The 57,671-nt window shown below is 70.1% G+C and carries 44 protein-coding genes and 1 tRNA gene (1 of these 45 only partly in view); 32 read left to right on the plus strand and 13 right to left on the minus strand.

What is annotated here, in order from left to right; all coding sequences use genetic code 11:
- Nucleotides 1-5: 5 nt before the first annotated feature.
- A complete protein-coding gene (locus tag ACH4KB_RS25835) occupies nucleotides 6-518 on the minus strand; it encodes a MarR family winged helix-turn-helix transcriptional regulator (RefSeq protein ID WP_398068274.1) in 513 nt (170 codons plus the stop codon).
- Between the two features lie 253 nt (nucleotides 519-771).
- Here ACH4KB_RS25835 and ACH4KB_RS25840 point away from each other — a divergent pair, with 253 nt between their 5' ends.
- Nucleotides 772-1,554, plus strand: coding sequence for a dioxygenase (locus ACH4KB_RS25840; RefSeq protein ID WP_398068275.1), 783 nt, complete (start codon nucleotides 772-774; stop codon nucleotides 1,552-1,554).
- Nucleotides 1,555-1,688: 134 nt separating this feature from the next.
- Here the strand turns inward: ACH4KB_RS25840 and ACH4KB_RS25845 are convergent, their stop codons facing one another.
- Nucleotides 1,689-2,819, minus strand: coding sequence for a questin oxidase family protein (locus ACH4KB_RS25845; RefSeq protein ID WP_398068276.1), 1,131 nt, complete (start codon nucleotides 2,817-2,819; stop codon nucleotides 1,689-1,691).
- 531 nt (nucleotides 2,820-3,350) lie between these two features.
- On the opposite strand from ACH4KB_RS25845, the gene ACH4KB_RS25850 reads away from it, so the two are divergent.
- Nucleotides 3,351-4,352 (plus strand): RNA polymerase sigma factor RpoD/SigA, encoded by a 1,002-nt coding sequence (locus ACH4KB_RS25850; protein WP_398068277.1) that lies wholly within the window; start codon nucleotides 3,351-3,353, stop codon nucleotides 4,350-4,352.
- Between the two features lie 130 nt (nucleotides 4,353-4,482).
- On the opposite strand, the gene ACH4KB_RS25855 is transcribed toward ACH4KB_RS25850, so the two are convergent.
- A complete protein-coding gene (locus tag ACH4KB_RS25855; protein WP_398068278.1) occupies nucleotides 4,483-5,553 on the minus strand; it encodes a helix-turn-helix transcriptional regulator in 1,071 nt (356 codons plus the stop codon).
- Nucleotides 5,554-5,614: 61 nt separating this feature from the next.
- Between ACH4KB_RS25855 and ACH4KB_RS25860 the strand changes: the two genes are divergently transcribed.
- Nucleotides 5,615-7,210, plus strand: a complete 1,596-nt coding sequence (locus ACH4KB_RS25860; protein WP_398068279.1) for an MFS transporter — start codon at nucleotides 5,615-5,617, stop codon at nucleotides 7,208-7,210.
- Between the two features lie 119 nt (nucleotides 7,211-7,329).
- Here ACH4KB_RS25860 and ACH4KB_RS25865 read toward each other — a convergent pair whose 3' ends face one another.
- The gene (locus tag ACH4KB_RS25865; protein WP_398068280.1) at nucleotides 7,330-8,085 is read right to left on the minus strand and encodes a DUF6227 family protein; all 756 of its coding nucleotides are present in this window, start codon (nucleotides 8,083-8,085) and stop codon (nucleotides 7,330-7,332) included.
- Nucleotides 8,086-8,484: 399 nt separating this feature from the next.
- Nucleotides 8,485-9,588, minus strand: a complete 1,104-nt coding sequence (locus tag ACH4KB_RS25870) for a P1 family peptidase (protein ID WP_398068355.1) — start codon at nucleotides 9,586-9,588, stop codon at nucleotides 8,485-8,487.
- Between the two features lie 206 nt (nucleotides 9,589-9,794).
- Here ACH4KB_RS25870 and ACH4KB_RS25875 point away from each other — a divergent pair, with 206 nt between their 5' ends.
- The 6 genes from ACH4KB_RS25875 (at nucleotide 9,795) to ACH4KB_RS25900 (ending at nucleotide 15,219) form a co-directional block, all read left to right on the plus strand.
- Nucleotides 9,795-10,904, plus strand: a complete 1,110-nt coding sequence (locus ACH4KB_RS25875) for an MFS transporter (RefSeq protein WP_398068281.1) — start codon at nucleotides 9,795-9,797, stop codon at nucleotides 10,902-10,904.
- A complete protein-coding gene (locus ACH4KB_RS25880; protein ID WP_398068282.1) occupies nucleotides 10,901-13,228 on the plus strand; it encodes a molybdopterin oxidoreductase family protein in 2,328 nt (775 codons plus the stop codon). Before ACH4KB_RS25875 ends, ACH4KB_RS25880 begins: the two co-directional genes overlap by 4 nt.
- Nucleotides 13,229-13,234: 6 nt before the next feature.
- Complete coding sequence (locus tag ACH4KB_RS25885; protein WP_007452552.1) at nucleotides 13,235-13,837, plus strand: 4Fe-4S dicluster domain-containing protein; 603 nt, start codon at nucleotides 13,235-13,237, stop codon at nucleotides 13,835-13,837.
- Complete coding sequence (locus ACH4KB_RS25890) at nucleotides 13,834-14,541, plus strand: ubiquinol-cytochrome c reductase iron-sulfur subunit (RefSeq protein WP_398068283.1); 708 nt, start codon at nucleotides 13,834-13,836, stop codon at nucleotides 14,539-14,541. The genes ACH4KB_RS25885 and ACH4KB_RS25890 overlap by 4 nt, the downstream gene beginning before the upstream one ends.
- Entirely contained in the window at nucleotides 14,538-14,933 is a 396-nt protein-coding gene (locus ACH4KB_RS25895) for a hypothetical protein (RefSeq protein WP_398068284.1), read from the plus strand. Before ACH4KB_RS25890 ends, ACH4KB_RS25895 begins: the two co-directional genes overlap by 4 nt.
- A 61-nt stretch (nucleotides 14,934-14,994) precedes the next feature.
- Nucleotides 14,995-15,219: a hypothetical protein gene (locus tag ACH4KB_RS25900; RefSeq protein ID WP_018961118.1), complete on the plus strand. Its 225-nt coding sequence runs from the start codon at nucleotides 14,995-14,997 to the stop codon at nucleotides 15,217-15,219.
- 16 nt (nucleotides 15,220-15,235) lie between these two features.
- On the opposite strand, the gene ACH4KB_RS25905 is transcribed toward ACH4KB_RS25900, so the two are convergent.
- The 6 genes from ACH4KB_RS25905 to ACH4KB_RS25930 form a co-directional block, all read right to left on the minus strand.
- Nucleotides 15,236-15,781: an MscL family protein gene (locus ACH4KB_RS25905; RefSeq protein WP_398068285.1), complete on the minus strand. Its 546-nt coding sequence runs from the start codon at nucleotides 15,779-15,781 to the stop codon at nucleotides 15,236-15,238.
- Nucleotides 15,782-15,894: 113 nt separating this feature from the next.
- Complete coding sequence (locus ACH4KB_RS25910; RefSeq protein ID WP_398068286.1) at nucleotides 15,895-16,482, minus strand: hypothetical protein; 588 nt, start codon at nucleotides 16,480-16,482, stop codon at nucleotides 15,895-15,897.
- Nucleotides 16,483-16,799: 317 nt separating this feature from the next.
- A complete protein-coding gene (locus ACH4KB_RS25915) occupies nucleotides 16,800-17,684 on the minus strand; it encodes an S-methyl-5'-thioadenosine phosphorylase (protein ID WP_398068287.1) in 885 nt (294 codons plus the stop codon).
- Nucleotides 17,685-17,786: 102 nt separating this feature from the next.
- Nucleotides 17,787-18,140 carry an FmdB family zinc ribbon protein gene (locus ACH4KB_RS25920; protein WP_398068288.1) on the minus strand — a complete coding sequence of 118 codons (354 nt, stop codon included), beginning with the start codon at nucleotides 18,138-18,140 and terminating at the stop codon, nucleotides 17,787-17,789.
- Between the two features lie 66 nt (nucleotides 18,141-18,206).
- Nucleotides 18,207-19,487: an MFS transporter gene (locus ACH4KB_RS25925; RefSeq protein WP_398068289.1), complete on the minus strand. Its 1,281-nt coding sequence runs from the start codon at nucleotides 19,485-19,487 to the stop codon at nucleotides 18,207-18,209.
- Nucleotides 19,488-19,846: 359 nt separating this feature from the next.
- Nucleotides 19,847-21,481: a potassium/proton antiporter gene (locus ACH4KB_RS25930; RefSeq protein ID WP_398068290.1), complete on the minus strand. Its 1,635-nt coding sequence runs from the start codon at nucleotides 21,479-21,481 to the stop codon at nucleotides 19,847-19,849.
- Nucleotides 21,482-21,758: 277 nt separating this feature from the next.
- On the opposite strand from ACH4KB_RS25930, the gene ACH4KB_RS25935 reads away from it, so the two are divergent.
- Nucleotides 21,759-24,503 (plus strand): penicillin acylase family protein, encoded by a 2,745-nt coding sequence (locus ACH4KB_RS25935; RefSeq protein WP_398068291.1) that lies wholly within the window; start codon nucleotides 21,759-21,761, stop codon nucleotides 24,501-24,503.
- 2 nt (nucleotides 24,504-24,505) lie between these two features.
- On the opposite strand, the gene ACH4KB_RS25940 is transcribed toward ACH4KB_RS25935, so the two are convergent.
- Nucleotides 24,506-25,117: a 5-formyltetrahydrofolate cyclo-ligase gene (locus ACH4KB_RS25940; RefSeq protein WP_398068292.1), complete on the minus strand. Its 612-nt coding sequence runs from the start codon at nucleotides 25,115-25,117 to the stop codon at nucleotides 24,506-24,508.
- A gap of 93 nt (nucleotides 25,118-25,210) precedes the next feature.
- Here ACH4KB_RS25940 and galU point away from each other — a divergent pair, with 93 nt between their 5' ends.
- The 16 genes from galU (at nucleotide 25,211) to pglX (ending at nucleotide 47,442) form a co-directional block, all read left to right on the plus strand.
- Nucleotides 25,211-26,113 (plus strand): UTP--glucose-1-phosphate uridylyltransferase GalU, encoded by a 903-nt coding sequence (gene galU / locus ACH4KB_RS25945; RefSeq protein ID WP_398068293.1) that lies wholly within the window; start codon nucleotides 25,211-25,213, stop codon nucleotides 26,111-26,113.
- 4 nt (nucleotides 26,114-26,117) lie between these two features.
- Entirely contained in the window at nucleotides 26,118-27,428 is a 1,311-nt protein-coding gene (gene glp / locus ACH4KB_RS25950) for a gephyrin-like molybdotransferase Glp (protein ID WP_398068294.1), read from the plus strand.
- 102 nt (nucleotides 27,429-27,530) lie between these two features.
- A complete protein-coding gene (moaC, locus tag ACH4KB_RS25955) occupies nucleotides 27,531-28,031 on the plus strand; it encodes a cyclic pyranopterin monophosphate synthase MoaC (RefSeq protein WP_361879765.1) in 501 nt (166 codons plus the stop codon).
- 227 nt (nucleotides 28,032-28,258) lie between these two features.
- A complete protein-coding gene (locus ACH4KB_RS25960; protein ID WP_306472950.1) occupies nucleotides 28,259-28,702 on the plus strand; it encodes a molybdenum cofactor biosynthesis protein B in 444 nt (147 codons plus the stop codon).
- Nucleotides 28,703-28,719: 17 nt separating this feature from the next.
- Complete coding sequence (locus ACH4KB_RS25965; protein WP_398068295.1) at nucleotides 28,720-29,343, plus strand: GNAT family N-acetyltransferase; 624 nt, start codon at nucleotides 28,720-28,722, stop codon at nucleotides 29,341-29,343.
- A 162-nt stretch (nucleotides 29,344-29,505) separates the two neighbouring features.
- Entirely contained in the window at nucleotides 29,506-30,690 is a 1,185-nt protein-coding gene (gene glpR, locus ACH4KB_RS25970; RefSeq protein WP_398068296.1) for a gephyrin-like molybdotransferase receptor GlpR, read from the plus strand.
- 98 nt (nucleotides 30,691-30,788) lie between these two features.
- Nucleotides 30,789-30,862: transfer RNA gene (locus ACH4KB_RS25975), tRNA-Ala, on the plus strand.
- Between the two features lie 382 nt (nucleotides 30,863-31,244).
- Nucleotides 31,245-35,663, plus strand: coding sequence for a BREX system serine/threonine kinase PglW (gene pglW, locus ACH4KB_RS25980; RefSeq protein WP_398068297.1), 4,419 nt, complete (start codon nucleotides 31,245-31,247; stop codon nucleotides 35,661-35,663).
- Between the two features lie 75 nt (nucleotides 35,664-35,738).
- The gene (locus ACH4KB_RS25985) at nucleotides 35,739-36,224 is read left to right on the plus strand and encodes a hypothetical protein (RefSeq protein WP_398068298.1); all 486 of its coding nucleotides are present in this window, start codon (nucleotides 35,739-35,741) and stop codon (nucleotides 36,222-36,224) included.
- 17 nt (nucleotides 36,225-36,241) lie between these two features.
- Nucleotides 36,242-37,600, plus strand: a complete 1,359-nt coding sequence (locus ACH4KB_RS25990; RefSeq protein WP_398068299.1) for a KGGVGR-motif variant AAA ATPase — start codon at nucleotides 36,242-36,244, stop codon at nucleotides 37,598-37,600.
- On the plus strand, nucleotides 37,600-39,072 hold the full coding sequence (locus ACH4KB_RS25995; RefSeq protein WP_398068300.1) for a hypothetical protein: 1,473 nt from the start codon (nucleotides 37,600-37,602) through the stop codon (nucleotides 39,070-39,072). Before ACH4KB_RS25990 ends, ACH4KB_RS25995 begins: the two co-directional genes overlap by 1 nt.
- Before the next feature lie 153 nt (nucleotides 39,073-39,225).
- Nucleotides 39,226-39,651 (plus strand): hypothetical protein, encoded by a 426-nt coding sequence (locus ACH4KB_RS26000; RefSeq protein WP_398068301.1) that lies wholly within the window; start codon nucleotides 39,226-39,228, stop codon nucleotides 39,649-39,651.
- Between the two features lie 68 nt (nucleotides 39,652-39,719).
- Nucleotides 39,720-41,888 carry a hypothetical protein gene (locus tag ACH4KB_RS26005; protein ID WP_398068302.1) on the plus strand — a complete coding sequence of 723 codons (2,169 nt, stop codon included), beginning with the start codon at nucleotides 39,720-39,722 and terminating at the stop codon, nucleotides 41,886-41,888.
- Nucleotides 41,889-41,908: 20 nt separating this feature from the next.
- Nucleotides 41,909-42,457, plus strand: a complete 549-nt coding sequence (locus tag ACH4KB_RS26010; protein ID WP_398068303.1) for a hypothetical protein — start codon at nucleotides 41,909-41,911, stop codon at nucleotides 42,455-42,457.
- A 625-nt stretch (nucleotides 42,458-43,082) separates the two neighbouring features.
- Nucleotides 43,083-43,388, plus strand: coding sequence for a hypothetical protein (locus ACH4KB_RS26015; protein WP_398068304.1), 306 nt, complete (start codon nucleotides 43,083-43,085; stop codon nucleotides 43,386-43,388).
- A 271-nt stretch (nucleotides 43,389-43,659) separates the two neighbouring features.
- Nucleotides 43,660-47,442, plus strand: coding sequence for a BREX-2 system adenine-specific DNA-methyltransferase PglX (pglX, locus tag ACH4KB_RS26020; RefSeq protein ID WP_398068305.1), 3,783 nt, complete (start codon nucleotides 43,660-43,662; stop codon nucleotides 47,440-47,442).
- 45 nt (nucleotides 47,443-47,487) lie between these two features.
- On the opposite strand, the gene ACH4KB_RS26025 is transcribed toward pglX, so the two are convergent.
- Nucleotides 47,488-47,772 carry a GntR family transcriptional regulator gene (locus tag ACH4KB_RS26025; protein WP_398068306.1) on the minus strand — a complete coding sequence of 95 codons (285 nt, stop codon included), beginning with the start codon at nucleotides 47,770-47,772 and terminating at the stop codon, nucleotides 47,488-47,490.
- Nucleotides 47,773-47,937: 165 nt separating this feature from the next.
- On the opposite strand from ACH4KB_RS26025, the gene ACH4KB_RS26030 reads away from it, so the two are divergent.
- The 6 genes from ACH4KB_RS26030 to ACH4KB_RS26055 form a co-directional block, all read left to right on the plus strand.
- Complete coding sequence (locus tag ACH4KB_RS26030) at nucleotides 47,938-48,321, plus strand: hypothetical protein (RefSeq protein ID WP_398068307.1); 384 nt, start codon at nucleotides 47,938-47,940, stop codon at nucleotides 48,319-48,321.
- A complete protein-coding gene (locus tag ACH4KB_RS26035) occupies nucleotides 48,321-48,755 on the plus strand; it encodes a hypothetical protein (protein WP_398068308.1) in 435 nt (144 codons plus the stop codon). The genes ACH4KB_RS26030 and ACH4KB_RS26035 overlap by 1 nt, the downstream gene beginning before the upstream one ends.
- A 159-nt stretch (nucleotides 48,756-48,914) precedes the next feature.
- Nucleotides 48,915-53,054 carry a hypothetical protein gene (locus tag ACH4KB_RS26040; protein ID WP_398068309.1) on the plus strand — a complete coding sequence of 1,380 codons (4,140 nt, stop codon included), beginning with the start codon at nucleotides 48,915-48,917 and terminating at the stop codon, nucleotides 53,052-53,054.
- Nucleotides 53,054-55,930, plus strand: coding sequence for a BREX-2 system phosphatase PglZ (gene pglZ, locus ACH4KB_RS26045; RefSeq protein ID WP_398068310.1), 2,877 nt, complete (start codon nucleotides 53,054-53,056; stop codon nucleotides 55,928-55,930). The genes ACH4KB_RS26040 and pglZ overlap by 1 nt, the downstream gene beginning before the upstream one ends.
- Nucleotides 55,927-57,276 (plus strand): BREX system ATP-binding protein BrxD, encoded by a 1,350-nt coding sequence (gene brxD / locus ACH4KB_RS26050; protein ID WP_398068311.1) that lies wholly within the window; start codon nucleotides 55,927-55,929, stop codon nucleotides 57,274-57,276. The genes pglZ and brxD overlap by 4 nt, the downstream gene beginning before the upstream one ends.
- Nucleotides 57,273-57,671: the 5' end (the start) of a DEAD/DEAH box helicase gene (locus ACH4KB_RS26055; RefSeq protein ID WP_398068312.1), read on the plus strand. 1,764 nt of this gene lie beyond the right edge of the window; 399 of the gene's 2,163 nt are visible here — the first part of the coding sequence; its start codon is at nucleotides 57,273-57,275; its stop codon lies off the right edge, out of view. The genes brxD and ACH4KB_RS26055 overlap by 4 nt, the downstream gene beginning before the upstream one ends.

Consider the following 57,671-nt stretch of genomic DNA (forward strand, 5'->3'; position numbering starts at 1 on the left):
ATCGCTCAGCGGAGCCAGGGCAGATCCGCGTCCGTGCCCTCCGGCTCCAGGCCGGTCGCGAGCACCCGCATGATCTCCCCGAGGCTGCTCACCTGCTCGGGCGTGAGCCGGTCGAACATCGCCTGCCGTACGGCCTCGACGTGGCCCGGGGCCGAGCGGCGGAGCATCTCGTAGCCGTCGTCCGTGAGCACCGCGTTCTGGCCGCGCTTGTCGGAGGGGCAGTCCTCACGGCGCACCCAGCCGTTCTTCTCCAGCCGGGCGATGGCGTGCGAGAGCCGGGAACGGGTGATCTTCGCGTTCCGGGCCAGCTCCGTCATCCGCATCCGGCGGCGGGGCGCCTGCGAGAGCTGGACGAGCAGTCCGTAATAGATGTGCGGCATGCCGGCATCGCGCTGCAACTGGCGATCGAGGTGATCCTCCAGCAGCGTGGTGGCGTGCAGATAGGCGCGCCAGGCGTGCTGCTCCTCGTCGGTGAGCCAGCGCGGCGCGCTGGTGGATGCCATGGTCATGTACTCCACTGTACGACCTTTTCTTGAAAGTTTAACTAGATAGGGCTAAGGTCTCCGGAGGTAGGAGCTTGAAGTTTCAAGAAACCTGCCCCGAGAGATCCCCGCAGGGGGTCCGAAGGAGTTTCGCAGGGCCTCTGAACAACGTTCCCCCGGATGACCTCGGGGAACTCCTGCTCGGACGAGTTCGTGACCGGATCCAGTGCCCCGTGCGCCCAGCGCGGCGCCTGTCGCCCTGGGGCCGCGTCCAGTGGATGGGAGTGCCATGACAGCCACCGCGGAGCGGATGCCCGCCCTCTACCTCTCGCACGGCGCACCGCCGCTGGCCGACGATCCCGTCTGGCCCGGCGAGCTCGCCGCCTGGTCCGCCGGGCTGCCCCGCCCCCGCGCGATCCTGATGGTCTCCGCCCACTGGGAGGAGGCCCCGCTCGCGCTGGGCGCGACCGAGACCGTGCCGCTCGTGTACGACTTCTGGGGTTTCCCCGAGCACTACTACGGGGTGCGTTACGGAGCCCCGGGCGCGCCCGAGCTCGCCGACAACGTCCGCAAGCTGCTGCGTGGCGCCGGCGCGCCGGTCCAGGACATCCCCGACCGCGGCCTCGACCACGGGGCGTACGTACCGCTGGTGGAGATGTTCCCGGACGCCGACGTCCCCGTACTCCAGATTTCCCTGCCGACCCTCGACCCGCGGAAGCTGATGGACATCGGGCGCAAACTCGCCCCTCTGCGCGACGAGGGCGTGCTCATCGTCGGCAGCGGCTTCTTCACCCACAACCTGGCCGCTCTGCGCCACCCGGGCGGCGGGGTTCCCGGCTGGTCGGCGGAGTTCGACGACTGGGGCGACCGCGCGCTGCGGGCCCAGGACATCGACGCGCTGATCGACTTCGAGCACACCTCCCCGGCCGGGAAGCTGGCCCACCCGCGCACCGAGCACTTCGCGCCGCTGTTCGTGACGCTGGGCGCGGCCGAGGACGAGCTGGACCGGGGGCGCAATGTCATCGACGGCTTCTGGATGGGGCTGGCGAAGCGCTCGGTGCAATTCGGCTGAGGAGGTCGGGGCGCTCCGGGTTGGGCCGAGGGGGTCGGGGCGCTCCGGGTTGGGCCGAGGAGGTCGGGGGCCACAGCCCGCTGACTTCGGCGGCCACAGCTCGCCCGAGCCCTCGGAGGCCACTCCCGAACGCTCTAGAAGACCGGCGGGTTCAACTCGATCGCGCGCCGGGCGGCGGAGAACGCGAGCGCGTCGCCCACGTCCAGTGCCGTGTCGGTGAACTTGATGGTGTGATCGTCGCCGTGCGCCGCCGCCCGGGCGAACAGCTCCCCGGCGTCCGGGGCGCCGGACGCGGACGCCGGAACCGGGGCCGCGTCACGGGGAGCGTAGGCGGCGGTGACCGCCGCGCTCGCCGCCCAGGCGGCCCGCAGACTCGGCGCCCACAGCTCGCCGGGCAGCGCCGGCAGGGTGCGCAGGACCGCGTTGGGCGCGGTCGCCGCGTGGACCAGCATGATCGGCTCGCCGTGCGCGTGGGTCGCGTACCGGTGGGTCGAGGCCCGTACCAGCTCCCGGAGCGCGGCTCGCGCCGCTTCCGGCCCTGCGAGCCCCGGGCCCGAGCCGGTGTCCGGTCCTCGCCCCGGTCCGGCGCCCTGTTCCCGCCCCGGGCCGGCGTCCGGTCCTCGCCCCGGTCCGGTGTCCTGTCCCGGCCCCCACCCCGGCCCCGGCCAGTCCGGGAACCCGGTCAGTTGCGCGAACCGGCCCCGGATGCCGCCGCTCCGGTCGGGCACCAGCGGGACCAGGTCCAGTGCCGCCGCGGCGCTCGGGGCCGGGCCGAGCTGCGTCAGGGCGGGCAGGAGCTGGTGCCGGGCGGCCCAGTAGCCGAGGGCGTGGGCCAGCTCCCGGACGCGCGGGGCGCTCTCCTCGCCCGTCAGCAGGGTCCGTACGGAATGGCCCACCCGGATCGCCGGATGCGTCGCGCCCGCGGCGATGCCCGGCAGCAGCCGGGGCCACCACGCGGCGAGCACGTCGCGCCAGGGGGTCTCGGCCGTCTCCCGCTCGAAGTACGCCGTCCAGTCGGCGACGCGGCGCGGGTCGCCGAGCGCCTCCTGCCAGTTCCGCGCGGTCACGGGGGAGCCCGCCTCCGGCATCTCCTCCAGCTTCGGGCCGTACCGGTCCAGCCAGCGGTGCACGGCCGACGCCTGGCCGTGCCGCACGAGGGCCTCCACGGCCATCGGCGCGTGATTGCTGAGCCAGCCGTCGCGTTCCGGCCCCGAGAGGTGGATGCGCTCCAGCGCTTCGTCGAGGGTGCCTGTGGTGTCGTCCATGCGATCACGCTAGGCACGCGCGGGACGGAGCGGATCGGGCCGAGGTCCCGGTCGGTCTCGGACCGGGGTCCGAGGCACTCGGGGCCTCGGTTACCTGCCGGATCGGTCGGCGGACGTACGCCCCCGGGCGGCCCGGGCCCTTCCGGTCCGGCGCGGCGCGGCGCGGACACCCTGAGCAACCCGAACGCCGCCCGAGCCGTCCTTCGGGGTGGGAGCACGGCTTCCCGGGCGCCGGCGGCGGCCGGACGAGGGGCCGTGGGACGTGCGTGTGAGTGCGGTCTCATGCACGAGCCGATTCCGGGTACCCGGCCGGAGAGCCGCAAAGGGGCCGCCCGGCCCCGCCACCGGCTCTGACCTGCGCGTCCGGCGGACACCGGAAGCGGAATCCAGCGGTCGGCGCCGGACAGGGTACTGCATGATCGCGAAAGTGAATGCGCGGCATGGGAATTCTGTCCGGATTCCAGTCGTTGTTTCCATCGGATGCAGGGCACCTCGAAAGGGTGTCGCGACCTACTCAGCAAGGGAGCACGCATGGCAACCCGTGCCGTCGCCCGTCGTACGTCCACCACCTCCGGTGGGTCCGGCCGGGCAGGCAGTGTTCGCGCCGTGGGCGGGGAAATCGCCGATCGCGACCTGGTCGGCATGTACCTGGACGAGATCGCCCGCACACCGCTGCTCGACGCCGCCAAGGAAGTCGACCTCTCCCAGACCATCGAGGCGGGCGTCTTCGCCCAGCAGATCCTCGACGGCGAGGTGGAGAGCGCCGCCGGTGACGCGAAGCGTGAGGAGCTGGAGGCGCTGGTCGCCGAGGGCGAGCGCGCCAAGGACATATTCATCCGCTCCAACCTCCGGCTCGTCGTCGCCGTGGCCCGCCGCTACCCGCGCGCGGGGCTCCCTCTGCTCGACCTGATCCAGGAGGGCAACGCGGGCCTGGTGCGCGCGGTCGAGAAGTTCGACTACGCCAAGGGCTTCAAGTTCTCCACGTACGCCACCTGGTGGATCCGGCAGGCCATCACCCGGTCCATCGCCGACCAGTCCCGCACGATCCGGCTCCCCGTCCACCTGGTGGAGGAGCTTGGCCGGATCCGCCGGGTCCAGCGCGAGTTCAACCGCGAGCACGGGCGCGACCCGGAGCACGCGGAGATCGCCGCCGAGCTCGACTCCAACACCGAGCGCGTCGGCAACGTCCTGGACTGGGCCCGCGATCCGGTCAGCCTCAACATGTCCGTGGACGACGACGGCGACACCCAGTTCGGCGACCTGCTGGAGGACACCTCCGCCGTCTCGCCCGAGCAGTCCGTGATGACCCTGCTCCGCAGCGAGGAGCTGGAGGACCTGATCGGCAAGCTCGACAACCGGACCGCCTCGATCATCAAGATGCGGTACGGCATCGAGGACGGCCGGGAGCGCACGCTGACCGAAGTGGGCAAGCAGCACGGCCTCACGCGGGAGCGGATCCGCCAGATAGAGAAGCACGCACTGCTCGAATTGAAGCGAATGGCCCACGACACGGGCTTTGACGCTGCGGCGTGAGCCAATAACCCGTAATCTCCCCATCAAGCCGGTTCGCACCGGCCGACCGACCGGGTCATTCCGGTCACCCGACCGGTTTTCCCGGTCCCTGAGCTGAGCCCCGGCGCCCACCCCCCCCCGGCGTCGGGGCTCATCCCTGTTCCGGATCGGCCGGGCGCCGGCTCCCGGCGGCGCGGGTCAGCCGGGCGCCGAGGCCCTCCAGGTACTCCACCAGCTGCGGCGGCCCCTGCGCGGAGAACTCGCAGTCCACCAACGCCAGCCGCAACGCCACCCACTCCAGGGAATCGGTGCACGAGGCCCGCAGCCGGCAACCGCCCTCCCCGTCCGGCTCCGGCGCTCCGAGATACGCGGGCAGCCGCCCCGCCACGAACTCCGCCGGCGCCCCGAACCACACATCGAGGCGCAGCTCCGGCTTCATCCGCCGCATCGACCGGGACAGGTACTTCGCCGCGTCCCCGCTCTCCGCGTCGCTCCGAGCCTCGTTGCCCGCCTCGCCGCCCGCGTCGCTCCCGTCGCTCCCGTCGCTCCCCGCGCCCTCGACGGGCAGCGGCCTCGGCGCGAACCGCGCCCCCGTCGCGTACGGCTCGCCGACCCGGTCCACCCGGAACGTACGCCAGTCCTCCCGGCCGAGGTCGTACGCCACCAGGTACCAGCGCTGCCCGGTGCTCACCAGCCGGTACGGCTCGACCTGCCGCTTCGTCCGGGTGCCGTCGCCGCTGCGGTACGCGAACCTCAGCCTCTCCCGCCCGGTGGCGGCCGAGGCCAGCGTCGTCAGGGTCCGCGGGTCGATGGTGGCGCCGTCGCCCCGGGTCAGCGGCACCGTGGCGTTCTGGAGCGCGGAGACCCGGTGCCGCAGCCGGGAGGGAAGCACCTGTTCCAGCTTGGCCAGCGCCCGTACGGAGGCCTCGTCGACGCCCTCGATCGCGTGCCCCGCCCCGGCCCGCAGGCCCACCGCGATGGCCACCGCCTCCTCGTCGTCCAGCAGGAGGGGCGGCATGGCGGCGCCCGCCACCAGGCGATAGCCGCCCACGGAGCCGCGTGAGGCCTCGACCGGGTAGCCCAGGTCGCGCAGCCGGTCGACGTCGCGGCGGATCGTGCGCGGACTGACGGCGAGCCGCTCGGCCAGCTCGCCGCCCGGCCACTCGCGGGGGGTCTGGAGAAGCGACAGCAGTTTCAGCAGCCGTGCTGGAGTATCGGACATGGCTTCAGGATGGCGGACCATCAGGTCATGGTCTGACCTAATGGATGCCTAGGTTCTTCCCATGCCTTCTTCCGCACCCCCGGCGCCCACGGCGTCGTACCTCGCTCCGCCCACGCCGCCCGCACCGCCCGCCCCGGTGAAGACACCGGTGGCACCCACGCCCGCACCGGCCGACCGGCGGCGCTGGTTCGCGCTGGCCATCGTGATGACCGCCGCCTTCATGGACCTGGTCGACGTCACGATCGTCAACATCGCGATCCCCAGCATCCAGCGCGAGACCGGGGCCTCGGTCTCCGCGATCCAGTGGATCACCGCCGGTTACGCCCTCGCGTTCGCGGCCGGACTGATCACGGGCGGCCGCCTCGGCGACATCTACGGGCGCAAGAGGCTCTTCCTCGTCGGCATCGGCGGATTCACGCTCGCCTCCGCCCTGTGCGGCTTCGCGGCCAGCCCCGAGATACTGGTCGCGGCCCGGATCCTCCAGGGCGCGACGGCGGCCCTGATGGTGCCCCAGGTCCTCTCGATCGTGCACGCCACCTTCCCGGCCCACGAGCGCGGCAAGGTCTTCGGCCTCTTCGGCGCGATCGTCGGACTCGGCGCGGTCTCCGGTCCGCTGCTGGGCGCGCTGCTCACCGAGTGGGACCTCTTCGGGCTCGGCTGGCGGCCGATCTTCCTGATCAACCTGCCCGTCGGGATCGCCGGACTGATCCTCGGCGCGAAGTTCATCACCGAGTCGAAGGCCCCCCGGGCGGTCCGTCTCGACCTGCCCGGCGTCGCCCTGATCACTCTGGCGATGCTGATGCTCATCTACCCGCTCACCCGGGGACACGAGCTGGGCTGGCCGCTCTGGGGCCATCTCTCGGTGGTGGGCAGCCTGTTCGTCTTCGGGGCGCTGGTCGCCTACCAGCGGCAGAAGGCGCTGAGCGACGGCTCGCCGCTGATCGAACTGTCCCTGTTCCGGGTCAAGAGCTTCGCCGCCGGCATCGCCGTGCAGCTGACCTTCGGCGTCGGCCTCGGCATCTTCTTCCTGGTCTGGACGATGTACATGCAGATGGGTCTCGGCTGGAGCGTGCTGCGCGCCGGCACGACGGGCATCCCGTTCTCCGCCGCCGTCTCGGTGGCCGCCGGGATCTCCGTGCAGAAGCTGGTGCCCCGCTTCGGCCGCAAGGTCCTTCAGGCCGGTGCGCTCCTCATGATCGCCGGGCTGCTGATCTACCTCTGGGAGAGCGAGCGGTACGGGATGGGCATCACGTCCTTGCAGATGGCCGTCCCGCTGGTGGTCATGGGTGTGGGGATGGGGCTGATCGTGGCTCCGCTGACCGACGCCGTGCTCTCCGAAGTGCCCAAGGAGCACGCCGGTTCGGCGTCCGGGCTGATCAACACCGTGCAGCAGATGGGGACGGCGCTCGGTCTCGGCCTGGTGTCCGTCGTCTTCTTCGGGGCGATCGGCGACCGGCTGGCCCCCCAGGAGGCCGGCCCGGCGTTCGTCGACGCGTTCCAGCAGTCGCTGTGGTGGGTGGCCGGGGTGCTCGCGGTGATCTTCCTGGTGATGTTCGCGCTGCCCGCCCGGCCACGCGCCCACGTCGAGGACGAGGCCCCGGTGGAGGGTGTCGCGGACGTGGAGGGCGTCGCGAACGTGGAGGGCGGCGCGCGCTGATCCGTGTGGGCGGCGTGACCCGGCCCAGCGCGGGCGGTGCGGCCGGCCCCGCTCCGACCGACGCCCCCAGTGACCGGCCTCGGCGGCGAACCCGCCTCGGCCGGTCACGGCGGTTCGGGTCAGCAGATACGGGTGCGGCTCTCCATCGCCGCACGGGCGGTGCGCTCGTTCTCGTACACCTCGCACATGTGGCGGCCGTCGGGCGTCGCCGTGTGCTCGACCTCCCACAGGCTCGTCTCGCTGCCGTCCAGCAGCAGGAACGCGTGCTCGTAGAGCGTGAAACCGGCCGGGCGGCCGCCGACGCGGCACTGACGCCCGAAGATCTGGGTGATGTGGTGGGCGAACGCCGACCGGAGCAGCCGGGCCTTCTGCTCGCCCGGCCGGTCGGCGTTCTCCGCGCGGCGCAGCACCCGGCGGGCGTGGTCCGCGGAATTGTCGGGGGCGTACGTCCGGGGGAGCGGGGCTGACGGGGCGGACATCAGGATCGTCAGCATCTCCAGATCGCCCTGGCCCTCCTGCACCCCCTCGTCACCGAAGGCCGGGGAGTCGGAGAGGCTGCCCGCGAGCCGGGACGCGGCGATGCGGGCGTCGCCCTCGTCGTCGTACAGCTCGTGCCGACGCGGTATCCGTACGTCCCGGCCCCCGCTGTGCACCAGCTCCCACAGAGTGAGCGCGGAGCCGTCGGCGAGGAGATACGTGTGACGGTAGGTCTCGCGGTGCAGCACGGAACTGTGGTGCGACGAGTGCAGCGAACTGCTGTGGGCGAGCGCGGTGCCGAGGCGGTCGACCGTGCTGTCGGGAAGGTCGAAGGAGTTGAGGGCGCGTCGCAGGAGTCGGTCGAGGTGGTGCTCGGTTGTCTCGTACGGATCGCTCAAGGTGGTGTCTCCAGGCCGTCGCCGCGTGTTACTTGGTGCGTGCTTAACGTAGTCCCTGGGTCCGGCATCGTGACCGGGGTTCGTAAAAACGTAGGGCGCTCGCGGAAAGTTCCCCGAGTGTTCCCGGTGCATTTCGGGCGCTTGGGGTGAACTCCCTTACGCAGGTGGCGAGTCGGCCGCCCGCACGACCCTCGCTCACGCCGCGCGCCCCCAGGGCTCCGCCGATCGGATCGACCGCCGACCGCCGACCGCCGACCGCCGTAGAAGCCTGTGCGCCGAGTGCTGCGCGGCTCCGTGGCGCCGACCGCCGTGCGCGTGCGTGGCACCAGGCGCTGTGCGGGTGCGTGCCGGGCGTCGCCGAGCGGGCGGGACTATCGAGACACGCCCTACGGGACAGCCCTAGCCGCCGTACAGCTCCGTGTACGAGAGGAGCCGGCCGCCCGGCCCCTCGGTGCTCCGGGCCGCGCGCACGGCCTTGACGACGGCCCGCGCCAGGACGTCGGCGCCCGCCGCCAGGATCTCGTTGACGGCGGCCGGGCCCTCCGGTGGCACCCGCACCCGCCCGGTGGCCAGCGTGAACACGGTATCCCCGTCGGTCAGCAGATGGACCGGGCGCACCGCGCGGGCCAGCCCGTCGTGTGCGGTGCCCGCCAGCTTCTGGGCCTGCGCCCGGGTCAGGTCCGCGTCCGTGGCGACGACCGCGATCGTCGTGTTGAACGGCGGAGCGGCCCCGCCCCCGGCCGCCTCCGTCGCCTCCCGCTCCCGTGCGAGACGCCGCCCCGCCGCCGCGTGGACCTCGGCCGAAGGGTGGGCCGGCGGCTCCCCGGCCCCGTACTCCCCGAACAGCACCCCGGTCCGGGGATCGACCACCGAGCCCGCCGCGTTCACCGCGACGAGGGCGGCCACCGTGACCCCGGAGGCGAGGCGGGTGCTCGCCGTGCCGACGCCGCCCTTGAGCTGCCCGGCCACCGCGCCGGTGCCCGCACCCACGCCGCCCTCGGCCACAGGCTCCCCGGACCCGGTGGCAGCCGCGGCCTCCACCGCGGCGCGGCCGGTCGACGCGTCGGGGCGGGCCCGCCAGTCGCCGCCCCGGCCGAGGTCGAAGAGGGCGGCGGCCGGAACGACCGGTACCACCTGGGTGGGTCCGGCGCCGACCCGGACGCCCCGGCCCCGCTCCTCCAGCCAGGCCATCACGCCGGACGCGGCGTCGAGCCCGTACGCGCTGCCGCCCGTAAGGACCACGGCGTCGACCCGTTGCACCAGATTGCGCGGGTCCAACGCGTCCGTCTCCCGGGTGCCCGGCCCGCCGCCCCGTACGTCCACAGCGGCCACGGCCCCGCCCTCGGGTGCCAGGACGACGGTCGTTCCGCTCAATGCGCCCGCACCGGCGACCTCGGCGTGGCCGACGCGGATTCCGGCCACATCGGTCAGCGCGTCCAGCGGAATCGGGTACTCGGCGGCCCCGTGGCCCTCGGCCTCGTCCTCGGGGTTCACGGGGTTCACGGGGATCATCGTGCGGCTCCTCCGGTCGGGGTCGGGGCCCGCGGAGGTGCGGGCTGATGTGCTGCGAACGTACCGGCGAGCAGGGCGCGGTGAGCCCGAAGCCCCCCGCCCGGGCAAGGTGGCCCTTGCGACTGTCCGGGCGACCCTCTCACCCTCTCACCCGCCAAAACGGGTCAAAGTGACCCGCATGGTCCTACGGTGGCCGGGTGACCGAGCCCTCAGAAGCCACCGCAGCAGCCGAGCCCGACGTTCCTGACGGCCCCTCGGCCACGTCGCCCTCCGCTACCGGCCCCCGGTCCGTCACCACCCGGGCGACGCTCGTCGGCGTGGTTGTCTCCGCCCTGCTGATCCTCGCGATCGTGCTCGGCAGCCGTATGCTCCGCAACTTCGACTCGGCCCTCCTCCCCTACGCCGTGGCCACGGTCTTCCTCGCTTTCGGCGTCGCCTACCGGTACACCGTCTGGATCTCCGCCCCCGGGGCCCGGCGCCTCTTCAAACAGGGATGGCGCAGCCTCTTCTCCCTGGACAACTTCCGCAGGGCTCCCACCGCCCTGCCGAAGATGATCGCGACCTATCTGGGCTTCCAGAAGTTCCTCGGCGCCCGCTCCCACGCCCGCTGGGCCGCCCACCAGCTGATCTTCTGGGGCTGTATTCTCGCCGCGCTGATCACCTTCCCGCTCACCTGGGGCTGGTTCACCTTCACTTCCGGCACCGGATCGGGACCCGGCTACGAGATGCGGATCTGGGGCTTCAAGATCCTCGGATTCGACTCGCTGAACGTGCTCGGCTGGCTGATGTTCCACGGCCTGGACATCGCCGCCGTCCTCGTCATCCCCGGCGCCTCGTACTTCCTGTGGCGCCGTATGAGGGACCGCGGCGCCTCCACCGGCCAGCGCTTCGCCTACGACCTGGTGCCGCTGATCGCGCTCATCGTCATCTCCGTGACGGGGCTGCTGCTCACCTTCTCCTCGATCTTCCTGCACGGCGGCGGCTACCAGTTTCTCGCGATCCTGCACATGGCGTCGGTCGTCTTCACCCTCATCTACATCCCGTTCGGCAAGTTCTTCCACATCGTCCAGCGACCGGCCGCGGTCGGTATGCAGCTGTTCAAGTACACCGGCCGCAAGGACGACGAGGTGTTCGCCTGCCGCCGTTGCGAGGAGCCCATCGACACCGGCCCCTACGTCGAGAACCTGCGCGGCACCATGCGTGATCTCCGGCTCGACTTCGACACCTGGGCCGCATACTGCCCGCGCTGCAAGCGGGTGCTGCGCGGCAGCGCCTATCTCTCCCACGTGAAGAAGGGCTTTAAGTGACCGCAGACCCGCGAGCTGCTGCCGACCGCCGCACCTTCATCCCCCTGGACCCCTCTCTCGCCCCTCCCGGCACCCGCGCCTTCCGGGACGCGGGCGGCATCCCGGCCGACCAGTGGCACGCCGACCAGAACGGCGAGACGCTCGTCCCGACCCACTGCTGCTTCTGCGGTGTCCAGTGCGGGATGTATCTGCGTGTGGACCGCGGCGGCAAGGTCTTCGGCGTCGAACCCCGCAACCACGACATCAACCGGATGCGGCTCTGCCCCAAGGGCATCAACGCCTACCAGCAGGTCAACCACCCCGACCGGCTGACCGCCCCGCTGATGCGCCGCTCCCGCGACGAGGAGTTCCGCGAGGTCTCCTGGGAGGAGGCGCTCGACTTCACCGTCTCCGAGATCAAGCGCATCCAGCAGACCCACGGCAACGACGCCTTCGGGCTCCTCGGCGGGGCCAGCCTGTTCTCCGAGAAGACCTATCTGGTGGGCAAGTTCGCCCGGGTCGCGCTCAAGACCCGGCACGTGGACTACAACGGGCGCCTCTGCATGGTCAGCGCGGCGGGCGCCAACAAGCTGGCCTTCGGCATCGACCGGGCCGGCAACCCCTTCTCCGACATCCTGCTCACCGACTGCCTGCTCATCGCGGGCTCCAACGTCGGCGAGTGCTTTCCCGTGATGACCCAGTACGTCTGGGGGGCCCGGGACCGGGGGGCCAGCCTCATCGTCATCGACCCGCGCGAGACCGCCATCGCCCGGACCGCCGACATCCACGTCGCCCTCAAGCCCGGTACCGACTCCGCCTTCTTCACCTCCGTCCTGCACGTCGTCATCGCGGAAGGGCTCACCGACGAGAACTACCTCGCCGCCCACGCCACCGGCTGGGAGGAGGTCAAGGCCAAGGCCGCCGAATACCCGCCCTCCCGCGCCGCCGCGATCTGCGGGATCCCCGCCGAGCAGATCGTCCAGGTCGCCCGGACCTTCGCCCGCGCGCCCAAGGCCATGGCCTGGCACGCCCGGGGCATCGAGCACCACTCGCAGGGCGTCGAGAACTGCCTCACCGTGATCAACCTCTGCGCCGCCACCGGCCACATCGGCAAACCCGGCGCCGGCTACGGCACCATCACCGGCCAGGGCAACGGGCAGGGCGGACGCGAGCACGGCCAGAAGGCCGACCTCCTCCCCGGCGGACGCTCCATCATGAACGAGGAGCACCGCCGCCAGATCTGCGAGATCTGGGGCATCGAGGAGTCCGAACTCCCGCCCGCCGGGACCTCCATGATGGAAATGGTCTGGCAGATGCAGCGCCGCGAGATCCGCGGCCTCATCGGCATCTGCAACAACCCCTTCGTCTCCCTGCCCAACTACCGGGTGGTCAAGGAGGGGTACGACGCCACCGAGTTCCACGCGCAATTCGACTTCTTCCTCTCCGAGACCGCGGCCAACGCCCATGTCGTCCTCCCCGTCACCACCTGGGCCGAGGACGAAGGAGTGATGGCCAACGCGGAAGCCCGCGTGGTCAAGCACAACAAGGCCCAGGACCCGCCGCCCGGCGTCCGCACCGACACCTGGGCGATGTGCGAACTCGCCCGACGGCTCGGCGCCGGCGACAAATTCGACTTCCCCGACTCCCGGTCGGTCTTCGACGAACTGCGCGTCGCCTCCGCCGGCACCGTCAACGACTACTACGGCATCACCTACGAACGCCTGGAGGAGACCGGCGGCATCGCCTGGCCCTGCCCCACCACCGACCATCCCGGCACCCCGCGTCTCTTCGAGGACGGGAAGACCTACCACCCCGACGGGAAGATCCACCTCCAGGTCGTCGAATGGCACCCGCCGATGGACCCGTACGACGACGAGCACCCCATGTCGCTCACCACCGGCCGCACCGTCGCCCACTTCCTCTCTGGCAACCAGACCCGCAGGCTCGGCGCCCTCGTCGAACAGACCCCACGCCCCTGGGCCGAGGTCCACCCCTCGCACGGCTTCCGCAACGGCGAGCCCGTCCGCGTCGTCACCCGGCGCGGCAGCGAGGTCTTCCCCGCCCTGGTCACCGAGGCGATCCGCCCCGACACGGTGTTCATCCCGTACCACTGGCCCGTCCCCACCTCGGCCAACGCCCTCACCATCGACGCCCTCGACCCCCGGTCCAAGATCCCCGAGTACAAGGTGTGCGCCTGTCGTATCGAGCACGCCGAGCGGATCGACGAGGTCCCCGCCCCACCGGTCGCGCCCGGCCATGTCGCCTACCCGGAGACCCAGGTCTCCCGTACGGACCCGCTGCCTCCCACGGCCCCCCAGGGCCGTGGCACCTCGGAGAGGAGCTGAAGCCCCATGATGGGCAGAACGATCTTCATCGACCCGGGGCGCTGCATCGGCTGCCAGGCCTGTGTCTCCGCCTGCCGCGAGTGCGACTCGCACCGCGGCAAATCGATGATCCACCTCGACTACACCGACGAGGGTCACTCCGTCGCCTCCCTCCCCACCGTCTGCATGCACTGCGAGGACCCGGTCGCCCCGTGCGCCGAGGTCTGTCCCGCCGACGCGATCCTGGTGACCGCCGACGGCGTGGTGCAGCAGGCCGACACCACCCGCTGCATCGGCTGCTCCAACTGCGTCAACGCCTGCCCCTTCGGCGTACCGAAGATCGACCTCCAGGCGAAGCTGCAGATGAAGTGCAACCTCTGCTACGACCGCACCGCCTACGGTCTCGCCCCGATGTGCGCCACCGTCTGCCCGACCGGAGCCCTCTTCTACGGAACCGTCGAGGAGCTCCAGGCGGAGCGCCCCGGCGTCCAGGTCGCCGACACCTTCGTCTTCGGTGAGACCGAGGTCCGCACCGGAGTGGCCATGGTCGTCCCCGCCGAACGGGTCCAGTGGCCGGTGCCCGGCGGGCTCCCCGTCGTCGAGATCAACGGGAAGGACGTCCGCCGATGAGCGTCACCGATCAGCAGCCGGGCGGGGAACACCCCGCCGGGGGAGACCCGCGCGAGGCCCTCCAGGACCGGATCGCCGCCGACTCCCTCACCACCCGGCGCGACTACCTCCGGATCGTCACCACCGTCTCCGGCGGTCTCGCCGTCGGCGGCATCGGAGTGGCCGCGGGCATGCTCCACCGCCACGGCGACGGCGAAGAGGGCAAGGCCCCCGAGGCGAAGCGCGTCGCCGGACGACTCCTGCCCGGCGAGTCGATCGCCTTCCGCTACCCGGGCGAGGAGGACCGGGCCGTCGCCGTCCGCCTCGACGACGGCACCCTCGTCGGCTACTCCGCCGTCTGCACCCACCTCGCCTGCGCCGTGCTCTGGCGCAAGGACCGGGGCACGGAGGGCGAGCTGTACTGCCCGTGCCACGAGGGAGTCTTCGACGCCCGGTCCGGAGAGGTCACCGCGGGTCCTCCACCACGCGGGCTGCCGAAGGTCGCGGTCATCGAGCAGGACGACGGCAGCATCTGGGCCGTGGGGACCACCCGCTCCGGCGAGAGCGTCGAGGAGGGCCTGTGCCGCCAGCTCGGCGGCGACCGCCCCGACCTCGCCTCCCGCATCGGCTGCCCCGACATCGGCGGCGGCGCCGAATCCCCGCCCCGGGCCGCCGGTGCGCGCGAGCCCTCCGTCACCGCCGAGAACCCGGGCAGGCGGGCATGAGCGACGCCCCGCACCCCGAACAGCCGCTGCCGCCCCCCGGCAGCCACTACCCCACCTACCACCCCGGCAGCGTCGATCCCGAACTGAACCGGCCCGTCCACGAGCGGTATCCGCAGATCCGCCCCACCAGCGGATACGGGGACCCCCGCGTCCGGCACACCGGCCCCGGCCCCGGAGCGGGCACCGACCAGGAGCCGGAGCGCTCCTCGAAACTGACCGCCCGGCTCAGCCTGGCCATGACCGTCGTCATCGGCCAGCTCTGGGGACTGACGGTCCTGATCGACGAGTGGATGGAGGGCAACACCGGAACGGCCTGGTGGGGGGCAGGCTTCCTCTGCCTGTCGTTCCTCGTCGTGCTCGGGCTGTGGCTCATCGACCCGAAGGACCGCTGACACCCACCGCCCGGCCCCACGGCGGCTCACACCTCGTGGTGAGCCGCCGTACCCTGGAGACATGAGCGCCGCCCCCGCCCCCAGCCCGCGCGATGCGAAGCAGCAGCAGCCACAGGAGCAGCCGCACAGGGAACCGAAGCCCAAGCCGGTTCTGGACTTCGACGATCCGCTGGACCGGCAGTCGGCGGACGATACGGACCAGGGGTGGGGTGAGCGGCCTCTCTCCGGCGGCAGCGCCGCCGACCTCGCGCGCTTCCTGGACGAGAAGCCCCCCCACCACATCTGAGCGATGGCCCGGAGGACTACCGGTCCTCGCGCGGGCCCGCGGCTGCCCCGCCCGTTCCGCCCCCCGGGCCTCCGCCCGAGTCCGGTCCGGGGAAGCCGGGCGCGCCACCGGTGCGCTGCGCCACGAGGGCGTCGCGGATCTCCTTCAGCACCTCCAACTCGCTCACCTCCATCGTCTCCTGCACGCCTTCCTTGGCGGCCTGCATGGCCGCCCGCCTGGCCAGGTACTTGGCCATCGGCAGCACCATCAGGAAGTACACGACGGCAGCGGTGATCAGGAAGCTGAGGGCGGCGCTGAGCACCGAGCCCCACAGGATCTCGATCCCGTCCATCTCTCCGGTCTTCGGGTCCGTGGTGCAGGGGCCCTGGAGGCAGGAGCTGTAGCTGTCCAGGTCCTGGGTGCCGAACGCACCGACCAGGGGGTTGATGACGCCCTTGACGACAGCGTTCACGATGTTGGTGAACGCGGCCCCGATGACGACAGCCACCGCGAGGTCGATCACATTGCCGCGCGTCAGGAAGACCTTGAAGCCCTCCAGCAGACTGACCTTCTTCTCGCTCACAGGTGAGCCTTTCTTCGCATGGGCGGTGAGGGGAGCAAACTGCTCCGCCACCCAAGGCGGGAGAAGGCAGCACTGTCCAGCCCGCTGCTTCTCCCGGGGGACGTGATACGACGTCAGTTCGCATCGGACACCGCCACGGCCAGCCGGCCCGAAACGCCCGCGCCCAGCAGCGCCGTGGCCGTCGACCGCTCCACGGACAACACCACCAGCGCCCCGGCCCCCGCCCCGGCGCCGGAGACGTCCGCCGCGAGACCGCCGGACCCTGCGGGCGCGCGCGGCACCTTCGCCACGCGCACCCCTCGCGCCACCACGCGCGCTTCGTCGCCGGTATCACCGACCGCGATCACATCGACCCGGTCCCCGGGGCGCAGCAGCCGTACGGTCTCCGGGTCCGCGATCCTGACCGGCGCGGAGACCAGCCGCACGGACGACCTGCCGGCCCCCGGCGGAGCCTCCGGCGGGCCGGCCTCTCCGTCGGCACCGCTCAGACCGGTGGTGGCCAGCGCGGCACCCGCCAGCGCGAGCCCCGCAGCCGCCGCCCGCCGCTGTCGGCGCAGCACCCGGCGCAGCCGGTCCGCGCCACCGCCCCGCACGCGCAGGGGCCCGAACGGCCCCACCCCGCACGGGGCGGGCACCGGGGCCGGAGGCGGAGACGGGCACCGCGAGGGCGAAGGGGACCGAGACGGGAGAGGAGGAGGCATGGACGCGGGAGCAGGAGCGGATACGGAAACGGATGTGAGCGTGGACGAGGGCGGGGACAGGAACGGGGGCAGGGGCCGGGACGGGGACGGGGACGGGGACGTGGACATGGCCACCTCGATTCGGGCGGACGAGGGCAAGGGGAGGGGAACGCGAAAGGGAACGCGAAAGGGGAGTCCGGACCGGTTGATCCGGCCGGACTCCCCTCACTTTCCCTCGCCCCCGCAGATCCCGCTGAAGCCTGTGGACAGTCCTCGCAATGGGGATAACTCCGTCACCCGTTCCGGCGCGGTCCGCCCTGCCCGAGCGGCGGTGCCCGCTACGGCAGAGCGATCCCCGTGTCGATCCCGTCCAGGGCGTGGGCGCACGTGCAGTTGCGGTTCTCGCTCTTCGGCAGCCCGGCCACCGCGTCGAACAGCACCGAGCGCAGCCGGTCCACGTTGGCCGCGAACACCTGGAGCACCTCCTCGTGCGAGACGCCCTCGCCCGCCTCGGCCCCCGCGTCCAGGTCGGTCACCAGGGTCATCGTCGTGTAGCAGAGGCCCAGCTCACGGGCGAGGACCGCTTCGGGGTGCCCGGTCATGCCCACGACCGACCAGCCCATCGCCGCGTGCCAGCGCGATTCCGCACGGGTCGAGAAGCGGGGTCCCTCGACGACCACCAGGGTGCCGCCGTCCACCGGCTCCCAGTCGCGTCCGCGAGCCGCGGTGAGTGCGGCCCTGCGCCCCTCGGGGCAGTACGGGTCGGCGAAGCCCAGGTGGACGACGCTCGGCACGCTTCCGTCGGCCCGGGTCTCACCGTCGTAGAAGGTCTGCACGCGGGCCTTGGTGCGGTCCACCAGCTGGTCGGGGACGAGCAGGGTGCCCGGCCCGTACTCCGGCCGCAGCCCGCCCACCGCGCACGGGCCGAGCACCTGCCGGACCCCGACGGAGCGCAGCGCCCACAGGTTGGCCCGGTAGTTGATGCGGTGCGGTGGCAGATGGTGGCCGCGTCCGTGGCGGGGCAGGAAGGCCACCCGCCGGCCGCCGAGCTCGCCGAGGAAGACCGAGTCGCTCGGCTTCCCGTAGGGGGTGTCCACGGAGACCTCGGTGACGTCCTCCAGGAAGGAGTAGAAGCCCGAGCCGCCGATGACACCGATCTCCGCGGAACTCCCGGTACCCGCCGTACCCGTACCGGAGCCCGATTCGTCAAGTGCGTTCGCCATGCGGTCACCGTATCGGGAGGAGCGATTCCCGGGACGAACGCCCGGACCCCGCCGAGTGGCCTCGGCGGGGTCCGGTGAAAAGCAGATGGGGCGTACGCGGGCTCAGGCGGCCGACGTACCGCTCGACGAGGCCGGCGCGGAGGCCGACGACGAGGAGGAGCCGGACGAAGAGGACGACGAGGTCGTCGCGCCCGCCTTCGTGTCCGAACCCGACGACGAGGACGACGCGGAGTCGGACGACTTGGCGGCCGTCGTCGCCGGCGTGCTGCTCGACGAGGAGCCGCGGCTGTCGTTCCGGTAGAAACCGGAACCCTTGAAGACGATGCCGACCGCGGAGAACACCTTCTTGAGGCGTCCGTCGCAGCTCGGGCACACGGTCAGGGCATCATCGGTGAACTTCTGCACCGCCTCGAGGCCCTCGCCGCACTCGGTGCACTGGTACTGATAGGTCGGCACTTGCTCCTCCTGGCACTCTCACTCAATGAGTGCTAACGACGGTCCATACTGACGTATTCCGTTGAATCAGTCCACCGCGACCGGCTCGCGGTGACCGATCGCACGTGCGATCGTGCGTCCCGAGGGCCTCGGAGTCAGCCGCGAACGCAGGGCCAGCAGGGTCATCAGCGCCAGCACGGTTCCGGCCAGAGGCACCAGGAAACCGGTGCTCGCGCCATGGGCGTCGGCGAGTTGCCCCGCCACGGTCACGGCCGCGGCCTGTCCGAGCGCCACGGCGCCCGTCAGCCAGGTGAAGGCCTCGGTGCGGGCGGAGGCGGGCACCAGCGCGTCGACCAGGGTGTAGCCGCTGATCAGCGCCGGAGCGATGCAGAGGCCGACCAGCAGGCCGAGCCCGGCCAGCAGCGGCACCGAGTGCACGGCCCACAGGCCGGACGCGGTGAGGGTCAGCGCCACGTACCCGACGATCAGCCGTCGGCGCGGGCTGCTCTTCCAGGCGATGGCGCCGCAGGCGATGCCGGCCAGCATGTTGCCCGCCGCGAAGACTCCGTAGAGGACACCGTTCACCCCGGGGTGGCCGATCTCCTCGGAGAACGCGGTCAGTGAGACCTGCATCCCGCCGAAGACCGCGCCGATGCCAAGGAAGGCGACGGCCAGGACGCGCACACCCGGCACGGAGAGCGCCGAGGCGTGCGGTTCGGCCGCGGTGGCCGCGTTGCGAGGGGCAGGCTGGGTGGCGCGCTGCGCGGCGAAGAACAGGCCGCCGACCAGAGTCAGGGCGGCTTCCGTGATCAGACCGGCCGCCGGGTGCACGCCGGTGCAAAGCGCGGTGGCGATCACCGGGCCGAGTACGAACGTGAACTCGTCCGTCACCGACTCGAACGCGGCCGCGGTGGACATCAGCGGAGAGGCGGGCCGGTCGGGGGTCGCCCCCAGCATCGCCGCCCAGCGGGCCCGCACCATGGGGCCGATCTGCGGGATGGAGGCGCCGGTCGGCACGGCGGCGACGAACAGCGCCCACAGGGGCGCGTCCGCCAGCGCCAGTACGGTCAGGGCGCTCACGGAGACGGCGTGGAGGAGCACCCCGGGCAGCAGGACGGCGCGCTGACCGAAGCGGTCGGCGAGCTTGCCGCTCTGCGGGGCGAACACCGCCATGGAGACGCCGGAGACCGCCGCGACGGCGCCGGCGCTGCCGTACGAGCCGGTCGTGTGCTGCACGAGGAGGACGATGCCGATGGTGAGCATCGCGAAGGGCTGCCGTGCGGCGAAGCCCGGGAGGAGGAAGGTCCACGCACCGGGGGTGCGCAGGAGTTGCCCGTATCCGGGGCGGTCGGAGACCGTGGTCGCCACGGTCCTTGCCTTTCTGCCGCCTGGTGGCCCTGCTTCCCGGCGCCCTTGTGGGGCGGGCCGGACGGAAGCGGCCGAGAGCTGTCCTCTTCGCGCGGAACTGCGGTAGATGCCGGGCGACTCGCTGCAATCGGCGAAGAAACGCCGGGCGAAGAGACACCACGACCGCCATACGGTCGCGCCAGCTCTGCTTCAGACAGAGTTGGTCGATCAGGTTTGCCCTTAATCGTACAGGTAGGAAACCCTGTGTGCCTGTGATTGCGCACAGGGCTTCCCTATCAGCCTGTGATCTGCGACGCGTGCGCTGCCGATTCCCTGAGTCGTCACCTCAAAGGGCCTCAGGAGGACTCCAGGCAGCAGCCTCAGGGACGGGTCTTCGTGCCCCGGCCGTTGCCGCTGCTGCCGTTCACGCTTCCACTGCCATGTCCAGTTCCACTTCCACTTCCACTTCCACTTTCGCTGCCGTTGGCACCGGCGCCGCCGAGCTTCTTGGCCAGCTTCATCGCCTGGGGGATGGCTGAACCGCCCTGGGGCCCCGCCGTGCCGGGCGCGCCGGCGGCGGGGGATTTACCCGTGCCCAGCCAGCCGGCCAGCTTGCCGCCCTCGCCGACCGCCCGCAGCCGTTCCTCCGCCCTGTCGCGCACCGGATCGGTGGCCACCACCAGGAGTTCGTCCCCGCGCCGCAGCACCGTCGCCGGGGACGGCACGAAGCTCTTGCCCTCGCGGACCACCAGCGTGACCGCGGCGCCCGCCGGGAGCCGCAGCTCGCCGACCTCGACGCCGTGCATCCTGGACTTCGGGGGGATGGCGACCGACAGCAGGTGTCCGCGCAGCCGCTCCAGCGGGGCCGACTCGATCCCCAGGTCGGCGGCCTCGGCCGGATCGTCGGCGATGTTCAGCTTGTTCGCGACCCAGGGGAGCGTCGGCCCCTGGATCAGGGTGTAGACGATGACCAGGACGAACACGATGTTGAAGATTCTCGTACTGCCCTCCACCCCGGACACCATCGGAATGGTCGCCAGGACGATGGGCACCGCCCCGCGCAGCCCGGCCCAGGACATCAGGACCTTCTCGCGGGCCGGCAGCCGGAACGGCGCGAGGCTCAGGAAGACCGACAACGGCCGCGCCACCATGGTCAGCACCAGGCCCACGATGATGGCGGGCCAGAAGTCGTCGACCAGGTCGTGCGGGGTGACCAGCAGGCCGAGCAGCACGAACATGCCGATCTGGGCCAGCCAGCCGAGCCCGTCGGCGAAGCCCCGGGTGGCGGGCCAGTGCGGCAGCTTGGAGTTGCCGAGGATCATCGCGGCCAGGTAGACGGCGAGGAACCCGCTGCCGTGGGCCATGGCGCCCGCCGCGTACGCGGAGACGGCGATGGCCATCACGGCGATCGGGTAGAGGCCGGAGGCGGGCAGGGCCACGTGCCGCAGTCCCAGGGATCCCAGCCAGCCCACCGCTATGCCGATCGCGGCGCCGATGGCCAGCTCCATGGCGATCTCCGCGACCAGGACGTACCAGTGCTCGACCGGGCCGACCGAGGAGAACGCGACGACCAGGATGACGACGGGAGCGTCGTTGAACCCCGACTCGGCCTCCAGGACCCCGTTGATCCGGGGCGGCAGGGGCACCTTGCGCAGGACGGAGAAGACGGCCGCCGCGTCGGTCGAGGAGACGACCGCGCCGATGATGAGGGCCTGGCGCCAGTCCAGGCCGACCAGGTAGTGCGCGGCGGCGGCGGTGATGCCCACGCTGATGCCGACGCCGACGGTCGAGATCACCGCGGCCGCGGGCAGGACGGGTCTGACTTCTTTCCACTTCGCCCCGAGTCCGCCCTCGGCCAGGATGACGACCAGGGCGGCGTAGCCGAAGACCTGCGTCAGCTCGGCGTTGTCGAACTTGACGTCGAAGATGCCGTCCTGCCCCAGGGCGATCCCGATGCCGAGATACAGGAGCAGGCTGGGGAGCCCGCTGCGCGAGGAGACCCGTACCGCCACCACGGCGACGAGCAGGACGAGCGAGCAGACGAGCAGGAGTTCGTTGAGCGCGTGGACAGTCAGGGTCCGTTCCTTCCCTGCGTGCGCCTGCCGGATCGTCCTCCGGCAGCCAGTTACTTCGTTACCTTACCTAATCTTTAACGACTCCTTGACGGCTTCGAGTGTTCGTGCGAGGAAGACGCAAATGGATGCATCCCTATACCGCGTCCGAGTGGCTTCTCCGCTGCGCCTATGGTTGCTCCTGCACTCCCAGGACCACCCTGCCCCTCGAAGGACAGCGATGCCCGCCAACACAACCGCCTCTTCCGGCCCTTCCGACGCGAAGAAGCCCGGCAGGAAGAAGGGGCGACGCGCCCGCCTGCTCGTGCTCGTCCTGGTGCTGGCGCTCGTCGCGGGTGTCGGATACGGGGCGTACTGGTCCGTGTCCACCGTGCGGGCCTCGTACCCGCAGACCACCGGGTCGATGACCCTCGACGGCCTTTCCGGCGACGTCGAGGTCAAACGTGACTCCTACGGAATCCCGCAGATCTACGCGGACTCCGACGCCGACCTCTTCCGCGCCCAAGGCTTCGTCCAGGCCCAGGACCGCTTCTGGGAAATGGACGTCCGGCGGCACATGACGTCCGGCCGGCTCTCCGAGATGTTCGGTTCCGGACAGGTGGAGACCGATTCCTTCCTGCGCACGCTCGGCTGGCGGAAGGTGGCGCAGAAGGAGTACGACGAGGTCCTGGACGAGAGCACCAAGAAGAACCTCCAGTCGTACGCGGAGGGCGTCAACGCGTATCTGAAGGGCAAGGAAGGCCGGGACATCTCGGTCGAGTACGCGGCTCTGGGGCTGACCAACGACTACAAGCCCGGCGAGTGGACCCCGGTCGACTCGGTGGCCTGGCTGAAGGCGATGGCGTGGGACCTGCGCGGCAACATGCAGGACGAGATCGACCGTTCGCTGCTGACCAGCCGCCTCGACAAGGACCAGATCGAGGACCTGTACCCCGGCTACCCGTACAAGCGGAACAAGCCGATCGTCGAGAACGGCGCGATCTCCTCGGTCACCGGGGAGTTCGACCCCGAGGCCACCCCGACGGACGACATCGGCTCCACGACCCCCGAGGGCGCCACCGAGGGCCTGAACACGCAGATGGCCGCCCTCTCGGACACCCTCGACGAGATCCCGGCGCTGCTCGGCCCCAACGGCAACGGCATCGGCTCGAACTCCTGGGTCGTCGACGGCAAGCACACGACGTCCGGCAAGGCGCTGCTCGCGAACGACCCGCACCTCGCGCCGATGCTGCCCTCGCTCTGGTACCAGATGGGCCTGCACTGCCGGGAGCTCTCCAAGACCTGCCAGTACGACACGGCCGGCTACACCTTCTCCGGCATGCCTGGTGTGATCATCGGACACAACCAGGACATCGCCTGGGGCCTCACCAACCTGGGCGCCGACGTCACCGACCTCTTCCTGGAGAAGGTCTCCGACGACGGCTACCTGTACGACGGCGAGACCAAGTCCTTCAAGACCCGCGAGGAGACCATCAAGGTCGCCGGCGGCAGGGACCGGACGATCACCGTCCGCGAGACGAACAACGGCCCCCTGGTCTCCGACCGCAGCAAGGAGCTGGACAAGGTCGGCCAGAAGGCTCCGGTCAGCAACGCGGCCCCGGACCGGGCCGACGGCTACGCGGTGGCGCTGAAGTGGACCGCGCTGGAGCCCGGCAAGTCCATGGACGCCGTCTTCGCGCTCAACCGGGCCAAGGACTTCACCACCTTCCGGAAGGCCGCCGAGAACTTCGAGGTCCCCTCGCAGAACCTCATCTACGCCGACACCGAGGGCAACATCGGCTACCAGGCCCCCGGCAAGATCCCGGTCCGCTCCAAGGGCTACGACGGCACGGCGCCCGCGCCGGGCTGGGACCCGGAGTACGCGTGGGAGGGGTACATCCCCTTCGACGAGCTGCCGTACGAGTACAACCCGGACCGCGGCTTCATCGTCACCGCCAACCAGGCCGTCATCGACGAGAAGAAGTACCCCCACCTCCTGACCAAGGACTGGGGCTACGGCGCCCGCAGTCAGCGGATCAACGACCTCCTGACCCAGAAGATCAAGGGTGGCGAGAAGGTCTCGACCGATGACATGCAGAAGATGCAGATGGACAACTTCAGCGAGATCGCCGCACTGCTGGTGCCCGAGCTGAAGAAGATCAACATCTCCGACCCGAGCGTCCGCGAGGCCCAGAAGCTGCTGGAGGGCTGGGACTACACCCAGGAGCCCGACTCGGCCGCCGCCGCGTACTTCAACGGCGTCTGGCGCAACATCCTGAAGCTCGCCTTCGGCAACAAGCTGCCCAAGGAGATGCGGGTCGAGGGCGACTGCCTCAACGTGCCGCCGGCCAAGAACAGCGGCCCGGTCGACCAGCAGAAGAAGCTCGTCCGCGAGTGCGGCCAGCGCGACGGCGACACCGCGCAGCCGGACGGTGGCGACCGCTGGTTCCAGGTGGTCCGCGACATCGTGGACGACCAGGACAACGAGTGGTGGAAGGCCCCCGCCCGGGGCCGCGAGGACGCCCTGGAGAGCCGGGACGACCTGTTCGCCCGGGCGATGGAGGACGCCCGCTGGGAGCTGACGGCCAAGCTCGGCAAGAACATCTCCACCTGGAGCTGGGGCCGCCTGCACCGGCTGACGCTGAAGAACCAGACCCTCGGCACCGAAGGCCCCGGCCTGCTCCAGCGGGCGCTCAACCGAGGCCCCTGGAACCTCGGCGGCGGCGAGGCGGCCGTCAACGCCACCGGCTGGAACGCGGCGAGCGGCTACGACGTCGTCTGGGTGCCGTCCATGCGGATGGTCGTCAACGTGGGGGACTGGGACAAGTCCCGCTGGATCAACCTCAGCGGCGCCTCCGGCCACGCGTTCAACGCGCACTACACCGACCAGACCGACAAGTGGGTCGACGGTGAACTGCTCGACTGGTCCTTCGGGAAGGAAGCGGTCGACGCGTCCACCGTCGACACGCTGACGCTGAAACCGTAGGTCTATCGAGGGTGCACGAAACGCCGCGCTCCGGCCGGCGTGACCACCGCGTCCACGGGGTGGTCGTGCGGTTCCGAGGGGACCCGCGCGACCACCTCGTCGTCGTACAGGAGCACCACGAGCGAAGGGTGCGCCCCGGCGGCCGTCAGCCGGGCCAGCACCCGGTCGTAGCTGCCGCCGCCCCGCCCCAGCCGCATCCCGGCCCCGTCCACCGCGAGGCCGGGCAGCAGCACCGCCTCGGCCTCCAGCACGGCGCCGGGGCCCAGGCGCGGGCCGTCCGGCTCAAGGAGCCCCCGTCCGGCCGGGAGCAGGTGCTCCGGGCCCTCGTAGGCCGCCCAGTCCAGGTCGTTGTCGGCCAGGAGGACCGGCAGCAGCACCCGGACGCCACGCCCGCGCAGCGCTTCCAGGAGGGCGCGGGTTCCCGGTTCACGCCCCACGGAGACGTACGCGGCGACCGTACGGGCGTCGGCCAGTTCGGGGAGGCTCAGGGCCGCCCCGGCAAGAACAGCGGCCGTCCGGGCGGCGTCCTCCTTCGTCAGGCGGGCCCGCGCGGACAGGAGTTCGCGCCGCAGGGAGCTCTTCGCGGACGGCTTTCCGGACTTGTCGGTGTTCAAGGGTGACTCGCGCGATTCTCGTATGGGCATATTTAAGGACGAAGTTAACCGGAATATCAGCTTCCGGCCGTGTGCAGCCGTTAAGGTCTGCACATGACTCAGTCGCACCCCAGGATCAGCAAGGCCGTCATTCCGGCAGCAGGTCTCGGCACCCGGTTCCTGCCCGCCACGAAGGCCACTCCCAAAGAGATGCTGCCTGTCGTCGACAAGCCGGCCATTCAGTATGTCGTCGAGGAGGCCGTGGCGGCGGGCCTCTCCGACGTGCTGATGATCACCGGCCGCAACAAGCGTCCCCTTGAGGACCATTTCGACCGCAACTACGAGCTGGAATCCGCGCTCACCCGCAAGGGCGACGCCGAACGCCTCGCCAAGGTCCAGGAGTCCAGCGACCTGGCCACCATGCACTACGTGCGCCAGGGCGACCCCCGCGGTCTCGGGCACGCCGTGCTCTGCGCCGCCCCGCACGTGGGCGACCAGCCCTTCGCGGTGCTCCTCGGCGACGACCTGATCGACCCGCGCGACGCGCTGCTGGCCCGGATGGTCGAGGTCCAGGAGCGCGAGGGCGGCAGTGTCATCGCGCTGATGGAGGTCGAGCCCTCGCAGGTCCACCTCTACGGCTGCGCCGCCGCGGACGCCACCGTCGACGGCGACGTGGTCCGCATCACCGACCTGGTCGAGAAGCCGGACCCGGCCGACGCCCCCAGCAACCTCGCCATCATCGGCCGGTACGTCCTGGACCCCGCGGTCTTCGCCATACTGCGACACACCGAGCCGGGCCGCGGCGGCGAGATCCAGCTCACCGACGCGCTCCAGCTGCTCGCCGCTGACGAGAAGATCGGCGGCCCCGTGCACGGCGTCGTCTTCAAGGGCCGCCGCTATGACACCGGCGACCGCAGCGACTATCTGCGCGCCATTGTCAGACTGGCGTGCGAACGTGAAGACCTGGGGCCGGACTTCCGGACCTGGCTGCGCAAGTACGTCGCCGAGGAGATGTAACCCCGTGAGCAGCACGATCTGGTCGGTGGACGAGCACCTGGACGACATCCTCGCGACGGTGAGGCCGCTGGAGCCCATCGAGCTTCAGCTGCCGGAGGCGCAGGGCTGCGTCCTCGTCGAGGACGTCGTCGTGGAGGTGGCCCTGCCGCCGTTCGACAACAGCTCCATGGACGGTTACGCGGTCCGGATCGCCGATGTCGAGGGCGCCAGCGAGGAGTTCCCCGCGGTCCTCACCGTCATCGGCGACGTCGCCGCGGGCAGTGCGGGGCTCGCCGACGACCAGGTCGTGGGACCGGGACAGGCTGCCCGCATCATGACGGGCGCGCCGCTGCCCGCCGGCGCGGAGGCCGTGGTCCCGGTGGAGTGGACCGACGGCGGTACGGGCGAGGGCCCGGCCGCCGCCATGCGCGCCCACAGCGACGCGCCCGAGGGCGCCACCGGCGAGGTCAGGGTGCACCGGCCGGTCGTGGCCGGCGCCCATGTGCGCGAGCGCGGCAGCGACGTCAAGCCGGGCGATCTGGCCCTGGCCGCCGGATCGGTCGTCGGCCCCCCGCAGATCGGGCTGCTCGCGGCGATCGGCTGCGCCACCGTGGTCGTACGGCCCCGCCCCCGCGTGGTCGTCCTGTCCACCGGCAGCGAACTGGTCCAGCCCGGCGAGCAGCTGACCGGGGGCCAGATCTACGACTCCAACAGCTTCGCGCTGACGGCCGCCGCCCGGGACGCCGGAGCCATCGCCTACCGGGTCGGCGCGGTGACCGACGACGCCGAGACACTGCGCGCCACCATCGAGGACCAGCTGATCCGCGCGGACATCGTCGTTACCACGGGCGGGGTCAGCGTCGGCGCGTACGACGTGGTCAAGGAGGCGCTGTCCTCCGTCGGGGACGAGGACGAGCCGGGCGGCGGGGTCGAGTTCCGCAAGCTCGCCATGCAGCCCGGCAAGCCGCAGGGCTTCGGCTCGATCGGCCCGGACCACACCCCGCTGCTGGCCCTGCCGGGCAACCCGGTCTCCGCCTATGTCTCCTTCGAGTTGTTCGTCCGCCCCGCCATCCGTGCCCTGATGGGCCTCACCGACGTGCACCGCCCGACGGCCCGCGCCCGGCTGAGCGCCGACAAGGCGCTCACGTCACCGGACGGCCGCCGCCAGTTCCTGCGCGGCCGTCACGACGCCGAGGCGGGGACGGTCACTCCGGTCGGCGGTTCCGGTTCGCATCTGATCGCCGCGCTCGCGCAGGCGGACGTGCTGATCGTGGTACCGGAGGACGTCACCTCGGTCGAGCCCGGCACGGAGACGGACGTGATCCTGCTCGGCTGACCGCCGCCCGGTGGCGGTACGGTATCTGCCGCCGTGCCTTCCGGGGGACCCCCTCCGGTTCCCCGAGGCGAAACCGGCGCCCCTACCGCTAGGCGGAGTGAGTTGAGTACGCAGAACAGGCTGACGCACATCGACGAGGCGGGCGCGGCCCGCATGGTCGACGTGTCGGAGAAGGATGTGACCACCCGCGTCGCCCGCGCCGCCGGCCGGGTGCTCGTCTCGCCGCGCGTGATCGAGCTGCTGCGCGGCGAGGGAGTCCCCAAGGGCGACGCCCTCGCCACCGCGCGGATCGCCGGGATCATGGGGGCCAAGCGCACCCCGGACCTGATCCCGCTCTGCCATCCGCTGGCCGTCTCCGGCGTGAAGGTCGATCTGAGCGTGGCCGACGACGCGGTGGAGATCACGGCCACCGTGAAGACGACGGACCGCACGGGCGTCGAGATGGAGGCCCTCACCGCGGTCTCGGTGGCGGCCCTCACGGTGATCGACATGATCAAGGCCGTCGACAAGAGCGCGGTCATCACCGACGTACGGGTCGAGGCGAAGTCGGGCGGCAAGTCCGGCGACTACCGGCGCACCGCCCCGCAAGGACCGGACGCGTGATGCCGCCCGGGCCCGGAGCCTCCGGCCACGAGCGGCGGACGGCCGGGACGGGTGCCTCCGGCCACGAGCAGGGGGCGATCGCACCGGGTGTCCCTGGCCACGAGCAGGGGCCGATCGCACCGGGCGCCTCCGGCCGCGAGCGGCGGAGGGCCGAGCCCGCCGGCGTCGAGCCGCCCTCCCCGCTCACCGCTCTCGTCGTCACCGCCTCCAACCGCGCATCCGCCGGGGTGTACGCGGACCGGGGCGGCCCGCTGATCGCCGAAGCGCTGACCGGCCTCGGCTTCACGGTCGACGGCCCGCAGGTCGTCCCCGACGGCGATCCGGTCGAGGCGGCCCTGCGCGCGGGCGTCGCCGCCGGGTACGACGTGATCGTCACCACCGGTGGTACGGGCATCTCGCCCACCGATGCCACGCCCGAGGCCACCCGTCGCGTCCTCGACCACGAGATCCCCGGCATCCCGGAGGCGATCCGGGCCGAGGGACTGGCCAAGGTCCCGACCGCCGCCCTCTCCCGGGGCCTCGCGGGTGTGGCCTCCCGCACCCTGATCGTCAACCTCCCCGGCTCCACCGGAGGGGTGAAGGACGGGCTGGCGGTCCTCGGCCGGCTCCTGGTGCACGCCGTCGATCAGCTCCGCGGCGGCGACCATCCCCGACCGGGGAGCCCGAGCTGAACATCGCGACCTGGCCGGTGACGCTGACCGACGGCGAGATCGTCCTGCGCCCGATAAGGATGCGTGACCAGCGGGCGTGGCGCGAGGTCAACCGGCGCAACCGTGACTGGCTGCGCCCCTGGGAGGCGACGGTCCCGCCGCCCGCCCCCGGCGGTCCGATGGCGCAGCGCCCCACGTACCGGCAGATGGTCCGCCACCTGCGCGCCGAGGCCAACGCCGGGCGGATGCTCCCGTTCGCCATCGAGTACGAGGGCCGGCTGGTCGGCCAGCTCACGGTCGCGGGGATCACCTGGGGCTCGATGTGTTCCGGGCACATCGGTTACTGGGTCGATCAGAGCGTCGCCGGGCGCGGGGTCATGCCGACGGCCGTGGCCCTCGCGGTGGACCACTGCTTCCGCGCCGTGGGCCTGCACCGCATCGAGGTCTGCATTCGCCCGGAGAACGGCCCCAGCCGCAGGGTGGTGGAGAAACTTGGATTCCGTTCGGAGGGCGTGCGCCCGCGCTATCTCCACATCGACGGCGACTGGCGTGACCACCTGATCTTCGCCCTCACCGCCGAGGAAGTGCCCGAGGGAATGCTCCGGCGCTGGCGCCGGTCGCGCCCGGTGACGCCGAGAGGCCCGGACCGACCGGCGAAATAAAATAAATGTTCGAATATGATCGCCTGATGACCGCTTTGGGTCGGGCTATCGGCGGCTGTTGATCCGAACCATCACAAAAAAAGTCCGGGATATCGGCCGGATCGTGCGACACACCGGGCCAATTGGCGGATCCTTCCGCGCAAACCCCTCTACGGTGTGAGCGTGAGCAGCAGCGGCCTCATCTACGCAGTCATCGTCGGGGCCTGGGCCGCCTACTTGGTACCGATGTGGCTCCGCAGGCAGGACGAGCTCAACGAAGCCCGTCCGACGGAACGCTTCAGCACCGCCATCCGGCTGCTGTCCGGTCGGGCGGCGATGGAGCGCCGGTATGCCAAGGAGCTGCGGGAGCGCACCGCCGAGGAGGCGACGCCCGACGTCGACCCGGACCGGGAAACGGATCGTATGGAATCCGTGGACGTCCGGGCCTTTGCCGCGCCTCCGGCGCACACGGAAGCCAGGCTGACCGACCCGGCGCACGCTTCCGAGCGTGCCCCGGACCACCAGGCGTCCGACCGCCCGGCGCGCGACCGTCAGGCGCACCAGCGCCGGTCCGACGAGCGCCCCGCGGACCACGTGCCCCTCGCCCGGCGACGCCCGCGCTCCGACGGGGCCGACGCCGAGCGGGCCCGGCGTGCCCAGCGCTCCCAGGTCCTGGCGCGGCGCAGGCGGACCACCGTCGTCCTCTTCCTGGCCTTCACCCTCGGGGCGGTCGTCGCGGCGGTCGGCGGCCTCGGCTTCCTGTGGGCGCCCGCCGTGCCTGCCGTGCTGCTGAGCACGTACATCGTGCATCTGCGCGCCCAGGAGCGCCGGCGGTTCGCCTTCACCATGGACCGCCGCCGGGCCGAGGTCGCGGCACAGCGGCTGCGCGAGAACCGCCCCCGCAAGCACCAGCCCGCGGCCCCCGCCCCCGCCGAACCCGACGACGACTCCGAGGCCCACCACCGGGAGCCGGAGCCGACGCCCACGGTCTCCCCCCAGGAGGCCGGCCGCCGCGCCCTCGTCGAGCAGACGGATCACGCGGAGTGGGTGGACCAGCAGCGCGAGCGCGGTCGCGTCCAGGGCGACAGCTGGGAGCCCGTTCCCGTACCGCTGCCCACCTATGTCACCGCTCCCGTCGCCCCCCGGGCCACGGGAGGCGTGGAGGTCAACGACCCGGAGACCTGGAGCGCGGCCCGCTCCAGCACCGTCGAGCCCACCCAGACGGGCACGTCGCATCCGACGATCCCCGCGGTCGACCCGGCCCCGCGGCAGCGCACGAACCCGTCCCGCCGCAACCGCGACCGGGGCCGGACGCCGCTCTTCGACCAGTACGACGACGAGGACCGGCCGCGTGCGGCCAACGAGTGAGGCGGCGGGTGGAGCTCGGAAATCCCGACACCGCTGACCAGCGGAGGAACGGATTTCCAAGCACCCCTGTGGGGGTGCTAGAGTTTCACACGTCGCAAGGGCCTGTGGCGCAGTCTGGTAGCGCACCTCGTTCGCATCGAGGGGGTCTGGGGTTCAAATCCCCACAGGTCCACAGCGCAGCAAGCCGTTGACGGTTGAGTACGTGGACGGTTGACGAATGCCCGCCCGGTCATCATGACCGGGCGGGCATTCATTGTTTCCCAGTAGATCGGTCGGTCGGGTGAACAGGCATCAGCTGTGCTCCGGCACCCCTGGATGCGAGTGGGGCCCGGACGTCCACCGTGCCGGGCGATGGGGAGGGGAAGCGGGTCTCGCGCGGAATCCGGGCCGCAGGCAACTGCCTATTAAGATGCGGTCGGGGCACCGGGTAAGGGCAGTGCGATTGTCCGGTGACGAGGCCACAATGACAGGTGGCAGGAGCTCCGTCGCTCTCGCCGAACTGCCTTTCTTCCTGTGTTCATCTTGCCGACGTCGACCCTCTTGGAGGTCCCCCGGTGACGCCAGCCGAGCGGCCTTCCGCTCCGAAGCCGGGCCCTCCGCCGCGCCGAGAGCGCTGGTTCCAGCCGCGCCGTTCCGGGTTCCGGTGGGAGCAGGAGGGACTGGAACATGTACGCGAGCTGATGCCGCAGGTCGAGCCCCACCGGGCGTGGGCCACGTTTCAGTTCACCGGCGCCTCGGGTCGGGTCAACGAGTGTGACCTGCTGATCGCCGTGCCGGGAGGTCTGTATCTGCTGGAGCTGAAGGGCCACCCAGGAAGGGTGGTGAACCACGGTGACACCTGGCAGTTCCACGACGAGCGGGTACGCACGCTCAGAAACCCGCTGCATCTCACCGATCTCAAGGCCAAGGAGCTGAAGGAACAGCTCACTCGCGCGGCGCGTGCGCTGAACGAGGACCCGCGCCACGTTCCGTTCATCAAGCCGGCGGTTTTCCTGCACGCCCCGGATCTGGTGAGCGAGCTCGATGAGTTCCAACGCGCAGCCGTGTACGGGCGCAACGACGGCTGCAGCGGGCTCCCAGGGGTCTGGGACGGCCTGCTGAGCTTGCCGCCCGAGCGTGAGAGCTGGCGGGTCACCCAGCGGACCGGTCTTCTGCTCGAACGGTTGATGAAGCACATCGGCGTCAGCCATTCCATGGCTCACCTGCGCTATGGCGACGGCTGGCGTCTTGAGCCGCGAGCCCTGGACGCGGGCCCCGGCTGGGAGGACAGGCTCGCCACCCGCGATGACGAGCTGGTCAAGGAGAGCGGGCGGGTCAGGATCTACCTCGCCGGCCAGGCAGCGTCGACGCAGCAGCGCGACGCGGTGGACAGGGCGGCCCGTCGCGAGTACCAGGTACTGCAGGGGATCAACCACCGAGGCATCGTGCAGGCCGTGCAGATCCGTGAACACGCGGGTGGACCGGCGATTCTGTTCCGTCACCGCGCCTCGGATCTGCGCCTCGACGCCTACCTCGATGCGTACGGCAGCCGGCTGTCGCCCAAGGACCGGCTGGATATGGTGCGTCAGCTCGCGGAGGCGGTGCGGTACGCGCACAACCGGTCCTTGTATCACCGTGCCCTCTCTGCCCGTTCGGTGTACGTATCGGCCGAGGAGGACGGCAGCGATCCGGTCATCAGGGTGGCTGACTGGCAGACGGCGGCGCGTGACTTCAGGACGACGTTGCACCGTTCTCTCGGTGACAGTCCGCTGGACTCCGGATTGATCGCGGATGTCGCGCAGGTCTACCTCGCCCCCGAGTCAGGCCAGGAGTTCGCCGACCCGGTGGATCTCGACGTGTTCGGGCTGGGCAGTCTGGCGTATCTGCTGCTGACCGGGCGTCCTCCTGCCGAGCGGCGCAGCGCTCTGGTGGACCGGTTGGCAGGAGAGGGCGGACTGCACCCTTACGCGGTCGCTGACGGGGTGTCCACCGCCCTCGATGATCTGGTCTACCAGGCGACCGCGGCCGACGTTCGCCACCGGCCGGTTTCGGCAGAGGAGTTCCTGCGCCTTCTGGACGAGGCCGAGATCGATGCGGCGACGCCGGACCCGGTCGGTGCACCGGTCGCGGATCCGCTGACAGTGCAGCCCGGGCAGCCGTTGGACGGGAGCTGGACGGTTACGAGGGTTCTCGGTACCGGAGCCACGGCTCGTGCGCTGCTCGTGCGCCGGGCCGGTGACGGTCCCGAGGCCCAAGCAGACTACCCGCGGGTCTTCAAGGTCGCCCTCGACCACGAGAAGGACGCCCGCCTCTACGCGGAGGCTGCCGCGCTCAAGGAGGTCGGCGGCGGACAGATCGTCAAGCTGCTCGCGGACCCCCGGGAGCTCGGCGGACGCACGGTGCTGGAGATCGAGTACGCGGGAGGCTTCCGCCCTTCCGCCGACCGCGACCCGGTCAGCCTCGGTTCGCGGCTGCGCGGTGAAGGCCGGCTGGGCTACGACCAACTGGAGCGTTTCGGCAACGACCTCTTCGCGGCCTTGGACGCCCTCGCCGCCCGGGGGGTGCGCCACCGTGACATCAAGCCGGACAACCTGGGGCTCTTCCGGCGCAGCGACGGCTCCTGGCAGCTGATGCTGTTCGACTTCTCCCTTGCCGATGTGCCGGACCGGGATGTCCAGGCGGGTACCCGTGGCTATCTCGATCCGTTTCTGGGTGGGAGCCGCCGCGCGCGCTACGACGATCATGCCGAGTGGTATGCCGCCGCGGTCACGTTGCACGAGATGGCTTCCGGGGAGCGCCCGGTGTGGGGCGACGGTTCCATCGACCCGCTGACTGTTCCGAAAGCGAAGCTGTACGTCGCTGGAGAGCTGTTCGACCAAGCGCTGAGTGAGGGGCTGACCGACTTCTTCGAGCGGGCGCTGCACCGTGACTCCGAGCAGCGTTACGACACCCTGCGCGATATGCAGGAGGCATGGCGCCGACTGTTCCGTACGGCCGATTCGGCACGTCCGGCGACCACGCCGGCCACGGTCGGGATGACCACCGAGGACATTGAGGATGCCCGTGAACAGGCTGCGGCGGTCGCCGATCTGCGAACGCCGCTGGAGGCGGCGGGACTGTCGCCGCGTGCCGTTTCTGTGGCTGCTTCACTCGGCGCCTCGACGGTCGGGGCACTGCTCGATGTCCCTCCGCACACGATTTCCCGGGCGCGCGGTGCCGGGAACGCCATCCGCAAGGAGCTCAACCGCCGCCACCGTCAGTGGTCGCATGATCTGCGGGAGCGACCCGAGCCGCGTAAACCGCCGACGATCGCGCTGGATGCTCCCGAGGACGCGCTGGAATCGGTGGAGACGCTTGCCGCGCGGCTCATGCCCCCGGAGGGGCAGGGACGTCGTACGAAGCCGCGCCCCGATGTCGTACGCGCCACCCTTCAGCTTCCGGGCGGCGCCGACTTGGGTGACTGGCCGGCCCAGACCGCCATCGCCAAGGCGCTCGGGATCAGCCAGAACACGGTCTCCACACACCAGATCGCCGCGGTCGAGCGGTGGGCGGACCTGCTGTGGATGGACCGGATCCGGGACGAACTGGTAGCGATACTCGCCGAGCAGGGCCGAGTGATGACCGCTGCGGAGCTGGCGGACGAGCTGCGTGTCCGCCATGGAGCGGGTGATGGTGAAGCGGCTGACACACCGGCCCGGGCGCTGGCCGTGGTCCGTGCTGCGGTGGACACGGAGGCCCGGAAGAGGGACGAGGACTCCGGGGCCGTGGCCCCGGCACGGCTGGCCATGCTGCGGCGGGACGGCCGCGTGCTGCTGGCGCTGGAGGACCAGCCGGGCGCGGACGAGCCGACACCGGCCGAACTCGCCGACTACGCGGCAGCGCTGGGAGTCGTGGCAGCCGGTATCGCTGACCGGGACCCGTTGCCCGGCAGGGTGACGGTGCTGAGGGAGCTCCGTGCGGTCGGCGCCCCCGATGGCATGATCCCGCTGGCCGACACCCGGCTGGTGGACCTGGCCGCCGCCATGGCACGTGGTGTCGGGGTCTCTCCGCGACTTGAGCTCTACGCACGGGACCTCGGTCTTGTCCAGGCGCTGCGGATCTCTCAGGCTGCCGCAGGAGTGCGGGCCGACGTGGGGATCGGCACCGACGACCTGCTGGCCCGGGTGCGTGCCCGCTTCCCCGCGCTGACGGCGCTCGCCGACACCACGTACGTGGAGCTGGAGGAGGCCCTGGGCAAAGCCGGATTCCCGCTCGCGCATGATCAGCAGCGCAAGCGGTTCCTGCCGCGCGCCAGGGAAATCGTCACCTGGCACACCGAGCACACGGTGTCCGCCTTGGCCAGCACCCGGACCCTGATCGAGGATGCGCAGAGCGAGCTGGCGCTCGGTCGCGATCCGCGCCGGGTCCGGGCGGCGCGCCTTCAGGCGGCTCGCAGGCTGGGCGGTTTCGTCGCCCTCACGGTCAAGGGGCCGGAACTTCCCGGCGTGGCGGATCGGTTGGCGGAGCGCTTCGACGTGACGCCGCTCGCTCTGGACGATCTCCTCCTGACGACGCTCCGGGAGCTGGCCCAGGAACAGCGGGTGCCCTGGGAGGCACTGCTGAAAGCTGACGCGGTGTATGCCGCCTCCGGGAGTATCGGTGCCGGCCTCGCTTCCTACGCACGCTTGGCGATGGAGCGCGTCGTGTCCCGTGTCGCGGAGCTGGCGGCGGCTTCCGATCCGCGTACGGTGCTGCTCGTTCACCGGGCAGGGCTGGTGGCCCGTTACTGGGAGGCGGGGGGGCGGGAGCTGCTGGTCGCCTTGCAGAATGCCGCCGGGCGCCCGGCCGTGGCCCCGCATGGGCTGTGGCTGCTCGTGCCGATGGAAGACCCTGAGGCCTCGCCGGCCCTGGACGGCCGTACGGTGGATGTGGTGGACCGGGCTACCGGGTGGGTGGTGCTCGATGGTCTGTTCCTGAAGGAACTGAAGTCCGGGACCTGGGAGACGACGGGGTAATACGCCCCCCGGGGTAGTGGTTTGAGTCTCCGAAATTCTTCTCATCGGGGAGTGGGCCGGATTACGATCAGTTCTGTGCCGGAACTGACGCAGGAACAACACTTCGCCTCGGCCGCGACGCGGCACTTCCGCGACGGCGACTATCTCCGGAAGGGCAGCTGTCTGCCGTCCGCCGATCATCTCTACGGATTCGCGGCGGAGTGCGCGGTCAAGAGCCTGCTACTGCGCTTCACAGAGGTGGCGATCGGGCCGCTGGAGGGTGAGGAGAAGCCGTCGGCCAAGCCGCGGGTGAGGCACCCGGAAGATGCTGAACGAATCATCGAGTTCGGCCACGTCAACGAACTGGTCCGAGAGATCAAGCTGTTCGCGAGCGGACGCTCCGGAGCGCCACTCCACGCCCTGCTCGACAGCGATCTCCGCGTTTTCAAGAAGTGGAATGTCAAGTACCGGTACTTCGACGGGGGCTGGGCACAGGCCGACGTGGTGGACAAGCGCCGGGACGCCGCGCATCGCATACTTTCCCTGCACGAAGAAGCTGTGATCAACCGAAGGCTCCCGTGACCCTCTCCTCCTTTCCCGTGCGCTTCGACGAAGCCCGTGAGCACGCCTTCGCGATCGCCCGTGCGGCAGCGGCCGAGGGTTTTCCCGTCCTCCTGGTGCGGGATGTTCTCGGTTGCTTCACCCTGGTCGTCGACGACCAGGACCGTCAGGAGGCCGCGGCCGGGCTGCGGCAGTCCTGGGAGGGGGAGTTCGAGCGCCGGACAGGCCGCTATCGGTCCGACCGGGCCGTTCTCGTCGCCTCGGAAATGTTCTCGGCCGGCGCGCTGCTCAACTCCACGCGCGCGGTGCCCGATCCCACGGGGCCGGCTGCCATGGGATCGGTTCACTTCCTCGACAACACGGTGGTCGGCGAGGACTGGGCGAGGGTGAGCACGCCCGCGCCGGAGCCCGGGAGCACTCCTACGCACCGCACGGTGCTGTACGGGTTCAAGGGCGGTGTGGGCCGCTCGACGGCCACGGCCATGCTCGCCCGGCACCTGGCGGACCGGGGCCTCTGCGTCCTGGTCGTCGATCTGGACCTGGAATCGCCCGGCGCCGGACCGCTCCTGATGGGCAAGGAGTTGCCCCGCCACGGCCTCGTGGACTACTTGGTGGAGGCAGCGGTCGGCAACGCCGAGGGCCTGGAGTTCGTGACCCGCTCGCCCTACACCCCCCGCCGCACGGGCAACAGCATCGGTGAGCTGTGGGTTGCCCCGGCCCGAGGACGTGACGCGGAACCGGGCGAGGTTGCGAACGCGTACGTCGACAAGCTGAACCGGGTCTACACCGACACCCCTGAGGCGTCGTTCGCGACCCGTCTGGAGGGGGCGGTCCACGCCTGTGAGGACGCGGTGGCACGTGATGGCGACCACGAGCGGCGCCCCGACGTGGTGCTGCTGGACAGCAGAGCAGGCATCCACGACATCGCCGCCGTCGCGATCTCCCGCCTCTGTGACCTGGCGCTTCTGTTCGGCACCGACAACGCCCAGACATGGAGCGGCTACGGAGACCTGTTCGCCGCCTGGCAGTCCTCGGGTCAGGCTCCGCGTATCCGGGAGAAGCTGGGCATGGTCGCCTCGATGGTGCCCGACTCCGTGCACTTTCCTCTGGAGTCCTACCTGGAGCGGTTCCGTGCCCATGCGTACGAGTGTTTCGAGGCCCTGTACGACGAGGTCGCGGCGGACGAGGCGCAGGACGGCGGGCTGAACGACGAGTCGGCTCCGCACTGGGCCGTCCCCATCCTGTTCGAACCGGGTCTGGTGGGCATGGACGCGGCCGACGCTCCGGGCTGGCAGGACCGCCGCTTCGTGCAGGCCGCGTACGGTGAGTTCCTGGAGACCACGACCCGTCGCATCGAGATGGACCTGCGGGGGCGCCCGGACCAGGAAGGACCCTGATGACGGCCGAGGCCCCGCTCACCGCCGCCGAGTACCGCGACCTGTTGTCGGCGGCGCTGGAGGAGGCCCCGTACGCGGACACCCGCCCGCCGTCCCCGCACACCCTGTTCATGCCCGACTCGCACCGTACCGCCCTCTACGTCGATACGACGGTGGTGCCGGGCGGTCGTGGCGTCGGCAAGACGTTCTGGTACCGCTCGCTGCTCGACGAGGGCCTGCGCGATCTGGCTTCCGCCGAGTACCGCATCAGCAGGTTGCGCCGTGTGACGGTCTCGCCCGGCCACGGCCTGGAGATGCTGTCCGCTTGCTACCCGGGCCCGCAGGTCCTTCGGAGCCTGGTGGCGTCCGGGGACACGTACGACATCTGGTACGCAGTCCTTCTGACCGCTCTGGGCCAGGAGGAACTGCGTGCTCTGCCCAACTGGTCGGACAAGGTGGCCTGGGTACGGTTCAATCCGGAACAGGCCCAGCGTACGGTCGAGCACGCGGACCGGGAGGCGTACGGGAAGAACCTGGTTCACCTGCTGCTCTTCGACGCCCTGGAGCACCTGCACACCGACCGGGAACAGGCGGACCGGCTGGTCGGCGGCATTCTGCGGCTGGCCCTCCAGATGCGCTTCGGTACCCGGAACATCCGGCTGAAGGTGTTCATCCGCCCGGACATGTTCGACTCGGCCCGGCAGCACTTCCCGGACGCGTCGAAGCTGTCCGGATACGCGGCCGAGCTGACCTGGAACAGGACCGACCTGTACGGGCTGCTCTTCCACTGCCTGGGCAACGAGGACAGGGAGACGGCCCGACGCTTTCGGAGGAGCACCGGAGGCTGGGGTTCCGAACCGGACGGCACGCGCCACGTCCCGCCACTGCTGCTGCGCAACGACGAGGACACGCAGACCCTGTTGTTCGAGCAGATCGCGGACCCCTTCATGGGCAGCAACTTCCGCAGGGGGAAGCCGTACACCTGGCTGCCCAACCATCTGATGGACGGGTTGGGAAGGATCAGTCCGCGCAGCTTCCTCCAGGCGCTCCTCACGGCGGCCGAGCGCACGCACACCGGTTACCGGGGCCACGGGCGGGCCCTGCACCAGGAGGCGATCCGCACCGGTGTGCAGGAGGCGTCGCAGCGCCGGGTCGACGAGGTCGGCGAGGACACCCCGTGGGTGGAACTGGCGATACGGCCGCTCGCGGGCTGCCAGGTGCCCATCGAGAAGCGGACGGTGCTGGAGACGTGGGCCCGGTCGGGTCTGCCGGCCGAACTGGCGAAGGACTCCGCTCGCTACGCGCAGGCCGACGAACCGCGTCTGGTGCGGACCGGCCCGCGACATCCGGACGACCTGCCCCGGCTGATCGATGAGCTGATGGCCCTCGGCGTCATGACCCCGCCCCGTCGTGACGGGCGCCTGGACCTTCCCGACGTGTACAGGATCGCGTTCGGTCTCGGCCGCCGTGGCGGGGTGCCGCGTCCTTCCTGAGTCTGGCTCGAACAGCTCGGAATTCGGCGCAGTTACTCCTGTGAATGTTGCTCTGTGCCTTGTTTAGGATGAAAGTCGAACGTGTCGACGGCATGTGGGCTGTTGTCCTCAGCTGCGACGCACAGGCGGAATCTACGGGCCACGGGGGAATCGATGGCGTGGGACGAGTGGGAACAGATCAAGGCCGAGGTCGCCGCTCGGCATGACAGCGGTATGCAGCTGAACAGCTCGGGCGGTGCCGCGGGATCGGCGGACCTCAGGACTGACGCAAAAGGCAAGCGCGGAGCGGTCGAGGCGCTGAGGGAGCACATCCGTCCGGGTGTCGGCAGAGCCGGCGTGCACGCCGATGAGGAATCCGATGCGGCGGAGGGCGAGTTCAAGGGCTGGGCAACCGGTGCAGGCCTGCGGGACGCCCACAAGGAGTGGGCCCTCCAGGTGAAGAGCTTCAAGGCGCGCCTGGAGCAGGACCAAGTGGCGTTGAGTAAGGCGAAGAGCGACCTCCAGTACGTCGACCACGAGGTGAAAGGTTCCATGACGGCCGTCGACGTGCCGGGTCCGGCCGACCGCCGGGACGCCTGACCACGTCGTCCGCCCCGCACTCCGCGAGGAGTGGACGGGGCAACCCTCGGCAGAGCGAAGGACAAGAGTTGCTTACCTACCAGGATGTCGTCACTGTCCGGCTGAGTCCGCTCACCACGGCCGCCGCTGCGTGGGCCCGAATGGCCGACGGGTTCGAGGATCTCGGCGAGGCCTATGGGACCCAGGTCCAGGGTGTCGCGAAGGGCGGTGTCTGGGTTGGTGAGAGCGCCGACGCGGCTGCCTCCCGCTATGCGGTGTCGCGCCGGCAGTTCGACGCCGCTGTGGTCGAGGCCCGGGCCATCGCATCGATTCTGCGGGACATCCACGCGCAGTTCGTCGAGCGCATACGTGCGGTGACGGAGCTGGTGGAGTCGGCGCGAAAGGCGGGCCTGTACATAGACGCCACGGGGCGGGCGCACCTCGACACGAGCAAGGTCGATGAGCCAGAGGGCGGCCTCTTCGACGAAACAGCTCGTGCTGCCAACGAGATGAGCTGGACCACCGCGGTGCTTTCCGCGGTGCGGGCGGTGGATGACGCGGATGAGGGAGCCAAGCTTGCGCTCCGTGACGCGGCAGGCATCAAGGATTTCTTCGAGGAGTTCGCGGACAACCTGACCGGGGCCGGACACTCCTTCAACGCGTCGGCTGTGGATGACATCGAGGTGGTCGAGGCACGCGAAGCCAAGAAGTACGCGGATCAGCTCCTGGCGGGCAAGGCGCCCGATGACCCGGAGGAGTACGCGCGGCTCATGCGTGACAACGCCGACGACGAGAGGTTCAGCCGGACGGTGCTCAACCACCTCGGCCCCGAGGGAACCATCAAGGTCACCAACCAGCTCAACACCCTGGCCTACGACTCGGACACGGGCAGCAAGCAGCACTACCTCGGGGCCGAGCGGGGGCTGGCCAACGCGCTGGCGACGGCGACGCAGGATCCGAGATCCCCGTTCTACAAGGAATTTCAGGCCGGCCTGAAGGAGTCCGGCATGAAACGGTACGACTGGCAGGGGGAGAAGGTCCGCGGATATCAGTCCATCGTCACCCTGATGCAGCACGGCGAAGGCTACTCGGACCAGTTCATGCATGATATCGGTGACGATCTCATCGCTGTCGAGAAGGCCGACAAGGGGAACGACAACTGGGACCTGCCCAAGAGTTTCGTCACCTCACGCGACGAATGGTTCGCGAATGACCCTCTTGACGGCCTGCTGGGTGTCATGAGCAAGGACCCCGACGCGTCGGCGGCGTTCCTCGACCCGCAATCTGACTCCCGCTCGGCAGACGGCAGAACGAAGGACGGCAACGACCGGCTGGAGTACCTGACGCGCCATCGGGACTGGGGTGTCGTCGACGGGCACCCGCGCATGCGCAGCCCGTTTGATCCCGACACCGTGTGGGGTGACCCGTTGCGCCACAGTGATATCGAGGATGCTCAGGGCCGTGCAGGGTTCGGTGCGGCTTTGGTCGCGGGAACGACCGGCATCGATCCGAACAACTCGGGCGGTGGCTATGTCGAGCATTCGGAGGCCAACAACCGTGTCTTCGAGGGTGCGTTGAAGCATCTTTCAGCAGAGGGAGACGATCTTCCTCCGAGCCTTCGTACACCTATGGCGGTGGTCATGGGAAATTATGGGAATGAGGTGCACGCCACGGCCAGTTCTCAACTGGAGGATCTCAGCCCCTTGGATCGGCAAGAGGTTCTTGAGGTATCGAAGCAAATCTCGCGCGATCGATTCGCTTACTTCACACTCCAGGACTCCATAAACCGGGAAATCGTCCACGACATCAATACTGGAGAGGGTGGGCACGAGGAGACCTGGAGGAGAGCAGGTCACACTGTCGGATTCCTGGAAGAGGCCCGCTACCAAGGGCTGGCGGTGGATGCGGATGACGCGAAAAGCAAGGCAACCTGGGATGCCAAGATGGACTATCACACCTGGGGTGGGGTGGCGAACTTCATCCCCTACGGAGGCGACGCCGCGCAGCGGGGTGTAGATGCGTTGACGTCTAAATGGCTCGAAGGTGAGACGGAAAAGATCGAGGAAGGCAGGGCAAGGGACAGCACGGCAACGTCTATTGACCGAGAGGGGCGGATCGCGGCCCTGGCTGACATTTGGAGAGCGGCGAATCCCGGTGAGATCGACGGTAACTCAAGGGAGTCCACGATCTCAGACATCAATGGCACTGCAAATGACGGAAATCGCACGGCGCGCGGTTTGGCGGGCAAGGGATCATGAAGCCTAGAAGAATCTACGGCATGGTTGGTGCCGCTCTTGTTGTCCTTTCTGGGTGTTCAGGTGGCGAACCGGAATACGGGTACTCTATTCCGGCGAAGATCTGTGAAGTCGGAGTCGACGAGTCCGACGTCAAGCCCCTTCTCCCCCCAGGGGAGGCGATGAAGGCCACTGCTGTTGAAGTGGGGGAAAAATCCGGCGAGCACCGCAGTTGTCGGTTGGTCGTGGATAAGGAGATCGGCTTGGCTGTATCTATTGCGCGCGATAGTGCAGTCGATGATGTCGCGGAATTCGGTGCCGAAGAATATACGGACTTCCGGGAGGTTTCGCTGGGTGGTGCCGTGACGAGTGCGGGAGTCGGGGCCGACGGTGCCGCCGCGTGGATGAAGTGCCAGCCTAAAGGTGGTCAACCTCAATTCGAGATGGACGGCTATCCGTATAACCACCTCGTTCTGAAGGTTCACATCGGCGGAGGAGGGAAGGGAGGTGATGAGGCGCAAGAGCGTCGAATCGACTTGGAAAAATTCATGCGTTCCTATGTTTCAGGCGTGCAGGGCGTCTGGTGCGAGTGACTTTTTTGCGATTTTCTGAGTAGTATTTACTGGAGAAAAGCCGCGATCGCTGTGCATTCGTCAACCGTGGCTGCGGCTGATTCCAGGCGTAGGCTGACGGGAGCCTGGCCAGGTGGCCCCGCGCAATGAGAGATAGGCGGGCTGTCGGCGAGCGGCGAGGACGGGCAAGCCCGCAATGACCTGGCGACTGGAACGGATCGTGAAGGGCGTCTGGCGGAGCTGTCCAAGGTCTGGCGCGAGAGGAACCCCGAGATGGAGCAGAGCGAAGATCTCTGGATGTCCGCTGAAAGGATCGATGACGCTGCTAATAACGGAACGCTACTGCGCGTCGCTTGGTGGGTCTGGGGTCATGAAGCGTCGGTTCGGTTTCGTTGGGATGGGTGCTTCCGTGCTTTTCCTCGCCAGTTGCACAACCGACAACGGTGGTTACGAATATTCTGTTCCGCACAGTATTTGTGATGTTGCGGTGACTCCATCGGATCTGAAGTCGCTGCTGCCTCCTGGGGAAAAAGTCAGGGAACGCGCCAGTGACGGCGTATTGGGTCCTGGAGCCGGCCGTGGCTGTAGCGTGATAGTTGATGACAGGCCGGATCTGACGATTTCTATCTCTCGGCAGGGTGGGGAGGTGGATATCGCGCGAGAGGCGTCCGATAAGTATGTTGATCTGAGGCGTGTTTCGCTGGGTGGGGCTGTTACCAGTGCGGCGGTGGGTGAGGACGGTGCGGTTGCGTGGATGGTGTGCGTGCCGAAGTCGGGGCAGCCGCGGTACGAGTCGCCGGAGACCAAGTCGGGGAAATATGGGCACTTGGTTGTGGAGATGCGCATCGGTGATGATGTCGAGAGGTCAGTGCCTGTGGAGGAGTGGCGTACGCACGTCGAGAAGCTTCTGCGCTCCTACGTTCCAGGGGTGATGGAGGGATGGTGCGAGTGAGCTCTCCGAGGGCGAGGATAGGGCTTTCTGGGTGATCTGCCCCAGGTGGCCGATGACGGACCGCTCCCGGTGCCGTGACATCACCCTGATGTGAACGGGAGGGCCCGGCCCTCCTGATGTCCACCGGGGCGCGTCCGACCCGAGGGTGAGTCGTGACCTAAGCCGGGGGCGACGGGCGTGGCCGGGGGCGCGGGTGGTTGTGCTGGCAGGATGGGTGCACGCGCCGTGACCGCACGGCAGGTTTGTCGGGGATGGGAAGAGGGTTCCGCCGGTGTCGTCTGAGGAAGCCCGTACGACGACGGGTGCGTCGCAGGACCGCGAGGCGATGTTCGAGGATCTGCTCAAGGAGTTGCAGAAGCAGGTCGCACTGCTGGAGGCGGACCTCTATGAGCGGTCACGCAGCGAGGAATTCGGTCAGCCGCTGCGCGCGGAGTACCAGCGGGCTGTGGCCGCGGACCGGACGGGTGACAGCTATGGGATGTGGCTCGGCGGGCGCCTGGTGCAGATCGCCGCCGCCTGGGTCCTGGGCTGTGTGTTCGTCCGATTCAGCGAGGACAACGGCCTGATCCCCGACGCCTGGCTGTCCGGTCCCGGCGAGCGGCTGCTGGAGGCCCAGGACCGGCACGAGGAGCACTTCCGGCGGTTCCCGGACCAGAACGACCGTGACTGGCTGAAGGCCTCCTTCGACGCCCTCGCCGACGCGCACCCCACGGCGAAGGGCCTCTTCGACGAGCGCCACAACCCCATGGGCGAGGTCACTCCCTCCTATGAGGCGGCGGCCCGGCTGCTGGCCTTCTGGCGCGAACGAGGTGCGGACAACGAGGTCCGCTACGACTTCACCGACCCCGAGCTGAACACCCGCTTCCTCGGCGACCTCTACCAGGACCTGTCCGAGTACGCCCGCAAGACGTACGCGCTGCTCCAGACCCCGGTCTTCGTCGAGGAGTTCATCCTCGACCTCACGCTGGAGCCGGCCGTCGAGGAGTTCGGCCTGGACCCGGTGTGGAAGCACAGGCCGGACGGCTGGCGGGGTGAGGTCGACGAGGACGAGCAGGTGCGCGGTCTGCGCTGCATCGACCCCGCGTGCGGTTCGGGCCACTTCCTGCTCGGCCTGTTCGAGCGGATTCTCGCGAAGTGGCGTGAGCTGGAGCCGGGCACGGACCGGTGGCTGCTGATCCGGCGTGCCCTGGAGTCGGTGCACGGCGCGGACAAGAACCCGTACGCGGCCTCCATCGCCCGGTTCCGCCTTCTGGTCGCGGCGCTGAAGGCGGGCGAGGTGCGCGAGCTCCGCCGGGCTCCCGCGCTGCCGATCCGGATCGCCGTGGGGGACTCTCTGCTGCACGGCCGGGAGGCCGGCCAGGAGGACGGGCGGACTTTCGACGACGTCGTCGAGCGGGAGGTCTTCACGTACCGGACGGAGGACGTCCAGGACTTCGTGAAGAGCACGGACCTGCTGGGGCGCGGCTCGTACCACGTGGTGGTGGCGAACCCGCCGTACATCACGGTCAAGGACAAGCAGGAGAACCAGAACTACCGGGACGTGTACTGGGCCTGCTCGGGTAAATACGCGCTGTCGGTGCCGTTCGCCCAACGGATCTTCGAGCTGGCGATCCGGTCGGGCGGTGATCAGCGCAACGGTGGCTTCACCGGGCAGATCACTTCCAACTCCTTCATGAAGCGGGAGTTCGGGAAGCTGCTCATCGAGTCGTTCTTCCACGGTGGGCCGTACAAGGACCCGAAGAGCCGGCGCAAGCGTGACTTCGGCGGGGTGGAACTGTCGCACATCATCGACACGTCCGGGGCCTATATCCCTGGGCATGGGACGCCGACGGTGATCCTGGCCGGCCGGAACCAGATGGCACGGCAGGCGGAGCCGATTCGAGCTGTGCTGGGTGTGCGGGGGGAGGCGGCCGTCCCGGAGAAGAACACGCTCGGGACTGTCTGGGTCGCGATCACCGAGCAGGTACGGAGGCCGGGGAGCGAGTCCGAGTGGGTGAGCGTCGCGGATGTGGAGCGGGGGCGGTTCGCTTCGTATCCGTGGTCGCTGAGTGGCGGTGGCGCCAACGGAGTGATGGAGGCCCTGGTAGACCACACGCGGAGGCTGGGGAACGTCATCGAATCCATTGGATTCCACGACATCCTGGGCGAGGACGATGTGTTCGGTGCCGAGCGTCTCCCTACAGCGTGGAAGCAGGAGAAGGTATCCCGCAGGCCTCTTGTTACGGGTGATGTCACCAGAGATTGGCTTGCAAGTACGGAAGCCGTAGTGCTTTGGCCTTACCGGGACGAAGCTGTTGACACGTCCTTGCAGGGCACTGCCCTTTTTTGGCCCTACAGGAGTAGTTTGCGTGCGGGCTTGACTTTCGGCAAGACCCGAGAAGAAAGAGGCATGGAATGGAATGAACACATCATGCTTTCCTGGCGACGCACGAAAGCTGCGATGCTCATCCCGTTTTCTTTTGTGGCGACGCACAATCACTTTGTGCTGGATCGCGGTGGGAAGGTGTTCAACCGCTCTGCCCCGGTGATCAAGTTGCCGGAAGGGGCTACTGAGGATCAGCATCTTGAGCTGATGGGGGTTCTCAACTCTTCGGCTGCCTGCTTCTGGTTGAAGCAGGTGAGCCACGACAAGGGGAGCCAGGGAATCAATGAGGGCTTTAAATCCCAGGAGTGGGAACGGTTTTACGAGTTCACGGGCACCAAGCTTCAGGAATTCCCTCTCCCGGCGTCCCTCCCGCTTGCCCTCGCGCGCGAACTCGACACCCTCGCCCAGAGGCTGGCCGAGTACGAGCCCTCCGCCCTCGTTGTAGATGGCGTCCCCGCCCGGACGGCCCTCGCCGACGCATCCATGGCGCAGGAGCGAATCCGCGCGCGCATGATCCTGCTCCAGGAGGAGCTGGACTGGACCGTGTACGGGGCCTACGGGCTGCTCACGTCCAAGGAAGTCGCGCGCACCACACTGCCCGGAGACCACGCAGCGTTGGGCGAGCCCGAGGTGCCGCAACTCCGCCTCGGTGAGCGCGCCTTCGAGATCCTCCTCAAGCGTCAGGTGGATGCCGGAGACGCAGACACTGCTTGGTTCGAGCGTCACGGTTCCACGGAGACTGCCACCGCCGAGATTCCCGCTGACTGGCCCGAGGCCTACCGCAAGGTCGTGCAGGCCCGCCTCGACCTCATTGAGTCGAACCGGGACATCCGGCTCCTGGAGCGCCCCGAGTACAAGCGTCGCTGGTCCGTCGAGCCGTGGAAGAAGCGCGAGGCCGCCGCCCTCCGGTCCTGGCTGCTTGATGCCGCCGAGCGCAAGGACCTGTGGTTCGAGGAGCGCAACGATTTTGTCGCGCCCCGCACGCTCTCCGTCTTCCAGCTCGCCGACGCCCTGCGGCACGACGAGGACGTCCAGGCCGTCGCCGCGCTCTACGCCGCCGACCACCTCGACAATCGTGACGCCTCCCTCGCGACCGTGCTCGCCTCCCTCATCGAGACCGAGCACGTCCCGTACCTCGCCGCGCTCCGCTACAAGGAGTCCGGCCTGCGCAAGCGTGAGGACTGGGAGCACGTGTGGGAGCAGCAGCGCGAGGAGGACCGGACCGGGGAACGGATCGGCATCAGCGTTCCGCCGAAGTACACCGGTGCCGACTTCCTCAAGCATTCCTACTGGTCGAACCGGGGCAAGCTCGACGTGCCCAAGGAACGGTTCGTCTCCTATCCCGGAGCCTCCACCGACAACGACCCGTCGCTCCTTCTCGGCTGGGCCGGCTGGAACCATCGTGACCAGGCCGAGGCTCTGGTGAACCTGCTGATTGACCGTGCCTCGGTGGACGGCTGGAGCGTGGACGACCCGCGCTTCGTTCCGTTGCTCGCCGGGCTGCGGGAGATCATGCCGTGGGTGCACCAGTGGTACGACGCGTATGACGAGGAGTGGGGCGACAACCCCGCCCAGGAGTTCCAGACCGCCCTGAACCGTGGCGCGGTCGACCGCAACCTGTCACAGGACGATCTCCGCGCCTGGCGCCCGGAGAAGAAGCGGGCCGGCCGGAAGAAGGCCGCCGAGTAGGGGCGGGCACCAGTCGCCTGACGTGCTACTCGACTCCAGTAGCCGTCAGGCGGGGCTTTCGCCTTTGACCGGCGGCTTCTTCACGACGAACGAGCCCTTGCCTCGCACGGTGACGATGAGCCCCCGTTCGCGGAGTTCCTGCGCTGCGCGGCGGGCGGTCAGGCGTGCGACGCCGTACTCGTCGGCGAGGTGGTTCTCCGAGGGGATCGGCCGGTCGGGTGCCAGCTCTCCAGAGCTGATCTTGGCGGCGACCATGTCGGCCAGTTGCATGTAGAGCGGCTTCGCGCTCATCGGGTCCAGGGGTGTCTCCACAGCATCCGCATCGCTCATACGTCCAACGTAGAGAAGGGTGACCCTGCACGCCTGGGTGAATCCCTCTGCACTTGTATGTAGAGGGCTGCATGGAGATGTAGCCTTCTGTTGCGACGAAGCAGGACCCCGGCGAGGTGGCTAGACCTCCCGGGGCGCGGCCAACGCTGAGCTAGGAGCGTCGACATGTACGACCTTATCCGCCGGACCACCGCATGGCTGCTGAGGCTGATCCTCGGCCCCCGTACCGGCAGCCACCGTGCCGGAACCGCCCCCGCGCGTCCCGGCCGCACCTCTGCCCGTACCCCCGCGCCCCCCGCAACCGCCTGCGGCCGGGCCCGTCGCCAAGGGGCACCGGGGCCCGACTCCCGCCGCCTTCCCGCCGCCCGGTCTCCGTACGGGCTGGACCACGTACTCGACGGCGGGGCGAGCGCGCTGGTGCGCCCGTACCTTCTCGCCGCGGACCGGGAGAGCGCGCAGCGGCGTCGCCGGATCGCCCTGGTGCTCGCCGCCGACTTCGGGCTGGACCTCGACCTGCACGTGCTCGGGGCGCAGGGGGTGGCGGCCTGATGGACGCCTTTCCGGACGCCGCCTCTTCGCCCCGACTGCTTCCCTGGTCGTCCTTCGGGGGCAAGCCGTGCTACCTGGTCACCGACGACGCGAGCAGCCGCCTCTCCGCGCTGGCCGACGACGTGGAGGACCAGCAGCTGGAGACCGGTGCCGAGGTCCTCCACCGGGCACGCGCCGTGCTGGGGGACACCATGTCCCCGTACGGAGAAGTGCGCTATGCCGGGATCAGGCTCGCCGAGTGCCTCAGCGATGCACTGCGAGTTGCCGAGTCCCGTGGGATGCGTCTGCCGTACGTATCCGATGAGGACGAGGAAGAGGACGGCGGCCCGGACGATGGCGAGGGCCTGACCGAGCACGAAGCCGTGGGCCGGGACGTGGGCACCGGCGACGCCGGCGACACCGCGGCACCGGGGCGGACTGAACCGAACCGGTGAGCCGTCCGATCCGGCCCCGATAGCCTCCACCGGCGCACCCCACGGCGTGCGCGTGGCTCGTCCACTCCCGTACCCGTACCCGTACCGGGGCGGGGGTGTCCGGGCTCTTTCCCCGGGGCGTCCCTGGCTGTCCTGCCGAGCTGGCAGGATGGAGGAGACGTGAAGAGGGCCCGGTGGCGGGCCCGGACCGTCGAGGGACCGGTCGGCAGGGCCGGGCGGACGCGGCGTGAACGGGAGCGGCTGATGGCCAGGGGCAGCGATGTCGTGCTGAGGGATGTTCTCCACATCAAGGAGGACGCCCACGCGGGCGACTTCAAGGTCGCCCTGACCGAAGGCTTCGGTGACGCCCAGGCCGGTTCGGTGGCCGACTACGTGGTCACCGAGCAGCTGGCGAAGGAGTTCGACAAGGCACTGCGGCTGGTGCGGGGCGCGGTACGCAAGAACACCTCGTACGCCGCCTATCTGCACGGCTCCTTCGGCGCCGGCAAGAGCCACTTCCTGACCGTGCTGCACGCGGTGCTCAACGGGGACCCGGCGGCCAGGGAGAAGCCCCGGCTGCGTGAGGTGGTCGGGGAGCACAACGACTGGCTTCCGGGCAAGAAGTTCCTGATGGTGCCCTACCACCTGATCGGCGCCGCCAGCCTGGACTCCGCGCTGCTCGACGGCTACGTGAGGGCGGTACGTGCCGAGCGCCCGGAGGCGACGACCCCAGCGGTCTACAAATCCGACGGGCTGCTGGCCGACGCCTGGTCGATGCGGCAGTCGCTCGGCGACGAGGCGTTCGCGCGGCTGCTGCCCACCAGCGGGAGCGCCGCGCCGACCGCGCCCGCCGCGGCTGCCGAGCCTGCGAAGGGCGACGGGCTGGCACCGATCGGCTCGGCCGTCGCCGAGGGCGGCCTGGCCCCCATCGGCGCCGTCTCCGCCGGGGGGTGGACCGGCGCCGAGCTCGACGCCGCCTTTGCCGCGCCCGCGGGCGACGAGGGTCGCAAGCGACTCGTCTCCGCTCTCCTCAGCGGGCCCATGAAGTCGTACGCCACCGGCAAGGCCGGCGATGTGAACGCGTTCGTCTCCCTGGACGACGGACTCAGCGAGATCAGCAAGCACGCCCGGTCTCTCAACTACGACGGGGTGGTGCTCTTCCTCGACGAGCTGATCCTCTGGCTCCAGGCCCGGATGCGGGAGCGCACCTGGGTCAACGAGGAGATCCAGAAGCTCGTCAAGCTCATCGAGTCCGGCAACGCGGACCGGCCGGTGCCGATCGTCTCGTTCATCTCCCGGCAGCGTGACCTGTCCCAGCTCGTCGGCAAGGACATCCTCGGTTCCGACGTCCAGAACATGGAGCAGGCGCTCGAGTATCTGAAGGAGCGCTTCACCGTCATCAACCTGGAGGACCGCAACCTCCCGGAGATCATCAAGGAGCGGGTACTCAAGGCCAAGCCGGGCCAGGAGGAGGTCCTGGAAGGCGCCTTCGCGGGCATCGACCGGTCGAACCAGCAGGTCAAGGACATCCTGCTGGACGACGAAGGCGCCACCAGCGCGAACTGGGACGACTTCCGTGCCGTCTACCCACTCTCGCCCGCCCTGCTGAACGTGCTCGTCGCGCTCTCCGGCGCCCTCCAGCGCGAGCGCAGCGGACTGAAGCTGGTCCAGCAGCTCCTGGAGAAGAACGCGCACGCGCCGCTCGGGCAGCTCATCCCGCTCGGCGACCTGTGGGACATCCTCGTCGACGGCACCGGGGCGGCCTTCACCGAGCAGCTCAAGCACGAGTCCGACGCCGCCGAGAAGTTCCACACCAAGGCGCAGCAGCATCTCCTGGAGCAGTACGGCCGCGCGGACCACCCCGACTTCCTGGCGGACGACCGGTTCGTCAAGACGCTGCTGCTAGCGGCGCTCGCCCCCGACGTACCGGCGCTGCGCAGGCTCACCGGAGCGCGGCTGGCCGCTCTCAACCACGGCTCCGTCCGGTCGCGGACCGTTCCGCCCGGCGACAAGGTCGCCGACCGGATGCAGGCGCTGCGCGGTACCTTCCACAGCGAGCTGCTCGCCGAGGGCCGGACCGACCCGGTGTTCTCCCTGCACCTGTCCGACCTGGACATCGAGCCGCTGCTCGACGCTGTCAGCGGTGAGGACAAGGTCGGTGTGCGCCGGGTCTGGGTGCGCGACCAGCTGTGGGAGCTGTTCGGCGTCAAGGACAGCCTGCTCGTCCAGAAGGAGATCGTCTGGCGGGGCACCCGCCGCACTGTGGAGTTCGTGTTCGGCAACGTACGCGACCCGCGCGAGCTGGCCGACGAGCACTTCACCCCCTCCGACCGGGGAAACATCCGCTTCGTCGTCGACTACCCCTGGGACGACGACGAGCGCCGCTACCCCAGCGACGACTACCAGCGGGTGGTGGAGCTGAAGAAGAACGGGCTGTCCGCCGCCACCCTGGTCTGGCTGCCCGACTTCTTCTCCGAGCAGCGCAAGGCACAGCTCGGCCGGCTGATGCGGATCAACTTCCTGCTGGAGCGCAACCGGCTGGACGAGTACACCCGTACCTACGCGCCGGACGACCGGGTCAAGGCCCGGCGCCAGCTGGAGATCGGCCGCGACACCCTCACGCACACCCTGGTCGCCTCGCTCGGCGAGGTGTACGGCATCTCGGCTCCCAGGGAGGGCACCAGGGCCGTCGAGGTGGTCGAGGGCCGTCACGTCCTGTCCCTTCTGCCGCAGTTCTCCCGCCCCGAGCTGGAGGGCGGCAAGCAGTTCACGGACAACGTGGTCCATCTCGCCGACGGGATGTTCGCCGCGCTCCACCCCAAGCACCCGGACTTCGGCCCCGACCGGCACGGCCAGCGCAAGGCCGTCACCCCGGCAGAGCTGCGGACCACCCTGGAGTGGATCACCCGGGCCATGGACGACGGGGGACGCGCGGAGATCGACAGCAACCACGTGGCGACCGTGAAACGCATCGTCGAACCGCTGGAACTCGGCACGGTCCACGACGGCCCGCTCGTCCTGCGCGCGGACTGGCGTGCCCGTATCGGCCAGGCCGCCGCCCAGAACCAGGAGCGGGACAACCTCTCCGTCGAGGACATCCGCCGCTGGATCACGGGGGAACCCCTTGGCTACTCCGGCCTGGACAAGCAGACCACCAACCTGCTGATCGCCGCCTACGCCCTGCTCGACGACCGTGCGTGGGTCCTCCAGTCCGGCCCCGAGAGCACGGCCCCCGACTTCCTGTCGATCGGCCCCCCCTGGCGGCTGCGGGCTCTTCCGCTGCCCGACGCCGAGGAGTACGAGAAGGCCAGGGACCGGGCCGCGCACCTCTTCGGCGTGCCCGCCAAGCCTCACCCGTACGCACGCAACGTCAACCGGCTGGCCGCCGACGTACGCGCCAAGGCGGACCAGTACGAGAAGCACGTGGCGGGGGTGCGCAGCGCACTGGACCGGCACGCGGAGCTGATCGGCCTCGACGCCGGTACGCCCGCGCCGCGTGCCGCGACCCTGCGGGACGCCGCGACCGTGCTCGCACGGCTCGGGCGGCACAGCACCGACGCGACCGCTCTGGTCAGGGAACTCGCCGCCGTCACCCACCAGACCCCCGCCCGGGAACTGGCCCACACCATGGACAGCGCCGAAGACGTCCTCGCCGCCCTGGACGCCACCGACTGGCCGGTGCTGAAGCGCGTCCACAGCCTCCGGAACCGGGACGACAGTGTCGGCGACCGGGCCGGCCGGCTCTTCGAGCACATCGCCGAGACCGTGCGGGCATCGGAGTTCGAGCGGCCACTGGCGCCCGTGCTCCGTGAGGTGCGGTCGACCGCCATGGGCATCTTCGACGCGGCGCTCCAACTGGAACGGACGGCGCCGCTGCCACCGGCTCCCGTGCCGGGGCCCGAGGCGATCTCCCTCACCGACCACGGAAACCCGGCGGTCTCCTCGCAGCAGGAACCGTCGGCGGGGCCTGCGGAGCCCGAGTTCCTGTGGCCGGCGTCCGGCGTGACGAACGGTTCCGTTGCCGAAGGCGCGGCAGGTGCCGCGCTGCCCGGTCCCCGTGCTGCCCGACGGGTCGTCCAGGCCGGAGCGAGCGGGCTGGAGACGCTCCTCACCGGTGAACTGGCGGCCGTGCGACAGGAGATCCAGGACTTCCGGGCGGGGAACCCCGACACGCCTGTGGAGATCATCTGGCGTGCCGTCGACCCCGGTGCGCAGACCGGTGGCGCCGCAGGCTCCGGTTCCTCGGGCGGCTCGGGGGCGGGCCCCGGTTCCCCCGACGGTTCCGACGGTATCGGAGCCAGTACGGAAGGGCATTGCTGATGGGTACGCGCCCCGCCGTGGGCCGGCGCGCCATCGAGGTCCTGCTGGAAACGGAGCTCCCCGACGCAGCGGGACGGCGGCTCGTCCTCGTCGACGCCACCTACGAAGGCCCCGGGCAGGACACTGAGTTCACCGTGCGCGTCGGGGACGGCAGCCGCCGGGTCCGCGTCACCGACCAGGACTCCCCGCTCGGTATCTGTGACGTCTGGCAGCGCCACCGCACCGAGGACGACCCGGACGGAGACAGCGTCCTCGTCGTCACCGGAGCGGTCCCCGCCGACCAGCTCGGCTGGGACCTGCGGGCCCACGCCGTCCGTCACCGGCCCCTGGCCGTGGACCGCGCCGAGATCGTCAAGCAGCTCTTCGGCGCCACCGACGCCGACCCCAGGATGGCCGGTGAACGCTGGCTCCTGGACGCACTGCTGGAAGCCGAACCGGCCGACGGATGGCCGGCTGCCGGAGCCGTACTCACCCGTGACCACGCCGTGCGCACCCTTCTCGCCGCACGACTCGGCCTCGGGGACACCACAGCGGACACGCTCGACCTGGACGCCGACACGCTGTTCGCCTGGACGCGCACGCCCACCGGCCCCGCCCGCTACGCCGCGCTGTCCGTCCCCGAACGCGACGGCCTCAGCGACTGGCTCGCCCGGACCGTCGGACCGGCCGCACCCACCCTCCTGGCCCTCGCCGCCGACGGACGCGGCGCGGACGTTCTGCCGCTCGGCGCGCTCGCCTCCGCGGCGCTCGCCTCCGCCGCGCCCGAATCCACCGGCTTCGCACTCGGCACTCTCTTCGGCCCCGCGCTCGCCTCGTTCGACGCGCTGCGCCCCTTCGCGGACGCTGTCACCGGTGTTCTCACCCGCTGGATCGCCCAGGCCGAAGGCCACGGGCAGCAGCGGGCCGACGCCCGTGCCCGGGTGCTCGACATCCTCGACCGGGCCGACCGGCTCGCCGACGACGCCCGTCTCGGACCCCTGACCGGAACCGACCGACTGCTTCCCTCCGGCTACCGGGCCCGGCTGCGCCACCTCGCGAGCATCCTGCAAGGCCCCGCGAGCGAAGCGGGGACCGCGCTGCGCGACCTCACCGGGCACCACCTCGCCGCGCTGTACGCCGACTCCACCGAGAACGCCCGCACAGCGGTACGTCTGGGCCGCTGGCTTCAGGAGCCCGTGGAGCCGGTTCAGTCGGTGGCACAAGGCGTCCACCGCCATATGACGTCCTTCGGCTGGGCCGACATGGCCGTAGGGATCCTGGCCGAGGGCGACACCTCACAGGACCCGGCCGTGGCGGGCGCCTACCAGCGACTGATAGGAGCCGTACGGGCCCGACGTGCCGCCTTGGACGAGCAGTTCGCCGACCGGCTCTCCCTCTGGAGTGAAAGCGCCTCCAAACAGGCCCCCGGAGGCGTGCTTCTCATCGAGGAGGTACTGGCCGAAGCCGCCGTGCCGCTCAGCAGGCCGATCGAACGCGACGGCAGCGGAGCACCCGTCCCGGCGGCCGACCGCGAGCGCGGCCGACCGCTGATCCTCGTGCTCGACGGCATGAGCGCCGACGTCGCCGTGCAGCTCGCCGGTGCGCTCGACCGGCGGGCATGGACCGAAGTGGTTCCCAAGCCACGCCCCGGCGAGGAAGCCTCGCGCCGGGCAGCCGTGTCGATGCTGCCGTCCGTGACGACCATCAGCCGTGCCTCCCTCCTGTGCGGCCGACCCACCGAGGGCGGACAGAGCACCGAGCGTGCCGGGTTCGCCGCCTTCTGGAAGAAGCGTCACCGCACTGTTCAGCTCTTCCACAAAGGGGGGTACGAAGGGCCCCCGGGACACCGGCTGGCCCCCGAAGTGCTCCAGGCGCTCGCCTCCGACGACATTGTCGGAGTCGTTCTCAACACCGTCGACGACGCGCTCGCCGACGGGCGGGAGGGCGCCCGGGGCCGGTGGACGCCCGAGGACATCGGCAAACTGCCCGACCTGCTGAACGAAGCGCGCAACTACGGCCGTCCGGTCCTCCTCGTCTCCGACCACGGCCACATCATCGACCGCACCCCGCGCGGCCACGGGCAGCGGCCCCAGGCGGACAAGGCCGAAGGCGCTCGATGGCGCACCGGGGCCGCCGGGGACGGCGAGATCGAGGTGTCCGGCCCACGCGTGCGAGGCCGGATCACCCTCGCCTGGAACGAGGAGGTCCGCTACACCGCCCGGCAGGCCGGCTATCACGGAGGCGCCTCCCTCGCGGAGGTCACCGTGCCGGTGATCACCCTGGTGCCGTCCGCGGACCTGGTGCCCGAGGGGTGGACCCTGCTGCCGGCCGAACGGATCGCGCCGGACTGGTGGAACGACGAGAGGAGTTCCACCATCGAGGTCGAGCCGCCGACGGCGGAAGCCGCAGGGGCGGCCGTCGAGTCCTCCGGGTCGGCTGTGGAAGACGTGAAGCCTGCCGCGGACGCCGACACGACGGTGGTCCTCGGGAGGCGGCCGGAGACCCTGGCCCCGGAGACCCCGGCCCCGGAGACGCAGGCCCCGGAGACGCAGGCTCCGGACGCGTCCGGTGAGGACAGCGTCGGTGCACGCGCCGTACGGTCCGCTTCCTACCGGTCCCAGCGTGAGTTCGTCCGTGGTGCGCCCCCGGACAGGGCCGTCGCCGCGGTGCTCGACGCACTGCTCACGGCGGGGGGAAAGCTGTCCCCCGGGGCGGTGGCCGCCGCCGCTCAGGCTGCCACGGGCCGCTCGCAGCGCAACCCGGAGCGCTTCGCCACCGTCCTGGAGCGCCTCCTCAACATCGACGGCTACTCCGTGATCCGGCTCGTCGAGTCCGGACGCACCGTCCAGCTCGACAAGGCACTCCTGGAGCAGCAGTTTCTCGGAGCGACGGCATGAACGCACCGGCATCCGACGTCAGCGTCGTGCGGCGACGTGACGTGACCGACGCGCTCCGGCGCGGTACCGTGCCGCAGAACGGCCTCGGGCTTTTCGCCGTTGGTCTGGAGCGCTTCGAAGCGGCCCTCGACGACGACCTGTCCGTCGCCGCCCGGGGAGGTTCCGCGTTTCACGCCCTGCGGGGTGAGTACGGCTCCGGCAAGACATTCTTCGCCCGCTGGCTCGCCGAACGCGCCAAGCGGCGCGGGCTCGCGGTAAGCGAGGTGCAAGTCTCCGAGACCGAGACGCCCCTGCACCGCCTGGAGACCGTCTACCGCCGACTCGTCGAACGGCTCACCACGGCCACCCATCAGCCGTCCGCCCTCAGAGCGGTCGTCGACTCCTGGTTCTACGCCCTGGAGGAGGAGGTCCTCGCCGGTGGTGACGTCCCCGACGAGGACGAGGAGGCGCTGGCCCGGGCCGTCGACGAGTTGCTGGAGCGCCGGCTCGCCGATGTCGCCCGTACCACCCCCGCCTTCTCCGCCGCCCTGCGCGGCTACCGCCGAGCGGTGGCCGCCGGTGACGGCGCGCACGCCGAAGCGCTGATCGCCTGGCTGGGCGGGCAGAAGTCGGTCGCCGCCTCGGCCAAGCGCGCCGCAGGCATCCGTGGCGACCTCGACCACTTCGGCGCCCTCGGCTTCCTCCAAGGGCTGTTGACCGTCCTGCGGGATTGCGGGCACCCCGGGCTGTTGCTGGTCCTCGACGAGGTGGAGACCCTGCAGCGGGTGCGCGGTGACGTTCGGGAGAAGTCCCTCAACGCGCTGCGCCAGCTTCTCGACGAGATCGACGCCGGGCGCTTTCCCGGCCTTTTCCTCGTCATCACCGGCACGCCGGCCTTCTACGACGGACAGCAGGGCGTCCAGCGTCTTGCGCCGCTCGCCCAACGGCTGGCCACCGACTTCACGACCGACACCCGCTTCGATTCGCCCCGCGCCGTCCAGCTGCGACTGGCCGGATTCGACCTGGACTCGCTAGGGGAACTCGGGCGCAAGGTGCGGGATTTGTACGCCGGCGCGGCCCGGCACCCTCAGCGGCTCGCGGACCGGGTGGACGACGCCTACCTCGACGAACTCGCCCGCGCCGTCACCGGATCCCTCGGCGGCAAGGTGGGTATCGCCCCGCGGCTGTATCTGCGCAAACTGGTTGCCGATGTTCTCGACAGGGTCGACGAGTTTCCCGACTTCGACCCCCGTACGCACTACGCACTCACGCTGAACAGTGGCGAGCTCAACGAGACGGAACGCAGCGCCGCGCACGGTGCCGGAGACATCGCCCTGGAACTGCCTGACGACCCGGCCGATCCATGAGAGAACCGGCCGACGTCTTCGACCTCCTGGACCCCGTTCTCGGCCACCACATCGTCAACGCGCTCGGCTGGCGCTCGCTGCGCCCTCTCCAGGAAGAAGCGATCGAGCCGCTCCTGGGTGGGGAAGACGCTCTGCTCCTCGCGCCCACGGCCGGGGGAAAGACCGAAGCGGCGGCCTTCCCTCTGCTGACGCGGATGAACCGGCACGGCTGGAAGGGCACCAGCGTGCTGTACGTGTGTCCGCTCAAGGCGTTGCTCAACAACCTTCATCCACGGCTGCGGACCTACACCGGATGGATGGGCCGTACGGCCGAGCTGTGGCACGGCGACATCACCACGGGCCGACGGCGCCGGATCCTCGCCCAGCGCCCCGACATCCTGCTCACCACACCCGAG

The organism is Streptomyces sp. NPDC017520 (assembly GCF_044329855.1).
Taxonomy (GTDB): Bacteria; Actinomycetota; Actinomycetes; order Streptomycetales; family Streptomycetaceae; genus Streptomyces.

Coding starts and splice junctions, on each gene's coding strand:
- pglZ (WP_398068310.1), top strand. CDS start 53,054: ATGGGTACGCGCCCCGCCGTGGGCCGGCGCGCCATCGAGGTCCTGCTG.
- ACH4KB_RS26025 (WP_398068306.1), bottom strand. CDS start 47,772: ATGAGCGATGCGGATGCTGTGGAGACACCCCTGGACCCGATGAGCGCG.
- ACH4KB_RS26030 (WP_398068307.1), top strand. CDS start 47,938: ATGTACGACCTTATCCGCCGGACCACCGCATGGCTGCTGAGGCTGATC.
- ACH4KB_RS25850 (WP_398068277.1), top strand. CDS start 3,351: ATGGCAACCCGTGCCGTCGCCCGTCGTACGTCCACCACCTCCGGTGGG.
- ACH4KB_RS25910 (WP_398068286.1), bottom strand. CDS start 16,482: ATGCCTCCTCCTCTCCCGTCTCGGTCCCCTTCGCCCTCGCGGTGCCCG.
- ACH4KB_RS26010 (WP_398068303.1), top strand. CDS start 41,909: ATGGTTGGTGCCGCTCTTGTTGTCCTTTCTGGGTGTTCAGGTGGCGAA.
- ACH4KB_RS25935 (WP_398068291.1), top strand. CDS start 21,759: ATGCCCGCCAACACAACCGCCTCTTCCGGCCCTTCCGACGCGAAGAAG.
- ACH4KB_RS25860 (WP_398068279.1), top strand. CDS start 5,615: ATGCCTTCTTCCGCACCCCCGGCGCCCACGGCGTCGTACCTCGCTCCG.
- ACH4KB_RS25840 (WP_398068275.1), top strand. CDS start 772: ATGACAGCCACCGCGGAGCGGATGCCCGCCCTCTACCTCTCGCACGGC.
- ACH4KB_RS25890 (WP_398068283.1), top strand. CDS start 13,834: ATGAGCGTCACCGATCAGCAGCCGGGCGGGGAACACCCCGCCGGGGGA.
- ACH4KB_RS25915 (WP_398068287.1), bottom strand. CDS start 17,684: ATGGCGAACGCACTTGACGAATCGGGCTCCGGTACGGGTACGGCGGGT.
- ACH4KB_RS25845 (WP_398068276.1), bottom strand. CDS start 2,819: ATGGACGACACCACAGGCACCCTCGACGAAGCGCTGGAGCGCATCCAC.
- ACH4KB_RS25995 (WP_398068300.1), top strand. CDS start 37,600: ATGACGGCCGAGGCCCCGCTCACCGCCGCCGAGTACCGCGACCTGTTG.
- brxD (WP_398068311.1), top strand. CDS start 55,927: ATGAACGCACCGGCATCCGACGTCAGCGTCGTGCGGCGACGTGACGTG.
- galU (WP_398068293.1), top strand. CDS start 25,211: ATGACTCAGTCGCACCCCAGGATCAGCAAGGCCGTCATTCCGGCAGCA.
- ACH4KB_RS25895 (WP_398068284.1), top strand. CDS start 14,538: ATGAGCGACGCCCCGCACCCCGAACAGCCGCTGCCGCCCCCCGGCAGC.
- ACH4KB_RS26000 (WP_398068301.1), top strand. CDS start 39,226: ATGGCGTGGGACGAGTGGGAACAGATCAAGGCCGAGGTCGCCGCTCGG.
- ACH4KB_RS25885 (WP_007452552.1), top strand. CDS start 13,235: ATGATGGGCAGAACGATCTTCATCGACCCGGGGCGCTGCATCGGCTGC.
- ACH4KB_RS25855 (WP_398068278.1), bottom strand. CDS start 5,553: ATGTCCGATACTCCAGCACGGCTGCTGAAACTGCTGTCGCTTCTCCAG.
- ACH4KB_RS25900 (WP_018961118.1), top strand. CDS start 14,995: ATGAGCGCCGCCCCCGCCCCCAGCCCGCGCGATGCGAAGCAGCAGCAG.
- ACH4KB_RS26035 (WP_398068308.1), top strand. CDS start 48,321: ATGGACGCCTTTCCGGACGCCGCCTCTTCGCCCCGACTGCTTCCCTGG.